We start from the raw sequence: 44186 nt of genomic DNA, 5'->3' as shown, positions 1-44186 counted from the left end.
GGGAAGTCTGGAGAGGGAAGGCGCGCAACACCGGCTCGCTGCTGGCGTAGGGCTCTAGCTCCGGCGCCGGATCCCGCTCCCTCTTGCCGGCGTCCTGGGCAGCACCGCCGTTGACCCGCTCCAGAGCAAGAGGTTCAGGGGCCGTATCGGGCTGCGCACCCGCTCCGGGGCGCTCATCCTCTAACTCCGTGGGAGCTGGCGAGGGGCGAGAGCCGGAGATCACCGGAGCCGCAGGGCGCTGCAGAAACCGCCCCAACCCCCAACTCACCAAAGCCAAACCCAGCAAACCGCCCGCCAAGAAGGGGATCAGGCGCAGGGGTCCCCTGTTTTCCGCCGCAGTGGCCCCTGTCACGGGCCTGAGACGCAGCGTGCCGGCTGTGGCTAAAGGAGCAGGATCCCGAAGCGAGGCGCCACGGATCCCTGGCGATGGAAAGGCAACAGGGGCGGAACTTTGGATCCCGGCTTGGATGCGCTCCAGCTCTGCCAACACATTGGCCACCGTGGGCGGACGGGCGGCTGGATCTTTGGCCAAACAACTGAGGATGAGGTCGGAGAGGCCAGCGGGCAGTCCCAGCTCTTCCAGAGGCAGGGGGCGCTGCTTGTGGTGGGCCTGGTACCAGCCCGGGAAAGATTCCGTGGTGGGCTGGAGGGGCATCTGGCCGGACGCCATCTGGTAGAGGATGATCCCGAAGCTGTAGATGTCGGAGCGGGCATCCAGCGGCAACCCTTCCAATTGCTCTGGGGAGGAGTAGGCCAGCGTCCCCAAGTAGGCGTGGGTGAGGCTCAGCGACTCACGGGTGTTGAGCAGCTTGGCAATGCCGAAATCCACCAGCTTCGCCAGCTCCCCCAAGCTCTCGTCGGCCACCACGATCACGTTGGCCGGCTTGAGGTCGCGGTGGATGACCTGGATCCGCTGCCCTTCCAAGAGGATCCCTTCGTGGGCTGCTTTGAGCCCCAGGCCAATTTGGCGGGCCAGCCGAAAAAAGCGCTCCAGAGGCAGAGGTCCCGCCGCCAGAATATCCTTGAGGGTTTGGCCGTTCAGGTATTCCATCACATAGAAGGGCACCTCATCGGCAGTGATGCCGTAGTCGCTCACCTTGACAATGTGCAGGCTCTTTTGGCCCAAAGCGGCGCAGGCTTTCGCTTCCCGCTCGAAGCGCAGGCGGGCCTGCTCGTCCATTGCCGGCTGGGAGAGCAGCTTAACGGCCACTTCCACCCCGCCAAAGAGCAGATCTTGGGCCAAATAGACCCGCCCCATGCCTCCTTGCCCCAGCAGATGGGTGAGGCGATAGCGCTGGGCCAAGAGGCGATCCAAAAAGGGATCCGAGGAAGTGAACATAGGAAATCGCGGCAATCCAGAGAAGAGAACAGAGCAAGACTTCCGCAGGGATCTGACAGGAGCGGGCTACCTCTACCATAAGCACTGAAGCTGTCATAGGCTATGCCCACCGCCGTCAATCCGGTTGCTTTGAATGTCTTTGCCCGTCGTTTACCACCCCGACTACAGCGCCCCCCTGCCGCCGGGCCATCGCTTTCCTATGCCCAAATTCCGCCTCCTGCACGAGCTGCTGCTGCGGGAAGGGGTGATCCGCTCTCAGCAAGTGCATCAGCCGGAGCTGCCTCCCCTGGCTTGGATCGAATCGGTGCACACGCCAGAGTACGTGCGGGCCTACTGTGAGGGATCCCTGGAAGCCAAGCTGCAGCGGCGCATCGGCCTGCCCTGGAGCCCTGAGCTGGTGCGGCGCACCTGTCGAGCCGTGGGCGGCACCGTCCTGACCGCCCAGTTGGCCCTGCGCCACGGCCTGGCTTGCAATACCGCCGGCGGCACCCACCACGCCTTTCCCACCTACGGCTCCGGCTTCTGTATTTTCAATGACCTGGCCATTGCCGCCCAAGTCCTGCTGCAGCAGGGGCTGGTGCACAAGGTTCTGATTGTAGACTTGGATGTGCACCAGGGCGACGGCACCGCCTGGATCTTCCGCTCCGAGCCGCGGGTGTTTACCTTCTCCATGCACTGCGCCGCCAACTTCCCGGCCACCAAACAACAGAGCGACCTGGATGTGCCTCTGCCGGTGGGCCTGGAAGACGAAGCCTATCTACAAATCTTGGCCGACCACTTGCCGGATCTCTTGGCCCAGGTGCGCCCCGATCTGGTGCTCTACGACGCGGGGGTGGATCCCCACGCAGAAGACCTCTTGGGCAAGCTGGCCCTCAGCGACGAGGGGCTGTTTCGCCGCGACATGCAGGTGCTGGATACTTGCGTGAGACGGGGCCATCCGGTCGCCTGCGTCATCGGCGGCGGCTATGGCCAAGACCTTGCCCGCCTTGTGTACCGCCACTCGCTGCTGCACCGCGCCGCCGGCGAAGTGTACCGGCAATACCGTCTCTAGCTGGCTGCCAACTAGGCATATTCGGCGATCACCACTGTGATGTTGTCTCGCCCGCCCCGCTCTTTGGCCGCCTCGATTAACTTGCGGGGGAGCTGCTCCAAGTCCTCTACCTGCAGGCAATACTCGGCGATAGCCTCGTCCTCCAGCTCTTCGGTGAGCCCGTCACTACACAACAGCAGGCGATCCCCCGGACAAACTGTAATCGGCTGCACGGCAGGCGGCCCCGCATCGGGCCGGCCCAGGCAGCGCTCGAGAATATGTCGCCAGGGGTGGACGCGGGCTTGCTCTTGAGTCAACTCCCCTTGGCGAACCGAGCGGGCCACCAGGGTGTGATCCTCCGTCATCTGCTGCATCTCGGATCCCCGCAAGCGATAGAGGCGAGAATCGCCAATGTGAGCGCTCCAGCAATTGTTGTTAGGATCCACCAAGGCCACCACCACGGTGGTGCCCATGTCGGCCCGCTCCGGGTTTTGCCGCTGGTCCTTGAGGATGGCCTCGTTGGCTGCTTCTACCGCTTCGCTGAGCAACTTGGGTGCCGGCACGTTTTTCCAGCCTCGATCCAGATAGGCCCGGATGGTCTCGACGGCCAACAAGCTAGCCGTTGCCCCGGCAGCGTGCCCTCCCATGCCATCGGCAACGATGAAGTAACGTCCTTCCGGATCGCAGTAGTAGGCATCCTGGTTGCTGCTGCGAACCTTGCCCGGATCCGTAGCGCAGGCGTATCGTCGCATCACATCAATCGCTCTGACCGATTCAACCTCAAGAGTACCCTGATTAAAGCAAGAGCAGCGAGGGCAGCCAAAACCAAAGTGATAACGGCTAAGGTAGCATGTCCGGCCAAAAGGAGCTGGGTTGCGCTCAGAAAGAAGGCTGCAAACAACACTGCATAAATAACCCCCAAGCCGGTGCTGTTCAGCTTGCGCAGCAGGCGCTCTGCCTCGCTCGATCGCACCCGCAGGCGCAGTTCTCCTTGTTCCAACTTGCTCAAGGTCAATTCGAGGCGGCGGGGCAAACTGAGGCTGCTGCTGGTAAACTCAGCCGCCTGGCGGCCAACCTGGGCCAAGAGAGTCTCGGTCTCGGTTCCGTTTAAACTCATCAGCTCCTCCGCGAAAGGCTTGGCCACTTCCATAAAGTCGAACTCCGGATCCAACCCCTTTCCCAACCCCTCCAACGTGGTTAGGGCCCGCATCACAAAGGTAAAGGTAGCCGGAAAGCGAAACGGCTGATCGTAGGCCAACTCGTAGAGGTCTTCGCTAATGGCCGCCACCGAGATTGCTCCTGAGTTGCTGGAAAAGGGTTTATCCATAAAGTGGTCCAGCATGTACTGGACGGAGCGACGCACCGGCGCCAGATCGGCGGTGGGCACCAGCACCCCCAGCTCTACCAGCGAGGCCACCACCCGATCGGCATTTTTGGAGACCACACCTGCCAGCGTGCCCATCAGCTTCTCTTTCACATCGGAGCGCAGGCGGCCCATCATGCCGAAGTCGTAAAAGATCAACGTGCCATCCGGCTTGACGGCAATGTTGCCCGGATGGGGATCGGCATGAAAAAAGCCGTCTTTGAGCAATTGCCGCAGATAGGCCTCTGCCCCCAAGCGGGCCAAGACCTTGCGGTTCAGCCCCGCCGCGCTCAGGGCTTCGTAATCGCTGATTTTGATCCCCGGCAGGTATTCCAATGTCAGCAGACGGGGGGAAGTGTAGCGCCAGTACACCTTGGGGACGGCAATTTGCGGCATGTCCCGAAAATTGCGACGAAAAGTATCGGCATTGCGGCCCTCGTTGAGGTAGTCCACCTCTTCCCAGAGGGTGCGCCGACACTCTTCGTAGATGCCGATCCAGTCCCGGCCCGGCCCGCCCCAAGGGGTGCGGTACTGAAAAAACTCGGCAATACCGCGGCAGATCTCCAGATCGATAGTGAACAGCCGGGTCAGCCCTGGGCGCTGTACCTTGACCACCACCTCTTCGCCGGTCTTGAGCTTGGCGCGATGCACCTGCCCCAAGCTGGCCGCCGCCAAGGGGGTGGGATCGAAATAGCTGTAGATCTGGGCTATTGGCCTGCCCAGCTCCTGCTGCACGATGGCCGCCACCTGTTCGTAGCCAAAAGCAGGCACTCGATCCTGCAGCTTGGAGAGCTCCTCGACATATTCAGAGGGGAAGAGATCGGCGCGGGTGGAGAAAAACTGCCCCACTTTGATAAAAGTAGGGCCGAGGTGGAGCAGCGTTTCACGGATCCAAATGGCTCTGGCGCGGCGACGTCTGGCCTTGCGCTCCGGTGTGGGTTGTCCCCCATAGCTCCAGGCTTGCTGATCCAGCCAGAGGTAGAACAGCCAGGTGAGCACAAATCGCCAAATATCCAGAAGGCGGCCCCAGCGGGTGTAGTTTTCCCGGGCCCAACGGTAGGCGGTATAGGGCTTGACCGATTGGGATCCCGGGGAAGTCGGGGATCCCTGTCTGCTGGCATTCAAGCGTTTCGACTCCGATATTTCTGCAACTCGGAGCGCAACTGCGCCACTTCTGCCCGCAGGTCGTCCAGAGTTGCCTGCAAATCTTCTGTCTTGAAAGGAGGGGGCACCATCTCCTGGGCAGCCACCGAGGCTTCTGCCTCAGCTCGGGTCATGACATCCTGGGCAAAGGTTTGCCAGCCCTCCTGTAGCTCAGCCCACACCTTGCCCACTTCTCCGGCAATGTCGGCAAGGGCGCTCTCCCAACGCTCCCGCAGAACATCTGCTACGGCTTTGCCAACAAAAAAAGCCCGCACAACCGGATTCTTCATGCAACCCAAGTGTTAAGAAGCATCACTCAGAATTATAACGAATCTTGCCCAAGCACAGCCGCGAGCCGACCTACCCGAACAGCATCGGATCGATCGGCCCGACGGATCCCGCGAGGGATCGTCCTGGAAAGTTTGTCCAGTGCTAGCGGCGGCTGGTGGTCATGTCGGGGATCTTCAGATCGAAGACGCTGATGTTTTGCCGCGCCGCCGGCTGGGGATTGAGCATGCGGGCCATGTTGAGGAAGTTTTCCGGATCCCCGGGTTTGGGCGGGCGGGTGAGACGGTAGGTGCGCACCACTTCCCGGGTCGAGCGCTTCACGCCGGAGACATCCCGCCAACGGGCTCCATAGCGGGGGGTCACCAAGTTAGCGGGTTTTTCGGAGAGGCGACGGCGCTGATAGGGCACCACATCGTCCCCGAAAGCGGCGTTGTACTCCTCGCTATCCACTACAGCGTCGATGAGGCCATCCAGCCCACGGGTAGCAACGATGATGGAGTACTTAATGCGCTCCTGTTGGCTGTAGGTGGGCCGGCCCAGGAAGCGCTGGAAAGTGACCTCGATGAAGCGGTAGTTGTCATTGGGAACCATGACCAGATCCCGGTACACCTCCGACTTGCCCAGGCCGCGCACAAACTCTTTGACCGAAATCGCTCCGTTGCGCAACTGCGACTCCAAAGCTTTTTGTCGATAGCTCTCCAGCATCAGATGCTCGCTGAAGATTTGGCGATAGGCAGCGCGAATGATGTTGTCCACGCCCGTCGGGTCATCAGGACGATAGACCGGCGGGGTTTCGTCGCTGGGCACAAAGTAACGAGGCACCCGCTCATTTTGGGTGGTGGGACGATCGGCAAGCAACGGAAGAGACATAGGTGGTGCTCCTTGAAGAAACAAGAGACGACAAAGGGGGACAGGGCTATGGATCGGCTGCCAGCTCCTGCTGACTTAACTGGGCGCGCAGGGGAATCAAGGGATCCGCATCCTGCAAGGCCATTTGCAGGGCTGCCTCGACGGCAGATCGCAAAGATGCCTCTCCCAGCCGAGCCAAATCCGTCAGGGATCCGACGGCGGCATAGCGGACGCCCCAATCGGCGTCGCCCAAGCACTGACGCAGCAGCTCCAGGGCCTGCTCTTGGTCGGAGAGGGGCCGCCGTGCAGCGACCCGCCCCAGCCCACGGGTCGCCGCCCGCCGCACGCTGGGGGCAAAGTCCGCTACAATCGCCTCCGCCAAAAAGGGATAGGCATCCCCGTGGCCGATGCGGGCCAACGCCCGCACCGAATAGGCGCGCGCCCCGTAGTCGAAGCCATCGATGTTAGCCAGCAAAGGCTGTACTGCCGCCTCCCCAAAGCGCAACACCTCTTCCAAGGCGGCTTCTCCCACGGCAGGGCGGTTGAAGCCAAAGGCGCGAATGAGCAGGGGGATCCCTTCCACCTGGCCTAGGGATCCCAGCGCTCTCACCACCCGCAGCAGGTCTTCTGCTGAGGTGGCCTGCTCCAGCTCGGCGGCCAGTTGAGCCACAGCAGCGGGGAGCACTTGTGCAGCCGAGAAAGAGGACATAGGCAGAGCTAGAAGTGAAGTCGAAAGCCGGAGCCGGGGAGAGCGACTAGAACAGCTTGTCCAGTTGCGGGAGGATCGCCGCTGCCGCCCGATCCGGCGACACCTGCCCCAACTGCAGCGCCACGTCGAACAGCCGCTTCAGAGCGTTGATGCGCAGGTTGAGGGCTACATCGGCGGTCGCCAACAGCGGCGCTCCTGCCACCCAGCCGGATTCTGCCAGGTCGAACAAAGCAGCCTGGCGCAGGCTGAAATTGGGGTGAGCCAGCAGCGCCACCAGAACCTGGGTCAGCTCCTCAGCTTGGGTAAAGCGATAGAGCACCCAGGCGGCTGCCGAACGCACCCGCTCCGAAGGGTGGCTCAAAAAAGGCCGGATCGCCGCCTCGGCCTCGGTGGCGCCGAGCTGGCCCAGCGCCTCGATAAGGGCTTCCCAGGGCTGCTCCTGCTCCCGCGACTGCAGCAAGGCCAGCAAGGGATCCACCGCTCGCCTGTCCCCCAACTGGGCCAAGGCATAGGCGGCCTCTTCCCGCACATGCAAGTCGGTACAGGTGAGCGCCTCGATCAAGCCGGGTACGGCTCGCACGTCGCCGATTTGCCCCAGCGCCTTGGCAGCATTGCGCCGCAGCGGATAGCCCCCCAAGACCGTGCGATCCCGTTCATCCTGCAACGCCAAAAGCAACGGCTCTACCCCGCGCGGATCCCGAATCGTGCCCAAGTACCAAGCGGCATAGTACCGCTCTTGCAGGTCATCCCCCTGCAGCCGGGCTATCGCCTGCTCCCAAGTGAGCTGTTGCGGCAGCACCGCCGTGTTGGATGCCATGCGAACCTTTGCAGAGCTGTTCATGACCCTTGGGCAACTCTGTCCGCAGCCCTTACTCAGCAGCACCGTTGCCTTGGGCAGAGGCGGCATCGGTTCCCGCCAGAGCGATGACCTGCACGATTTTGCCGCCCATTCGCAGAATGCGCTGCATCTCGGCAGACAGGCGGCTGTAGGGAACGGTGGTGCTCAGGGTGCTGCGACGCACCTTGGCAGAGGTGGCCAGGGCATCCGGCGGGTTGAGCAGGCCGGTGTACTCAACTCTGTAAACCCGGCTGCCAGCTTCCGTCAGGGTTTCAGGGCCGGTGGTGCTTTGACCAAACATCGCTTTCCCCAGATATCTATATTGGGTTTCGTCCAGAACACAGGCAGGAGCCGCCCTTCACCCGACAAGCCATATCGGCTGCTTCTGCGGGCTGCTCCGCCCTGCCATGGGGCAATGCCCAGAACGATTAAGACAAAGAGCAGGCGACCAACCCATTCGGCTGAAGAGGAGCCAAAATGCTGACTCAACCCGAAAACCGCGGGGCCAGACCCGCCTGCTCTGGAGAGACATACAACTGGAAGACGAAGAAAGAGATCGTCCACTCCCCACAAGTGGGGATCTCTAGCCCTGGGATCCCTTAGCTGAGGGCGTTGATGGCGTAGTCGAAGTAGATGGCCGCTTCGTTGGCCGCTTGGCCGCTCAGCATGCCCAGAGCGCGGTTCTTCATGTACTGCAGAGCCACAATGTACCAGCTCGGAGAGAGGTTGAAGGAGCGGTTCACCTCCCGCAGCCCGGCTACCAAGTATTCATCGAGGGGGCCGGTGCCGCCCGCAACCAGAGAATAGGTGATGAAGCGGAGGTAGTAGCCGATATCGCGGGCACACTTGGCCTGAAACACATCGCCGTGGCCCATTTCGCCCGGCTGGGTCAGGTAGGGGAAGCGCTTGAACACTTCCTGCACCGCTTCCCGCACCAGGGTTTGTTGGTTTTGGGTCAGGACACGGGCCGCCTCCAGGGAAGCAGCAGCACGCTGGTAACGGCCGTTGACCGCCTGCAGCTCGCTGGCATTGAGAAAACGCCCTTGATTGTCAGCGGAAGCAATCGCCTCAGTGATGACGGTTTTCACCTTGCAACTCCTAAATTCATCGATTTGGTTGTTAACGAACGTTCTGCAGGAATGGCGGATTACGTCCCAACTTGAGGATCTCCACCTACCCAATCAGAAAGATGGATTCAACAGGTCTGAAGAGGGACAACCCAGCCGTCCTCAGACGATGGCGGCAGCGGCTTTGTCGAAGTAGCTGGCCACCTCGCTTTGCAGCGCCGAGCAATCGCCAGGGGTGATGCCTTTCGGATCCATGATCTTGGCCAGGGCTTCTTTCTTCATGGCAGCGATACCATTGGCCACAGAAGTGGTGGGCACCCCCAGCGCAATGTAGGTTTCCCGCAGGCCGTTGAGGCAGCGATCTTCCAGCACCGAGCTATCCCCCGCCAGGGTGGCGTAGGTGATGTAGCGCAAGATGATCTCCATGTCCCGCAGGCAGGCGGCCATGCGACGGTTGGTGTAGGCATTGCCCCCAGGAGCGATCAGATCCGGCTCCTGGGCAAACAAAGACCGAGCTGCGTTGGTTACGATTTGGGCGGCGTTGCTGGTCATGCGGTTGACCGCATCCAGGCGCTTGTTGCCCTCTGCCACCAAAGCCGCCAGACGGTCGAAGTCTTGATCACTTAAAAAGGCGCCGCGTGCATCTGCCTGAGCGATCACCCGGGTAAAGGCGTCTTGCATGATGGATCTCCTTCTGGTCTTTCCAAAAAGCGATGAGCGACTGGCTGAACCTCTCAAAAGCCGAATCCCAAGCTCTCTTGTGGGATCCCGTTTCCCCAAAAACCGGGGATCCTGTGGAGCAGATTACCCCCACCGAAGCCCCAGATTTTGAGATAGGTCAAGAACTTCTGCGACCTTCAGACAGCCGAGCATCCAGGTCAATTTTATAGCGCGGGAGGGATGAGTGTTTTGTAAAGATTTACAAATAAACCAACGCCGAGCTGCCTGCTCAGCCGCCGATCTCCTGTCTCTGATGGGGCCGCGGGCGGGCAATGGGTCGGCGAGGATGCGGATAAAATGTAAACATTTGTTTCAGTCGTAAGGTAAACATTCGTTTCCCTTGTTTTGAGCTAGCGGCAAAGCCATCGGCTGTCAATGTTGTGGGGTGCTTATCCCCTGCAGGGCAGCCTTGAGATCCCGGCAGAAGTGGGCGATTTGCTGTAGCCCTTGGGCGGGGGTGGGGGCTTTGGCCAGCCGTTGCACGAAGGCACTGCCCACGATGGCGGCATCGGCTCCCCAACGGGCGATCTGGCTGGCCTGGTCGGGGGTGGAGATGCCGAAGCCCACCCCGATCGGCAGGGAGGTGTATTGGCGCAACTGCTGCAGCAAGGCCGGGATCCGCTGCTCCAGGGTGGCCCGTTCGCCGGTGACGCCGGTGGTGCTGACCAGGTAGATAAAGCCGCTGGACTGTTGGGCAATACGGCGCATCCGCTCCGCGGGGCTGGTGGGGGCCACCAGTAAAATGAGGTCGATCCCCTCTGCCTGCGTTGCTTCCCGCAGGGATCCGGCCTCTTCCAGGGGCAGGTCGGGGACGACTAAGCCAGCACAGCCGGCCCGGCGCAGTTGCTGTACAAAGGTGGGGAGGCCGAGCTGGTGGATAGGGTTGTAGTAGGTGAAGAGGATGAGGGGAGCCTGCAGGGAGAGGCACCTCAAGCCCTGCAATATGGCACCCAAGGTAACACCCCGCCTGAGGGCGCGGGCAGCTGCTGCTTGGATCACCGGCCCATCGGCCAGGGGATCCGAGTAGGGCACCCCCAACTCGATGAGATCGGCGCCGTGTTGATCCAAAACTTGCAGGGCTTCAAAGGTGGTTTCCAGGTCGGGATCCCCGGCGGTGAGGTAGGGGATGAGGGCGGCTTCGCCGCGGCTGCGCAGCGCCTGGAAACACGCGGTGATCCGGCTGGGCATGGGATCCGTCCGAGCTGAGGAGATGGAGAGAGTTGAGAGCATCCCCCACTGTAGCGCTTGCCGGGATCCCTAGGGGAGAGGCACAAAGTCGTAGCCCGTGCCGGAGCGGTTGCCCCGTTCAATGCGCACCAGCACGTTGGGGGCATCGCGGTCGCCGGAGGGCAAAAAGCGCACCTCCCCGGAAGCGCCGTCTGGCAAGCGGAAGTTGGAGTCGCCGAGGGCAGTGAGAATGCCGCTGCGGCTGGGGGATCCCTGCCGAATAGCCTGGAGAAAAACACGGGTGGCGTCGTAGGCCAGGGCGGTGCGCCAACTCACCTGCCCTCCCCACATCTGGGCTGCCTTCTGGGCAAAGCCGCGGCTGCGGGGAAGATCGGGATGCCAGGGCACCGCCACCACCATGCCCTCCACCGCTGCTCCCCCTTCCTTGAGGGTGGTGAGGCTGAAGAGCACATCCCCCCCCACCAGGGCAAGGGGTTGGCCGAGGAGGGCGTTCTGGCGGGCAACGGCCAGCGCTTGTTCGGCTACGGAAGCCGTGGGTGCCAAGAAAGCCGCCTGGGATCCCTGCTCCAGTGCACTCTGGAGGCTGGCCTGGGGGTTGAAATCGGCGGCTGTTAGGTCGAAGGTGGCCAGCACAATCCCCCCTTCGCTGGTCAGGGTGGAGGCAAAGGCGTCGCGCAGGCTGGTGCTGTAGGCGCTGTTGGGGTTGTAGAAGATGGCCACCCTCTGCAGGCGCAGCTTGTTAAGGACATAGCGGGCCAGTTGCGTGCCAGCAATCTGGTCGGAGGGGACGGTGCGAAAGATGGCGTTCCCCAGCAGGCTGATGCGGGTGCTGGTGGAGGTGGAGGAGATCATGGCCAGGCCGGCAGACTGATAGATCTCAGCCGCCGCCAGGGTAGCATCGCTGGCGTTGTGGCCGATCACCCCCAAAATCTCAGGCTGGCCCACCAGCGCTTTGGCCACTGCCGCCGCTCGCTCCGGGTTATCCCCGTCGTCGGCAATCACCACCCGCAGCAGCCGCCCCTCAAGGCCCCCCTGTTGGAAAAGCTCCTCTTGGGCCTGGGCCACGCCCCGCAGCGTCTCTTTGGCGCGGTTGGGGTTGCTGGAGATGGGCACCACCACGGCCAAGCTCAAGGGGTTGCCCTGTTGCCGGGCGCGGGCGTTGTTCAAAAAAATGCGCGCTTCCGGGTCGTTGCGGTTGTTCTGCAGCCCCATCTCCAAGAGCGGGATCGCCGCCCTGAAATTGCCCTGGCGGATGAGCTCTGCGGCAGCCACGGCGGCGGGGCTGCTATCGGCAAAGAGGGTGCGCTCGCCGCTGGTTAAGAGCAGATCCTGGGCCCTACTGCCCAACCCTGGCAGCGAGATCCCTGGCGGCCAGCGAAGGTAGCCCGCCCGCCAAGCGCGATGACCGCCCCAGAGGAGCAGGAGCCCCAGAGCAATGTAGACGATGGGTGGCGGAGACTTGGCAACCATGGGCCCCAAAGAAGAGAACAACAGCAGAATCCGGGCAGCAGGGGTATCGCTCACACCTTCAGGAAGCTCCTGGAACCCCCCTCTTCAAGGATCTTCAAGAGCTTTCTTGAAGCATACCTGAAGGATCGGGCCGGTAGGAAGGGCTGTTGCGGTATTGGCGCTCCAGGTGCTCCACAATGGAGACAGGAACAGAGGGGGTTGCCGAGGCTCTTCTGGGTGTACGCTGTGGCTCAGTCTCCCGGTTAGCCTGCAGAGATGGGGCCCAAACCCCTGCAGCGATCGCAAAAGGACGATAGCGGCGGCGTCAAGCAATGCGACATCGGGGCAAGACGCTGGCTTTCCCTTCCCATGATAGAGGTTGTCGAAAACCCTTTGCCTCAGGATCCGCTCGAGCAAGCCCTGTGGGACTGGCACCGGGGCCAGGCCAGGGGATCCCTGCGCTTGCACGCCTACAGCGCCGAGGGGATCCCACTAGCAGAGGAGCCCCAGGTGGTCTCGCCGGAGGTGTTCTTCACCCAGGAGCTGCCGGAAGTGGAGGCCCTGGCTTTGGATCTGTGTCGCGGTCGGGTGTTGGACATCGGCGCTGGCACAGGCCGCCACAGCCTGCTGCTGCAGGAGGAGGGGTTGGCCGTGGCCGCCCTGGATCGCTCCCCCGTGGCTCTGCAGATCATGGCCGAACGGGGGGTGCGCTGCCGCATTGCCGCCGACCTGTTCTCCTGGGAGGGGCCGGAGGAGCCCTTCGATACGCTGCTGCTGCTGATGAACGGCGTCGGCCTGGTGGGATCCCTGGCGGGATTGGAGCGTTTTTTAACCTTGGCCCGCCACTGGGTTCAGCCTACCGGGCAGTTGCTTGTGGATTCCACCGATCTAAGCGACCTCAGGGAAGATGGCGGCTCGGCGGATCTGCCGCAGGTAGAAAGTTCAGCCGATTCTGAAGCCGAGGATTGGGAGAAGGGGAAGGACTTGAAAGCGGCGGGCGAGGCAAAAGCCAAGGTGGTGAACTTTGTGGCCGAGTACAACGGGCAGCGCGGGGATCCCTTTCCCTGGCTGTTTGTGGATCCGGAGACTCTGCTGCGCTATGCCCACGCCCACGGCTGGCAGGGACAAATTCTCTACCAAGAGCCGGAGGGAGCCTTTCTGGCACGGCTTGCGCCTCTCTAAGCGTAGCCCCTTAGTGGGAAAGGATCTGCGACAAAAAAAGGCGGGAACGCTCTTCCTTGGGGTTGCTGAAAAACTCCTGGGGGGTGTTTTCTTCCACGATCTTGCCGCGGTCGAAGAAAATAATTCGATCCGCCACCTCGCGGGCAAAGCCCATTTCGTGGGTTACACACACCATGGTCATGCCCGAGCGGGCCAGCTCCCGCATCACGTCCAGCACCTCTTTGATCATCTCCGGATCCAACGCCGAGGTCGGCTCATCAAAAAGCATCACCGCCGGATTCATGGCCAAGGCGCGGGCAATGGCCACCCGCTGCTGCTGCCCCCCCGAAAGTTGACCAGGATACTTTTCCGCTTGCTCAGCGATTCCCACCCGCCTGAGCAGCTCCATGGCCCGTTCAACTGCCTCGGCCTTTTTCATTTTCTTCACATGAATCGGGCCGAGGGTTACATTCTGCAAGACCGTGAGATGGGGAAACAGGTTGAACTGCTGGAAAACCATGCCCACTTCGCGGCGAATGGCGTCGATGTTGCGCAGGTCACTGGTCAACTCAATGCCATCTACCACAATGCGTCCTCTCTGGTGTTCTTCTAAGCGGTTCAGGGTGCGAATAAACGTCGATTTGCCCGAACCTGAAGGCCCACAGACCACCACCACCTCGCCGCGGCGGATGCGGGTGGTAATGCCCTTGAGGACGTGGAACTCGCCGTACCATTTGTGAACATCTTCACATTGGATGATGTCGGTGCCGGCTGAGGTTGGCAGGGAGGGTGAAGACATCATGCGCGGGGATCCTTTCATGGGCGGATAAATCCCTTTTATTTCATCAAAGCAAGCATGGGTACCATGGCAGAACCGGCTGAGCTATAACCGTAGCCTACATAACATTTCTCTACGCCCTGACATGTAAGGCTTTGAGAAAATCATTGACGCCTCTGGCGAACCATTCTATGGGGTGTGGCAGGAGTGCGACGCCATTGGCCTGGCGAACAAGTAGATCCACCAGGTAGATCCACGTGGATACGGACTACTGAAGATTACGAAGGATTGACATTGAGGTCATTCTATGAGCTGGATGAAGCATTTGAACGGATTGGCCCCCTTGGCCGGGGCATTGGTTCTGTCGGTGGGCCTGCAGTCGCTCCCCGCTTGGGCACAACTGGGGCCGCTCACCAACCGCATCAAGGCGCGGGGCGAGCTAATCTGTGGCGTAAACAACCAACTGCCCGGATTTGGCAACCTGGATGACCAAGGCAAGTATGTCGGCTTCGACATCGACATCTGCCGCGCCGTAGCGGCTGCTCTGTTCGGGGATCCCGACAAGATCCAATTCGTTTACCTGACGGCGGCCAATCGCCAATCGGCCATTCAGGCAGGAGAAGTGGATATCATCAGCCGCAACACCACCTGGACGCTGACGCGGGATCGGGAGTGGGCGGTAACTTTTGGCCCCACCACCTACTACGACGGCCAAGGGTTTTTGGTGCGGAAAAGTCTGGGTGTACAGAAGCTGGAGGATCTGAACGGGGCCACCATCTGTGTGATTGCCGGCACCACCACCGAGCTGAACCTGGCGGATACGTTCCGGGCCCGCGGCATCGCCTTCACACCGGTGACCTTCGACGGCGATGATTCCTCTTTTAACGCTTACGAAGAAGGCCGCTGCGACGCCATCACCAGCGACCAAAGCGCTCTGATCTCCCGCCGCGCCAGTTTGGCTGCTCCCGACGACCATGTGATCTTGCCGGAGGTGATCTCCAAAGAGCCGTTGGGGCCTCTGGTTCCTCACGGCGACGAGAGCTTCTCTGATATTGTGAACTGGACGGTCTACGCCCTCTTCTACGCGGAAGAAAAAGGGATCACCAGCGCCAATGTGGAAGAGTTCCTCAAATCGGAGGATCCCGACATTCGCCGCTTCTTGGGCCAGGAGGGCAACCTGGGAGAGCTGCTGGGCCTGCAGCCGGATTGGGTGGTCAAGGTCATCAAGGCGGTGGGCAACTACGGCGAGATCTTTGACCGGCACTTGACGCCCTTAGGGGTGGCTCGGGGCTTGAACCGGCCCTACACTCAGGGTGGGATCCAGTACGCGCCACCTTTTCGCTAAGCGGTTGTCCAGAAATCCGGGAGCCGTCGCCCCAGGGATCCCGCTTGGTCAGGGATCCCTGGCCCTCTATCTTGGACTTTCGCTCGCGCCTCATGACCGCTCTATCTGACCAGCCCCACCTGCGCCCCCCTTGGTGGCGGGATGAGCGCATCCTGAAGATCCTGCTGCAGGCGGCCTTTGTCGTGGCTGTGTTGCTGGTGTTTGGGATCCTCACCCAGAATCTCCTCGCCAGCTTGCGCCGCCTGGGCATCAGCTTGGGGTTTCGCTTTTTGGGCAACTCCGCCAACTTCGGCATCACCGAGGGGCTGATCCCCTACGACCCTTCCGAGAGCTACCTGAAGGCCCTGCTGGTGGGAGCCCTGAACACCCTCTGGCTGTCCGCCGTCAGCATTGTCTTGGCGACGGCGATGGGCTTTGTTTTGGGGATGGCCCGCCTCTCCAGCAACTGGCTGGCCCGCCAGTTGGCCGCAGTGGTCACCGAGATCTTTCGCAACGTGCCGGTGCTGTTGATCGTGATCTTCTGGTACCAGGGGGTGATCCTCACCCTGCCAGGGGTGCGCAACAGCCTCTCTCTCGGCGGGCTGGTGTTCATCAACCAACGGGGAGTCAAGCTGCCCGGCTTGGATCCCAGTGGCTGGCTGGTTCCCACGCTGGCCATCTTGATCGGGGCCGGGTGGGGGATCCACAGGTTGCTGCTGGCTCGCCGGCCCGAGCTGGGATCCCGGCAGCGAAACCTGTGGGTGGCCGGGGGGGTGGCGCTGCTGGCGGTGGCCTGCTGGGTGCTCTTCCCCGAACCACCGCTGCGGCTGGATGTGCCGGTGCTGGAGCGCTTTAACTTCCGGGGTGGGATCCAGCTTTCGGCAGAGTTTACCGCCATGATGCTGGGCCTGGTCACCTACACCGGCTGCTACATCGCCGAAGTGGTGCGGGGATCCTTTTTGGCGGTGCCGCGGGGGCAGTGGGAGGCGGCCCGAGCCATCGGCCTGTCAGAGCTGGAAACCTTTCGCCTGGTGATCGTGCCGCAGGCGCTGCGGATCATGATCCCCTCTTTGAACACTCAGTATCTTACCCTGATTAAAAACTCCAGCTTGGCCATCGCCGTCGGTTTTTCTGACCTGTTCAACATCAGCAGCACCATCATCAACCAGTCGGGACGCTCGGTGGAGATGTTCGCCATCCTCATGGCTGCCTATTTGGGAATCAATCTGCTGGTTTCCTACGGCATGAACTGGCTCAATGCCCGCGTCAAGTTGGTGGAGCGCTAGCCCATGTCCAGCACTCTCTCGCCTGGCGAACCCCCCGCGGACAAACCCAGTCCTCTGGGGTGGATACGCCGCAACCTGTTCGACTCCTGGCTAAGCACCCTGCTCACCTTGGCCTCCGCCTGGGTGTTGGCTTGGGCCCTTTCCCTGTTCTGGAACTGGGCTTTTACCCAAGCCCGCTGGGAGGTGATCCCGGCCAACCTCAAGATCTTGACCACCGGCACCTACCCCAGCGACCAACTGTGGCGGGTGTGGGCTGTGTTGGGGGTTGTGCTGGCCACCTTAGGGGTAGCCGGAGGAGCTTGGGGCGGTGTGCTGCTGCACTACCTCATCCTCTTGGGAGCCGCCATGGGCTTGGCTGCTTTCCTGCCTTTGGGAACCCAATCGCAGGGGTGGCTGGCCGCTTGCTCTGGAGTGACCTTTGCCGCTGTTGCCCTCAGCCGCGGTCGAGAAGCCTGGCGGCTGCCCTCCATCTGGGTTTGGGCCTTGATCTTGCCCCTCTGCCTGGAGCTGCTGCTGGGCGAGCTGGGCCCCAACTGGCCGGCGGTGCGCTCTGAGCAACTGTCGGGACTGCTGCTGACCCTGATCTTGGCAGCAGCCGCCATGATCATTGGTTTCCCCATTGGAGTGCTGCTGGCGCTGGGTCGGGCCAATCGGGCGCTGCCGGTAATCCGAATCTTCTGCACACTGGTGATCGAGCTGGTGCGGGGGTTACCTCTGACCACCATTCTGTTTGCCGCCTGGCTGTTGGTGCCCTTCTTTTTGGGGGGCATCAGCGTCAACTTGATCATCCGGGCGGAGGTGGCCTTTATCTTGTTCACAGCCGTGTATGTGGCCGAGGATGTGCGGGGCGGCCTGCAGTCGATCCCCCTGGGACAGCTAGAAGCAGCACGGGCGCTGGGCTTGAACCCGTTTCAAGTGACGGCTTTGGTGATTTTGCCCCAGGCGTTGCGGGCAGCCGTTCCAGCTCTGGTGAACGAGTTCCTCACCCTTTTTAAAGACACTTCCCTGGTGTTCATCATCGGCCTGATCGACCTGCTGCAGGCAGGTCGGGTCGTGTTCACCAACCCCAATTGGCTGGGCACTCAGCGGGAGGTGCTGTTTGTGATCGGCGTGATCTACTTCATCTGCTGTTTTGCCATGGCCTACGCGGCCAAACAGGTGGAAAAGGCGCTGGGCTTGGGCAAGCGGTGAGCGTGGATGGCTTGGAGAATCTGTCAGCTAGAAGCCGCAGGAGCCCCGCACTGTACCCCCTCTTTCCCCCTGTATACGGGGGGGCCGGGGCTTGCTTGCTCTCTGTCCGCGACAGCGGGACGGAGTCCTTAAACCCCATCCGCCTACGCGGTGGGGTAGTTTATTCAGAACCTAGTGATCTGGATCCTCTTCCAGCAGCTTTTCGAGCGTTTCGATCCAATGCTCCAGTTCCTCCAGCGCCTGTAACACCCCCTCCGGATCGCTCAGATCCGCCTGTAGCCTTTGGGTGGTCTCTTCCAGAGTCAGGGATCCGGGCGGGCTGGCCAGCCAGTGGAGGTAGTGGGGCAGAAAGTTGCGCGGAGAACTACGATAGCGACGGTGGCAGGCCATGGCTACCAAGCTGGCAAGGCTGGCTTGATAGGCGCTGAAGGGGCGGAGAAACAGCTCCGGCATCCCCACCCAGCGGAACTGGTGTTCCGGCAACAATTCCACCGCATCTCCGCACAGCTCTTGACACAGTTTCAGCCACTCCTCGCTCACCCAGAGGGGAAAGGTTGCACCGTTTTCCGGGATCCCCGACCGATACAGGAGCAGCTCCAGCCGACCGATCAAGCTCTGGTAAAACACCGCCTGCAACTGCGCCTCCAGATGGCCTATCAACACGGCCTGGGCCAACTTCAGGCTGCCGGCACGCTGCCCCTCTGGATCGTAAGGAGCAGAGCGAGGGGATCCCATTGCCGAGGCGACCAGGTGATCCAGGAATATCTGCTGCAAAAGGGCGGTGTGAACCTGCACGCCCCACATTTGCGCCGACGGTGCGTAGCCCCTCCCCTGCATCTCCTCCAGATCCAGCCAAACTTGGGGATCCTCAGGCCGGAGCCGCCGGCTGATGGCCGCAAGGGTCTGCAACAGGAATCCCGTTTCTCCCGGTCTGGGCGAGGACTCGGGCTGGTCTGCTTCAGAGCCGACTTCGAGTAGCCAGGGTTTGGCCTGGGCCGCACACTCGGGGCAAAAGTCCTGCAAAGCAGCCCAGACCAGAGAGGTGGCCTCGGCAGCAGTCAAGAGGGGGACGGGATCCTCCCAGGGGGCATGCAAATCGCAGATGCGGATGGAACGCCCCATTGTTCGGCTTTTGAGCCGGTAGTAGCGCTGGAACAGGTCAAACCGATCGCGGATCCCTTCCAGTAGGTTCTCCAAAAAGGTTTGAGTCAGGCCGTGGCGAGCCAGGTACAGCTCGGCAACACAGTCATAGCCCCGCCATTGGGCCTCCCACAGGTGGTCGCGGATCAGGGTGCTGAGGATAAATCCCCCCAGCTCCGCATGGGCCTCTAGGTACTGACCCAGTCGCTGATAGGCATCCCAACGGATTTCGGCGCTGCTGTGGGTCTCTAAGCTCTGGAGCCGAACGAGGGTGTGATCTGGGAGCGCCGTAGGCGGGTTCAGGGTCACCTGCCACAACTGCCGCCAAGCCAACCGTCCTGTCAGGTACTGTTGGTGGAGCAGGCGCTCCAGAGGCTCGGGCTGTTGGTGGCCCTGCTGATGGCGGAGGCGACACAAGAATTGGCGAAAGGGCTGCAGCTCGGGCTCGCCTGGGCGTTGACCCTCTGGGTTGTGGGGAGCACCTTCCGCCGGGCCAGTGGCAGGAACGGCAGGTAGAGATTGCAGCTCCAGAGGGAAAAACAACAGCTGGTTTTGGAAAAAGATGACCTGCTCCAGCCTCTGCCAAGCTGCCTCTGCCGCGCCAGCCGTGGTTTTGGCCTCAGACAGGATCCCTTGCATCCTTTGCGTCAGCTTGGCCAACTCCTGAAGTGCCGCCGCCAGCTCTGGCGGGCTGAGTTGCGCCACCTGCCCCCGGTAGCGCCGGGCAAACCGCTGCACCTGTTCCCCAAGATCGTCAAGATTGTCGAACTCAGGGGAGCCCGAAGAAAGACCCAAGGAAGGTTCAGAAGCAGGAAAGACCACCGGGATCAGCCTCCTAGAGATAAGGGTTCTCCCTCAGTTGGCCCAGAAGGGCGCGCCTGCTTTTTGCTCCCACCAAGGCGCGAATGGTAAGGTAGTACCCGGCTGATCCGGTGTAGACACAAAGTCCATGCTGCCGCCAGATCGCTCCACAATCGCTTTGCTGATGCCCAGACCCAAGCCCGTCTCCCCCTTCTGCCGCGTATCGGAAGCATCAGCTTGGGCGAACTTTTGGAAAATGCAGGTCCGAAACGCCTCCGGGATCCCCGGCCCGCGATCCTGCACACAGGCCCGGATTCCTTCTGGAACCAGCTCGGCCCAGATGCGGACGGTTTCTCCCAACAGGGAAAATTTAGCGGCATTGGAGAGCAAATTGTTCATCACCTGCATCAGCTTACCCGACTCAAACACGTAAACGCGGCTGGCTCCACAGGCTGTATAGCTCTACCAATAGATCTGCTGGTAATAGATCTGCTGGCGGCTGGGGGTTTCCAGAGAAGGCGCTGTTGGTTCTCAACTGGGGTGACCAAATAGCGCTGCTGGGCAGAGAGGAGAGTTGAGGATCCAACCTTATCGCCGTCGCTGTTCGGCGAGGGGGGCTGTGGAGCACAGGGCGGGCGCTTCCGATCAACAGAGAGGACTCCGTCCCGCTGACGCGAACTGCTTGACCAGCCCAAGCGCCTTTCCACCAGAGGGGTCGGTAGCTTCCCTAACTCGGCAGGCGTGTAGCCCAGGCAGGCTTCCCAGTCACCCCCCAACGCCCCCAATCGCCCATCGGAGCTCAGCATATAAAACAGTTCTGGATCAGGAAGGGATCCCATTGCAGGAGAGGAATCCACACGCAATCTCACGCAGCCCGATGACGAGGACGAGATGGGGGAGCGGCTCGATGGGCGTTCTCAACGTTGATTGTGACGTTCTCCTTTCGGGAATGCAGCTGGGGGAAAGCGCTGGATTGGGCGGGCGGGGGGCGTGCCGCCAAAACTTCTGCCAGGATGAGTTGAGATGCTCGTGGAGGCGATCTTCTTGTTTGCCCAAGTGACCTCCGCTGCTCTGCTGGGACTCAAGGCCGTGCGGGTTACGGTGGAGGTGGACGTTGGCGGTGGGCTGCCCCAGATCACCCTGGTGGGGCTGCCCGACACGGCCGTTCAAGAGGCCAAAGAGCGGGTGCGGGCGGCCATCAAGAACTCCGGCTTTGCCCTGCCGCAGCGGCGGATCATTGTTAACTTGGCCCCCGCCGATCTGCGCAAAGAAGGCCCCAGCTTCGATCTGCCCATCGCCATCGGCATTCTGGCAGCCGCAGGAGTGGTTGAGGGAGAAGCGCTGGCCAACACCCTGATGCTGGGGGAATTGGCCCTGGATGGCACCCTGCGTCCCGTGGCAGGAGTTTTGCCCATTGCCGCCAGCGCCGCCGAGATGGGGATCCGCCGCCTGGTGGTGCCCCGGGAAAACGGCCCGGAAGGAGCGTTGGTGCAAGGGATCCAGGTGTATGGGCTGCCCTCTTTGGCGGCGGTGGTGAGCTGGCTGCAAAACCCGGAAGGGGTCCAGCCGGTGCGGATCCAGCCGGAGCAGATGCTGCCAACTGAGGCGGAACCCCTGCTGGATTTGGCCGACGTGAAGGGACAAGAACACGCCCGACGGGCCTTGGAGATCGCGGCGGCCGGCGGGCACAACCTGTTGCTGGTGGGCAGTCCGGGAGCGGGCAAAACCATGCTGGCGCGGCGTCTGCCCGGCATTTTACCCCGGCTGCAGTGGGAAGAAATGTTAGAAATTACCCGCATCTACTCGGCAGCCGGCCTGTTGCGGCAAAATCTCCACCTGGGCGGACAGACCGCCCTGATCGCCCAGCGGCCCTTTCGGGCTCCCCACCATTCGGCTTCTTCCGTGGCGCTGGTGGGTGGTGGCCCCTACCCCAAACCCGGTGAGATCTCGCTGGCCCACCGCGGCATTCTGTACTTGGACGAGCTGACCGAGTTTCGCCGCGAGGTGCTGGAGGTGCTGCGCCAGCCTTTGGAAGACGGCAAGGTTACCATCTCCCGCGCCCGCGTTTCTTTAGAGTTTCCCGCCCAAACCACCCTGGTGGCCTCCACCAACCCCTGCCCCTGCGGCTTCTACGGGGATCCCGTCCAGCCCTGCACCTGTACGCCGCAGCAGCGGGAGCGCTACTGGTCCAAGCTCTCCGGGCCGCTGTTGGATCGTATCGACCTGCAGGTGCGGGTCAACCGCCTCAAGCCGGAAGAAATTGTCCGCGCGCAGGGTGGCGAATCCTCCCAAGCGGTGCGGCAGCGGGTGGAACGGGCGCGGCAACGCCAACGGCAGCGCTTCCAGGACGAACCCGGGATCCACTGCAACGCCCAGATGCAATCTCGCCATCTGCGGCAGTGGTGTACCCTCTCGGATCCCTGTCGCAAACTCTTGGAGAGCGCCATCCAAAAGTTGGGCCTCTCTGCGCGGGGGAGCGACCGCATTCTCAAGGTGGCCCGCACCATCGCCGACCTGGAGGGCGCCGAGGCCATCGCCCCCACCCACCTCGCCGAGGCGATTCAGTATCGCAGCCTGGATCGCGGGCGGCTCTGAGCCCAAGCGCTCCGCGCCGCTCACACGACCACCCTCGGCCCCTCTCCCAGAGGCACCCTCACCCCCGGCCCCTCTCCCAGAGGGAGTCAGCCCTCACCCCCGGCCCCTCTCCCAGAGGGAGAGGGGAGTATGCTGGGGGATTGGCTTGCTTTAAGCCAAGGGGAGTGAGGCGGGGGAGGGAGAGATCTGCCCCTGGTGCACGTGAAGGATTTGCGCTCCCTTAAGCCAAGCGGTGTCAAAGGATCCTAGGTGGGTGGTGGTAACCAAAGTTTGCACCCGCTCTTGAATGGCCCCTAAGAGCTGGTTTTGGCGGTGCAGATCCAGCTCCGCCAGCACGTCGTCCAACAGCAGCAAGGGCGGATCCCCCTTCACCTGCTCAATCAGCTCCAGCTCCGCCAGTTTGAGGGCCAAGACCAAGGTGCGCTGCTGCCCCTGGGATCCGTAGGCACGAGCCAGCCGTCCGTCGAGGCTCAGCTCCACCTCGTCCCGGTGGGGGCCGACCAGGGAAGTGCCCAGGGCCTGTTCGGCAGCAGCCTTGGCGCGGATCTCTGCCAAGAATTGGGCCTGAACCGCCGCGGGATCGGCCTGGGGATCCGGCAGGGGCACCTGGGGGCGATAGGTGAGGCTGAGGGTCTCCCGTCCGCCGCTGATGGTTTGGTGCCAGCGGGCGGCCAGGGGTTCTAGCCGCTGCAACAGCCGGGCGCGACGGCGCACGATACGACTGCCGCTGGTGGCCAGTTGTGCGTCCCAGAAGGCCATCTGAGAAGCTTTGTTGCTGGCGGCTCCTTGCGTCGGCGGGATGGAATCCTTGGGATCCTGCTTCAAGAGGGCATTGCGCTGCTTGAGGATCTGGCGATACTGCTCCACCAAGTCGGCATAAACAGGCTCCAGTTGGATTAACACCCCGTCTAGCCAATGGCGCCGCGCCTCTGGCCCCCCTCGCACCAGCTCCAGATCCAGGCTGGAGAACACCACGGCACTCACCTGCCCCAAAAAGTCAGATTGTCGCCGTAGCACCTGGCCGTTAACCCTCAGGGATCGCCCCCCCTGGCTGCGCAGCTCCATTGCCAGCTCGTGGGCCACCCCCAGCCGTTCCACGGTGGCGGCAATCCGCGCCTTCTCTTCCCCCTGCTGCACCAGCTCCCGATCCCGGCTGGCCCGCCGCGAGCGCAAGGTGGCCAAGAGCTCCACTGCCTCCAAAAGGTTGGTCTTGCCCTGGGCGTTCTCCCCCACCAGGATGGTCTTGGGCGCCTCGAAGGGGATCCCCTGATCCCGGTAGTTGCGGAAGTGCCACAGGTGCAGAAAACGCAGGTACACTCGACGAGGGTGGGCTATTGACTCTGGATTTCTGGGAACAAGAACGGCCCCCGCGGCGGGGGCCTTTACTCTAACGCAACTGCTGCAGGGTTAGGAGAAGAGAGCGGGCTGCCTCAACCAGGGGGCGCTTAGAGGCTGCCCAGGGATCCCAAACCGCTCAGGCGCTCTGCCGCCAACAGATGCAACGCAGCGCGGGCCGAGTGGTGGGCAGCCTTGCTGCGGCTGTAGTCGGCGAAGGTGTAGCTGCCCGGATCGGTATTGACCCTGCTCAACAACTGCTGGGCTTGCTGCTGCAGCTCGGCCACAGGGCCGGCGGTGATGTTGGCGAAGGCCATCTCCGCCTGCAGCCGGCTGAGGGACTCTTGGGCGCGCAAGGGGGCCTCAAAGAAGGAACGGCCAGGACGGATCCCAAAGCCCAACTCCGCTTCGTAGAGCGCCTTGGCGGCTTTGGCCAAGTTTTCCGCCGCTTTGGCCTGCTCGCGGACGGCGAAGACATTCCCCCTTTGCAGAGCGTTCTGGGCCTCGGCCAAGCTCTGGCGGCTCAGCTCCAGGAGACGGGCGGCTTCCGGAGAGGATCCCCGCTGGGCGAAGAAGCTGGCTTCCGCCAGGTGCCGCTGGGCTTTGGCCAGGTCGTGGCTGGCCCGCTCCAGCTCCCGCGGGCTCTGCCAACTCGGCTGCATTGGCACGGGGGCTGCGGTTCCAAGAGCCGGGCGGCGGCCCCGCTGGGCTTGCGCCGGGGATCCCAGCACCAGGGGAGTGAGGAGCAGCAAAATCGGCAGGGAACAGCCGAGGGCACCGGTGAAGGAAGCACGAATCGTCATGGTTACAAACTCCAATCGACAGGACAAGCCGGTTTGGGGTTGGCTCAGTGGGCTTTCCCTTGCGGCCTATCCTGAGGATGGCGAAAGAAAATGACGTGAAGATGACAAGGGCAGCTCCACTGTAAACACCGACCCCTCTCCCACTTGGCTGGCCACCCGCAGGGATCCCCGATGGGCGGTGACGATCTGGTGGGCCAAGGCCAGGCCCAGCCCAAATCCCCCTGTATGGCGGGCGCGGGCCGTGTCCACCCGGTAAAACCGCTCGAACAGGTGGGGCAAGTGCTCAGGCGGGATGCCGAGGCCCGTGTCCCTCACGTGGATGCAAACGCAATGGCGCCGGCTTTCCAGGCTCAGTTGCACCGTGCCGCCGGCGGGGGTGTACTGCAGGGCATTGCGCAGCAGGTTTTCAACCGCCTGCCGCAGCAGAGCCGCTTCCCCGCGCACCCGCCATTTCCCAGCAGGCCCCGGCAGGTCGCATTGCCAGCGAAGCCCCAGGGACTCCGCTTGGGGCCGGTATTGTTCGCCCAGCTCCTGCACCAGCTCCCGCAAATCCACCAGGGGCAGATCCTCCCAAGGCAGGGATCCCTGCTGGCGGGCCAACTGCAGCAACGTATCGATTAACCCGCTGAGGCGGCGGGCGCTGCTCACCACTTTTTCCAAACGGGGTTGTGCTTCTTCCGGGGCAAGCAGAGCCATCTGGGCATTGCTCATCAGGGCGGCCAGGGGGGCGCGCAACTCGTGGGCAGCATCGGCGGTAAAGCGCTGCAACTGCTCGTAGGAGCGGCGAATCGGCTGCATGGCCAGCCCCCCCAAGATCCAGCCGGCCCCGCCGATCAACCCCAGCGTCAGCGGGATCCCGATCCCCAGCCCCCAGCGCAGCCGGCCCAAGCTCAGTTGCAGCGGCTCCAGGGGCACCGCCAGTTGCAAGTAGCCCAGGATCTGCTCCTCCTGTTGCACCGGCAGGGTGAGCTGGCGCAGCAGCCTGCCCCCTTCCTCCGCCACCGTCTCAAACCCCAAGGACAGGTGGTGGGGAGAGCCAGCCAACAGCTCCAGCGGAGGGGGGGATCCCGTGTATTGGCGCAGGGATCCCAGCGGCTCTGCCCCACCGGGCTCGGCGGCATCGAACCAGCGCACGTAGGCCAGGTGATGCTCGAGGGGCTGGGTTTTGCTCCCCAAGAAAGGCACTTCGTTCAAGACCAGCCGCCACTGCCCCTGGCGCAGCTCGTACTTGATGGCGGCTGCCATAATCCGGGCTTGACCCTGCAGCTCCTCGTCAAAAGCCTGCAACCGGTTCTCCACTTCCAAGCGGTAAAAGAGGGCGGCAAACACCACCAGGATCCCGCCCATCACCCCGGCAAAGCTGCGGGCCAAGCGACGGCGGCTGTGCTGAAACAGCCCTGCCTCTTCTGTCGCGGCCTTCCGGCTCAGGTGCTGCTGAAGAGTTGGCCTCAGAGAAGCCCAGTCCCAGCCCAGCCGCGGGAGAGAATGCTTTGGCCCGGCTCTTTTGGCCTCCATGCCACCCCTAAGGAACTGCTTCTATGGGTCTGCTGCCGGGGAGGGGATGCGCAGCCGGTACCCCTGGCCATACACCGACTCCAGCCAATCCTGGGCCTCCACCTCCTTTAACCGTAACCGCAACCGCCGCACCAGCGCCGCCACGGCATTGCTTTCCGGCTCACAGCCCCACTCCCACACCGCCTGTTCGATCTGGCCGCGACTGAGCACCTGGTTGGGATGGCGCATCAGGTATTCCATCAACTGAAACTCTTTGCCCGAAAGCTGCACTTGCCGCCCCTGCCGCTCCAGGATGAGGCTGGCCAGATGCAACTGCAAGGATCCGAGGCTGAGGCTGTCGCCTTGCCATTGGGGGGAACGGCGCCCCAACGCCCGCACCCGCGCCAGCAGCTCTAGGAGATCCACCGGCTTGACCAGGTAGTCGTCTGCCCCCGCATCCAACCCCTGCACGATGTCCGATGTGGCATCCTTGGCGGTTAACATCAGCACCGGTGCGCATCCCCCCAAGCGGCGGTACTGTCGACAGAGTTGGATCCCACTGGATCCTGGCAGCATCCAATCCAAGATGAGGAGATCGTAGGCTTTCTCCTCCATCAGCCAAGCGGCCGTCTCCCCTTCGCTGGCGCAGTCCACCACATGGCCGCACTTGGCCAAAGCAGCCTGCAAAGGCTCCAACTGCTCCGGGTCGTCTTCCACCAACAAAATGCGCATGTCCCGCTTGCTACCCACCGATCCCACTCTGCCAGGCTAGGATGGCGGAGAAAAGCTGTTTCCCGGATCCCTCAAGGCATGGCGAACCTCTTCAAGCTTCTTCAGTCGCGTAAGCGGCGCGGAGCGCTCTGGCCCAGCTTGGGGGCCGACTTCTGGCTGGTCTTGCCCCTGGCCGGGATCCTGTTTGGGGTGGGTGGAGAATGGGTGACCGGCCAAGTGCTGAGCCGTCCCCGCCCGCAGGCGCAGCCTTTGGCCATTCGCAGCCAGCAGCAAGCCATCCTAACCCTGGATATTCTCTCCATCCAAGCGGAGATCCGCCGCTCCCGTGGCTACACTAAGGTGGAGGTGACGACCACCAATCCCCATTTGCGCAAGCTGGAATTTGAATTTCCGGAGCTGGATCCGAATCGGGTGGCTGCCCAGATTGCCCAAGAGCTGGGCCTCAGCTCCGATCAGGTGCAGCGCCTCACCCGCTACAGCTTGGACTAGAAAGGTATTTCAACAATAATTTTTTAATTTTTCAAGCAAAAAGGCCATCTCCCGCGTTCCCTTGGGTCAGCCCTCCAAAAAAACGCGGGCCAACTGCTCGCAGGCCGCTCTAATTTTCTCTAGGTTGCCGGGGTTGACCAAGCCGTAGTAGTCAAATCCATAGACCCTCTGGGTTTGAACGGCTTTCAACTGGTTCCAAAAGGGGCGGGCCCGGAAAAACGCCAAGGGATCCGCCGCCTCCGGGTTGACCACCAACAAAACCTCGGGGTTGGCTTCCAGGATGCGCTCTGCCGCAAGGGTGACATAGCCGCGAAATTGCCCTTGGCTTTGCAGGGCAGCCGTTAGGTTGTCGGCGCCAAAGCGCTCCAGCAGATCCCCGGCCCAGCTTTGCCGGTTGGGAGCAAGAATCGGCTGGGTGCCGACCAAAAGCAGGGTTTTGGGGCGAACCGGGGGCAGCTCCTGGGGCAAAAGCGATCCGTACTCCCGCAGCAAGGGATCCGGATCCACTCCCACAGCCGCAGCCAGAGTGGCGATGGTTGCTTCCAGGGCAGCCCAACTGTCCACCTGCGTGAGATAGGTGGGGATCCCCAATGCCTGCAATCGTTCTGCCAGAGCCGTGTGCAAGCCACTGGCCCCCACCACCCAGTCCGGTTGCAGGGCCACGATTGGCTCCAGGTTAGGTTGGTTGCCCAGCCCCAGCCGAGTTATGCCCTGAAAGCGGGGATCCGCCTCCAGCAAACGTCCGGCCGGGATCCCCACCAGTTTGTCCGGGGCCAGGCGATAGAGAATATCGGCGGTCAAGGAGGTGAGGCTGGCCACTCGCCGAACCGGAGCTGGCGGGATCTGGCTTTGGGCCTGGCGACCCATCCCCCAGACCCCCAGGCTGGCCAGGCCAAGGACAAAAAGTTGACGGCGAGAAAGAGAAGACGGCATGGACAATCTCCAAAACAGTCAATTGAGGGTAAATTGAATCGGCACCGTCACCCACGACTCAATCGGGGTGTTGTTTCTCAAGGCGGGGCTAAATTGCCAGCGTTGCACCGCCTCTTGTGCGGCCCTGTCCAGGGCCGGGAAGCCGCTGGAAGAGAGGATCTCCACCTGCTGCACCTGCCCTTGGGCATCCACCCTGGCCCGCAACAGCACTTGGCCTTGCTGGCCGAGGCGGCGGGCTTGGGGAGGGTACTGTGGCGGCGGGTTGCGACCCGGAATGGGGCGGGCCAGGATGTCCGGATTGGCAGCCACTGCTGCAGGCGAGGAGGTAGGAGTGGAAGCCTCCCCAGCCCCTTCTCCTGCTGTCGGCGCAGACCCCTGCGCCTGGGATCCACCGAGGCCAGCAACGACACCCCTCCCAGGAGCGCTGGATTCGGATCCCTTGCTCCCGGCAGTGCCCCCGCCACCCGAACGGATCCCTTGGATGAGGGGGGTGAAGCGGGGAATGGGAGCGCTCGTAGCAGCCCCAGAGGGCGGCCTGTTGGCCACAGGTGCGGCCGTGGGGGTAGCCACCGGAGTTGGAGGGGGCTGCTGCGGTGAGGGGGTGACCGTCGGTGTTGGGGAGGGCGGCGGAGGGGTTGGGGCGGCCATCGGCGTGGGTGTAGGGGTCGGCCCCAGCTTCGCCGTGGGAACAGGCGTGGGGGGCGGCGTTGGCAAAGTTGTCAGTGAAGAAGCTTGAATCTGCTGGGGTGCAGGATCGGGCGGGAGTGGGGCAGCCGCAGGGGGGGATTCCGAGGCCGGCTGGGTCGGCTCCTCCGCTGGGTCAGGCAGAGCTGATTCTGCAGCCGCCTCAAGCTGGGCCGGCGGGGGATCCTCCAGCCACAGCGTGACCGGGATCCGCACTTCGGGTTCTCTCAGAGGTCGGGATCCCCACCCCAGCAGCCCCAACAGATGCAAAAGCAGCGAGAGCAAAGTCTCCCAGCGCAGCGGGCGGAGCTCCCGACTTTGCCCAGGCAATTCAGGGAGATCCTCCAGCGAGGTGCAGGCAACCGAGAGAGCAAGGGAGCAATAGCCCGCCAGCAGGGCCGCCCTGAGCAGCTTCTCGCCCCAGCCAATCCAGCGCAGCCCCTCAGAGCTCTGGCCCCGCGCCACCCCCCACAGGCCCAGCTCCAGCCAGGCCAGACCCACCCCGTAGGCCATGCCTGCCTGCTGCCAATACCCCATCTGCAGGCGCCACAAAAGCCGAGGGTGGGAGCCCCTCTGCAAAGAAGCGGATCCCCGGTCGGTGCGAGTGGGGGGTTTGGCGAGCATGGCTCGGGGCTATCTCGATGGGCACGTCTGGCGGGGAGTCCTAGAAGCGGCTGGAGAAGCTGAGGGCCACATGGCGCCCCGGCTGGGCCCGCCGCTCCACTTCAGGGCCAACAAAGAGGGTGCGGGTTTCGGAGTAGAGAAAATACCGCTCGTCGAAGAGGTTGAACACCCCGAAATTGAGCTGCCAGTTGTCGTCTAGGTTGTAGTAGCCCAGCAGATCCACCACCGTATAGCCGCTGGGCACAAAGGGAATCTGCGGGGGAGCGTTGGGGTTGGGTCGCACCACCTCCCGCTGCGGATCCCGCGGATCCGCCACCAGCGTGGCCACCAACCTCGCCCCCCACACCTGGCTGGGATCGTCGTAGTGCAGCCCCAGCACCGCCGTCAGCGGCTCGATTGAAAGCAGGGGCTTGTTTTCTGTAAGATTGTCCCCCACCGCCCAGGCAAAGCTGCCGTTTAGGCTCCAACCGGTTAGGTCGGGGCTAAAGAAATATTGTCCTGTCGCCTCTACGCCGTAGATACGGGCGCGGCTGATGTTTTGGCTCTGGAACAGGATGACCGGCGGGGGCGGCGGGCTGCCGGGGGGGCCGGGGGGTGAGGGCTCGGATCCCACCTCCCGGAATGCCTCGATAAAGTCGTTGTAGGTGTTGTAGTAGGCCGCCAAGCTGAAGCTGGCCTGCGGGTAGATCCCTCGCAAACCCACTTCAAAGCCCTGGCTGGTTTCCGGGCGCAAGTTGGGGTTGGAGAGGGTGCGATAGCGGAAAACCGGGCTGACCAGGTTGGTAAAGCCGCTGTTGATCTCGTTGTATTGGGGAGCGCGAAAGCCGGTGTTGTACTGGGCCGTAAAGGTGAGGTTGGGGTTAATCCTCCACACTAGGCCCAGCTTGGGGGAGACGGCATCGGCAAAGAGGCTGGCCGCTTCTGACCCGCTTTTCAAGAAAGCTTCATCGGGGCTGGGGGTGAGGTTGTAGGTGTCGTAGCGGATGCCGGGGATCAGAGTCAAGTTGCCGCCGCCAAAGTCGATCTCATCCTGCACATACAGCCCAAAGCGCACGGTGTCCGAGTCGGGAAAATCTTTGGTGGGAAAGGTATCTGGGGGAATGTTTTGGGTTACTGCTCCAGTTTGCAGATTGGTCTGAAAACGGTTGCGAGGTCGCTCGTTGCGGGTGGTGGAGATCTCCATCCCATACACCAGGCGGTGGGAGAGATCCCCGGTTTGGAAGCGGCTTTGGGCCTGCAGGCTGGCTCCCAAAATGTTGCTGACCAGCTCGTTGAAGGTATCCCGCCGCACCGGTACGGGTCGGCCTTGCACCGTGAGGGTGCGCTCCTCTACACTGGGCTCGCGGGTGCGGGCGGGCTGGTAGTAGATCTGGACAGTGGCCAGCTCAAAAGCGGGATTCTCTGGGTTGGCGTAGCGATACTCCAAACTGAGGCGGCTGCGCTCGGTGTCGATGGTTTCCCTAAATAAGCTGACGGCGGGATCCAGGTTGCGCCGCGAGAACGTGGTGGTGGTGCGGCTGTTGAAGTACTCGCCGGTCAAGGTGAGGCTTTCCAAGGGGCTGAAGCGGTAAACCAGCTTGGCCAAAACGTTGTCCCCCTCCACCGTTTGCCGATCTTTGAAACTGGGATCCGCCTTGATATCCGGCTCCCTGGCGTCGCGGCGGGTGTAGATGAGCAGGGCTTCCAGGTTCCCCTGGCGGCCCGCCAAGCTGAGGGTGTTGACAAAGCCTTGGTTTTTGCTGTCGTACTGGCTGGAGAGGCCCACATGGCTGTCCCGTTCCCCCAGCAGATCCACTGGATCTAGAGTAGTGTAGGTTACCACGCCCCCCAGGGCATCGCTGCCGTAGAGGGTGGAAGCAGGGCCGCGGATGATCTCCACCGTCTTCAGGGTCTCCAGCTCAAAGGTGTCCCGCCCGATGTTGAAGGGGCCAAAGGAAAACTGCTCCGGCTGCCGGATCCCGTCCACTTGGATCAGCACCCGGTTGGCGTCAAGGCCGCGGATGTTGAAGTCTTGCAGTCCATAGCGGACATTTCGCCGCACGCTCACCCCCGGCTCGTAGCGCACCAGATCCTGGATGTTCTGGATGAGCTCCCGCCGCAGGCGCTCCCGGTCGATGACGGTGATGCTGGCCGGCGAGTCGGCCAGGGTGCGCTCCGTGCGGGTGCCGGTGACTGTAACCTGCTGCAGGCTGAAGACAGGGGTGCCCTGCTGCAACACCTGCAGATCCGCTTGCAGCCGCTCCACTTCCGCCTGATCCCCCCGCCGACGGGCAGCTTCGATCTGGGCTTCTAGCTCGCGAATCTGCTCTTGGATGGTGGTGGCCCCCCGAGGGGTGGCCTGGGCCAGCAAAGGAGTCTCAGGAATCCGAGCCGCGGGTTGCGCCTGGGCCAGGGATCCCCAACTCAGCCCCAGACACAGCCCCAAACTCACTGCCTTCCAGCCACAGCCGGTTACTCGCATAACTTCTCACTCTCCCAAAAACCACCAGAAACAAGTCAAACCTTCGCCTCAACACCCTTTCCTCCCAGCCAGAGGGGCCTTGCCGGGTCTGCGCTGCGCAAGGGGCAAAGCTGGAGCCCCACCGGCGTTGGGATCCACTCCACCTCTAGGCCAAACACCTGCCGCACCCTCTCAGCAGTCAAGGCCGCCTGCGGGGATCCCAGGGCCTGCAACTGGCCGGATCCCAGCAGAGCCACCCGCCGGCTGTAGCGAATGGCCAGGTTTAGATCGTGCAGCACGCTAACCACCGTCAGCCCCTGCTCCTGCTGCAGCCGTCGCAACAGCTCCAGCAGCTCCAGTTGGTGGCGCAGATCCAAAAACGTGGTGGGCTCGTCCAACAGCAGCACCTGCGGCTCCTGCACCAGGGCTAGCGCCAGAAAGGCCCGTTGCCGCTCGCCGCCGGAGAGCGTTTCCACCCGCCGCAGGGCCAGGGATCCCAGTCCCGTCTGCTCCAGCGCCCATTCCACCCGCTGCCGATCTGCCCGCGGCAACTGCCACGCCCACCAGGGCTGGTGAGGAGAACGCCCCAAGCTCACCAATTGCCGCACCGTCAGCCCTGTCGGGATCCGCGGCTGCTGGGGCAAAAGGGCCAACTGCCGCGCCACCTGTTGCGGGCTGAGCTGGGTGTGCAGATCCCGACCGTCCAAAAGTACGCGCCCCGCCTGCGGAACCAACACTCGGCTGAGTAGCCGCAGCAGGGTCGATTTGCCTGAGCCATTGGGGCCGACAATGCTCAGCCAGTCCCCCGCCTGCAGGCTGAAGCTCACCTGCCGGATCACCTGATGCGAGCCATAGCCCCCGCTCAGCGCCTCGGCCTGCAAAATCGGCCGGCCCGCCCTCATTGCCCCGCCTCCTGCTGCCGCAGCAGCCAGCCGAAAAACGGCGCCCCCATCAACGCCGTGACGATCCCCACCGGCAGCTCTACAGCCCCCAGCCGGGCGAGGAGATCGGCGCCGCTTAACAGAGCCGCCCCCGCCAAGGCAGAAAGGGGCAACAGCCAGCGGTGATCCGATCCCACCCCCTGGCGCACCATGTGGGGCACCACCAACCCCACAAAGCCGATCAACCCCCCCACGCTGACGACTGCCGCCGCCAACAAAGCCGCCACCAAGCCGATGGTCACCCGCGTCCGCACCAACGGGATCCCCAAGCTCACCGCCATCTCTTCTCCTAGGCCCAGCAGGTTCAAAGCCCGCGCCTGCGCCCAGCCCAGCCCCAGCCCGACCAGGATATACACCCCGGCCACCCGCACCTCCGGCCAACCCCGCCCGCTCAGGCTGCCGATCAACCACGTCAGGGCCACCTGGACCCGCTCATCGGCCAGGAGCAACAAAGCAGAGCTGATCGCCCCAAAGAGGGCGCTGACAGCCACTCCCGCCAGGATCAGCCGTTCCACCGCCAGCCCGGAGCGGGTGCGCGCCAGCCCATACACCAACACCGTGGTCAGCACGCCGCCCACCCAAGCTGCCAAGGGCACCCAAGCCGTCCACTCCCCCCAGGTGAGCAGCGCTACGGCCGCCAGGCCCGCCCCCGCCGAGATGCCCAGCAGGTAGGGATCCGCCAGCCCATTGCCCAACATCCCCTGCAACAGGGCCCCCGCCATCCCCAAGGCTGCCCCTAGCAACTGGGCCAAAAGCGCCCGCGGCAGCCGCAACTGCCAGACAATGGTCTGCCGGATCGGATCCCCTTGCCCCCACAGGGCCTGCCACAGCTCCGAAAAAGTTATGGGAACGGATCCCAAGGCAATTGAGATCCAAAGCAGCAAGAGGATGACACCCAGTAGCAAAACCATCAAGCCGACCGGCGAGCGGATCCGCCTGGCCTGCCCCCAGCGGGTCTCCGGGTCAACTCCTGATGACAGACGCTCTTGCTTGGCCAACATCGCAAACCTCTGGACCTTTAAGAGGGGGAGATCCCCAAGACAAGACAGCCCCAGCCGGCTCGCCAGCGCACCCAGACCCACCCCGGCGCAGCCCTAACCTGCCGAGCTTCTTAGCTTGTTGAGACTTAGATTCAATAAAAACGTAGCTGTCAGAATAACAGGCTTTCTTGGCTATTGCAAGTTAGTTTTAATAAGTCTTCGACCCCCTTTGAGCCAAGGGGAGATGGATCGGCACTCCCAGCCGCCTAGGCCGGCTTGTTCCCCGAAACCAAAGTCTGCCTTCACTGAGCTGCCCAAGGAGAGGGGGGAAGATCCCCAATAAAATGGCCGAAGCCGGCTAGCTTGGGTTGGACAGAGCCGTCTTGAAGTATTGGCGCTATGACTTCTTCCGCTGCCCCTGAGCCCACCTGGGATGCCCTGCAGGTGGATCCCGCCCTGCTCACCCCCATGATGCAGCACTACGTAGAGCTGAAGCGGCAATACCCGCACGCCATCCTGCTCTACCGCCTGGGGGATTTCTACGAGATGTTTTTCCAGGACGCGCAACTGGTGTCGCGGGAGCTGGAGCTGGTGCTCACCGGGCGAGAGGCGGGGGCCATCGGGCGGGTGCCCATGTGCGGGATCCCTTACCACGCCTTTGACCGCTATGCCGCCCAGTTGGTGGCCAAAGGGTATGCCCTGGCCGTCTGCGACCAGATGGAGCCGGCGGATCAAGCCAAAGGCTTGGTGCGGCGGGAAGTGACGCGGGTGATCACCCCCGGCACGGTCATCGAGGAGGAGCTGCTGCAGGCGCGGCAAAACAACTACCTGGCGGCCATTGTCCGCCTGCGAGGCTCCAAGCAAACCGCCTGGGGCCTGGCCTATGCCGACATTTCCACCGGCGAGTTCTGGGTCTGCCAGAGTGAGGGGCAAGAGCAGCTAGAACAGGAGCTGGCCCGGCTGCAGCCGGCGGAGATCCTGCTGCCCACCGAAGAGGGGCTGGGCCTGGGCCTGATGCGGCCTGGGGATCCCCAAGCCCCCCTGGGCCTACCCGGCCAGTACGCCTATACCCTGCGCCCGGCGGAGCCCTTTGAGCTAGCGGTGGCGCGGGACAACCTACTGCAGACCTATGGCCTGCGCTCCCTGGAGGGCTTGGGCTGCGAGGGGCTGCCGCTGGCCATTCGGGCGGCAGGGGGATTGCTCCACTATCTGGAAGAGACGCAAAAGAATCTGGTGCAGCCCTCTCCCCAAGGGGGCCATCCGCTTCTGCGCCCGCCCCGCACCTACCAGCTCACCGACTACCTAATATTGGACGCCCAAACCCGCCGCAACCTGGAGCTGACCCAGACCATCCGCGAGGGGGCCTTTGTCGGATCCCTGCTCTGGGTCTTGGATCACAGCCGCACCGCCATGGGCGGGCGCACCCTGCGCCGCTGGCTGCTGCAGCCTTTGCGGGATCGAGAGCAAATCCGCCTTCGCCAGGACACCATCCAGGAGCTCTTGGAAAACCCCTCCCTGCGCACCCGCCTGGGATCCCTGCTGGACTCTCTCTACGACCTGGAGCGGCTGGCCAACCGCGTCGCCTCCGGCACTGCCAACCCGCGCGAGCTGGTGGCCCTGGGATCCTCCCTGGGCAAACTGCCCCAACTGGCCGAGCTGGTGGCCGAAGCCCAAACTCCCCTCCTGCAGAGCCTGCAGCAGGTGGATCCCGCTCTGGTTGACCTGGGCCGGCGCATCGAGCACACCCTCTTGCCCTCGCCCCCGCCCATTCTCACCGAAGGGGGGCTGATCCGGCCTGGGGTGGATGCTGAGCTGGACAGGCTGCGGCAGCAGGTGGAGCAAGACCGCCAATGGATTGCCCAGTTGGAGAAAACCGAGCGCGAGCGCACCGGCATCCCCACCCTCAAAGTGGGCTTCAACAAGGCCTTTGGCTACTACCTCAGCATCAGCCGCGCCAAGGCGCAGCAGGTGCCCAAGGAGTACATCCGCAAGCAGACGCTAACCAACGAAGAGCGCTTCATCACCCCCGAGCTCAAAGAAAAAGAAGCCCGCATCCTCACCGCCCAAACCGACATCAACCAGCGGGAGTACGAGCTGTTTGTGCAGTTGCGCCAAGAGGCGGGATCCCAAGCTGCCGCCATCCGCCAGGTGGCCCAGACCCTGGCCGCCGTCGATGCTCTGTTTGGCCTAGCCGAGGTGGCCGTGCAGCAGGGCTACACCCGCCCGGTGATCACTGCAGATCGCCGTTTAATCATCGAAGAGGGTCGCCACCCGGTGGTGGAGAAATCTTTGCCCCAGGGCCTGTTTGTCCCCAACTCGGTGCGCCTGGGATCCCCCCACGGCCCGGATCTCATCGTCCTCACCGGCCCCAACATGTCCGGCAAGTCCACCTACTTGCGCCAGATTGGGCTGATCCAGATCCTGGCCCAGATGGGCAGCTTTGTCCCGGCGCGGCGGGCGGAGCTGGGCCTGTGCGACCGCGTGTTTACCCGCATCGGCGCCGTGGATGACCTGGCCACGGGACAGTCCACCTTCATGGTGGAGATGAACGAGACGGCCAACATCCTCAACCACGCCGGCGAGCGCTCCCTGGTGCTCTTGGACGAGATTGGCCGCGGCACCGCCACCTTTGACGGCCTCTCTATTGCCTGGGCGGTAGCGGAGTACCTGGCCACCCAGGTGCGCGCCCGCACGATCTTTGCCACCCACTACCACGAGCTCAACCAACTGGAGACGCTGCTGCCCAACGTGGCCAACTTCCAGGTGGTGGTCAAAGAGCTCCGGGATCGCATCATCTTTTTGCACCAGGTGCAGCCGGGGGGAGCCGACCGCTCCTACGGCATCGAGGTGGGGCGCATGGCCGGCCTGCCCCAGCCGGTGATCGAGCGGGCCCAACAGGTGCTGGCCCTGGTGGAACAACACAGCCGCATCGGCCTGGGCCTGCGCAACCAAGGGAAAAGCCGCCTCTCCGCCAAGAAAAAACAGGCTGAACAAGACTCTGAGACCGATGGGATCGTCGCTCCCGCCCAAGGGGATCAACTGTCCTTGCTCCCGGCTCCCCCCTTTCCCAAGGAGCTCTAGGTCTATCCCCGCTCCAGATCCCGTTCTTGCAGCCCCAAGGTAATGGCCAGCACCTCCAGCTCATCCCGGTGCCCCTCCACCCACAGCAGGGATCCGGGGGGCGAGTCCGCCGCTTGCAACCTCAGGCGGATCTGCTCCGGGCGGTGGCTGCGCCGCCAGTAGTACCAGCCCGCCCAAGGAGAGACCAACAGCAGTGTCCAGGGCCAGGCTCCCCAGTCCGGCTCCAGCACCTGCAGCACCAAAGCCAGACAGGCCAGCCCCGCCCCCGCCAGCCCCGTCAAAAAAACGGCCAACCCGGTGCTGGCCCGCGCCTGCCCCGCAAAGGTGGCGATCCCCTCCGCATCGGCAGACTGCAAGCAATAGGCCCGCTCTTCCAGGTGCTTTCGGAGAAGGGATCCCATTTCCTCCAGGCTGCGACTGCTAAAATAGAGACGAGCTTCGACGCGGTCTTTGCCAGAGGCTCGCAGAAAAAAGAATAAGCCGATGGCCAGCAGCACCGTCAGCGCCAAGATTGAAACTCTTTCCCCGGTCAGCGTGGCGTCTGGCATCGCAAAGGCGATCCCAAGCATCTGAGCAGCGCCCATCCTGCCAGGAGTCAGTAGGTTCGGTAAATCTAACTTTTCGGGGAGCTTCTCCGCCAGCAAGCCGAATAGAATATGTGAACGGGAACGGCTCATCCGATCACTTAACAGATGACTTAAAACATTGCTTCTCAAGTTTAGACCCTCTAGACCTTGAGGATGGATGGGTTGCCGGCTTCGCCGGCAGAGACTGTCCCGAGGGCAGTGCGCTTTTCGGCAGTAGCGGTGGCAATTGAGCTGGGGGAGCTCTACGCTGGATCTCATGCGTTTAAGCCGAGAAATGCAACTATAATTAAGTTATGATAAGGGGCTCACGCTCCGCCCATTGGGTGACCCCTCCACCACTTCAGCTTTTCTCTGTGAAGTATGGGCATGAAGTCGGGCTGAGGGCAGTGTTTCATCCGTTTGGATGATGATAGCGCGAAGCCCTCGGTACTGGGGAATACTTAAGCCCAACCGGCTCTACAGCCATCACCACTGCTTGCTCAGCCCACTTGACGGCCTGCCTCTATCGCTGTTTCAGCAACACCCTACATGTCTAACTACGAACCTGAACTCAACGATGTTTTGTTGGATGGCGATCTCCTCGATCCTCCGGAGGAGGTAGAGGTCGATCTGGCCGAAAGCGAGTTTTTGGAAGAGGAGCCGACTCGTCGCTCCACCGACTTGGTACGCCTCTATCTGCAGGAGATCGGGCGTGTTCCCCTCTTGGGGCGCGATGAAGAGGTGGCCCTGGCCCAAAAAGTCCAAGACTACATGAAGCTCTTGGACATACGCCTGCGCCTGCAGAAGGAGCTGGGACGGGATCCCACTCCCGCCGAATGGGTGGCCAAAGCCAACCAATACCCCGAGTGGGCCAACCTCACCCCCGAAAAGCTGCAGCAGATCCAGCGGACTGGCAATCGTGCCAAAGAGCACATGATCAAGGCCAACCTGCGCCTGGTGGTGTCGGTGGCCAAGAAGTACCAAAATCGAGGCCTGGAACTGCTGGACTTGATCCAAGAGGGCACGCTGGGCCTGGAGCGGGCGGTGGAGAAGTTCGACCCCAAGAAGGGTTATCGCTTCAGCACCTACGCCTACTGGTGGATCCGGCAGGGCATCACCCGCGCCATCGCCACCCAGAGCCGCACCATCCGCCTGCCCGTCCACATCACCGAGAAACTGAACAAGATCAAGAAGGCGCAGCGCAAGCTCTCCCAAGAAAAAGGTCGCACTCCCACCATTGAAGATATCGCCTCCGAATTGGAGATGACCCCGCCTCAAGTACGAGAGCTGTTGGTACGGGTGCCGCGCTCGGTCTCTCTGGAAACTAAGGTGGGCAAAGACAAAGACACCGAACTGGGGGATCTGCTGGAAACCGACGACATCTCCCCCGAAGAGACGATGATGCGGGAGGCCCTGCATCGCGATCTGCAGCAGTTGCTGGCGGATCTCACCAGCCGCGAGCGGGATGTGATCCGCATGCGCTTTGGCTTGGGAGATGGGCGCACCTACTCGCTGGCGGAAATTGGTCGCGCCTTGGATCTGTCGCGGGAGCGGGTACGGCAAATCGAGGCCAAAGCCCTGCAAAAACTGCGGCAGCCGAAGCGGCGCAACCGGGTGCGAGACTACCTCGAAGCCATCAGCTAGTCGGGCCTGCCTAGGGTCTGGATGGAGATCGCCGGCTGGCAATCTTGCTCAAGCGCGTCTGGATCCGGGCTGCCAGCCAGTTCACTTCCGGGATCCGCAAATACAGGGCCCCCGCCGCAAACAAGCTGAGACCGATGCCGGCGGCCAGACCGGCCCAGAGGGCGGCGGTGATCAAAGGGGATCCCAGGATCTGCTGGGAGCGCAGTTGCGTCCACAGCCAATGGCTGAGGGCCCCGGCCAAGGTGGTGATCCCCAGCAAGGGCAGCAGGGCCTGCCCCATCTCCCGCCAAGGGATCCCCGGCAGACGCCGGTGGAGGCGGATCCCCAGGCCAATCAGAGCCATCAGGTTAACGCCTGCCGTAGCCAGGGCAATGCCCGGTGCTCCAAAGGTTGGCAAAAACAGGAAGTCCAGCAGGGCATTCAGGCCGATGGCCAGGCCGCTGATGTGCAGAGGTGTAGCCCCGTCCTCCAGGGCGTAGAAGATGCGCACCAACACATCCCGCAGCAGGTAACAGGTCATCCCCAGCCCATAAGCCATCAGCAGGGCCGCCACCTCCTGCGTCACCTCCGGCGCAAAGCGACCGCGCTGGTAGGCCACTTGAACGATAGGTTCGGCCAGGGCCACCAACACCATCGCAAGGGGCAGGGTGAGGATGGCCGTAACCATCAGCCCTTGGCGGATGCGCTGGCGCAGCTCCGGCCAACGGGATCCATCCCCCGCCAACTGGGCGTAGAGGGGCATCAGGGGCACCAGCACCATGTTGGAGAGAATCCCCAGGGGGGTTTGCACCAAAAGCTGGGCATAGCCCAAGTTGCCGATGGTGCGATCCCCGGGCACGAAAGAAGCAAAAAAGAGATCCACGTAGACATTGATGTGGATCATGCCGGAGGAGATCACCGCCGGCAGCATCAGCAGGCCCACCGCCCGCACCTGCGGGGATCCCCACTCAAAGCACAGCCGCAGCCGCCCCAGCCCCAGCCGCATCTGCAGAGGCACCTGCGCCAGCCACTGGGCAATGGCGCCGATGAGCACACCCCAGGCTAGCAACGTCGGGATCCCTGTCCACCCCAACGTGACCAGGATCCCGATCACCGCCAAGCTGGAGATCAGGGGGCTGAGGGCGGGCAAGAGGTAGTGCTCGGCCGCATTCAGCGCCCCAAAGCCGATCCCAATCCAGCCCGAGAGCAAGGCCAGGGGGGCCATGATCCGCAGTTGCGCAGCGGCCAAAGCGTGGACTTCGGGGCTGGCCCCTGGCGCATTCAGGCGCACCACCCAGTCGGCTCCCCACCAGAGGCCCAAGGTCACCGCCAAGAGCAAACAGCCCACTAGGGTGGAAATCGCTTCCAGCCAGACGGTCGGATCCTCTCTGCCAGGATCCCGCTGTTTTTTGAGAATGCTGACGATGGCGCTGTGGAAAGGGCCGTTGATCCCACCCAGCAAGATCAACAAAAAGCCGGGCAGGACGTAGGCTATGCTAAAGGCGCTGTACTCCGGCCCTGACCCGTAGACTGCCGCGATCAGAGCCTGCCGGACAAACCCCATGCCCTTGCTGAGCAGCGTGGCCCCTGCCACCAGCCCTGCCACCGAGAGCAAAGAACGGGACGGCAGGGCGGAAGACTCCTGCGTGGCGGACTCCTCTATCACGCTGCCCTAACCCCTGCCTCAACAACCAACGGCTGCCGGGATCCCTCACCACATCCCTGGGAACCGTCCCCCATTATGCGGCATTTGCAGGTTCCGTCAGGCTCCTTTTATAAGAGAGGGCAGCCCTCAAGCCAACAGTTGCCGTTCCTGCTCCAGTTGCTGCAACAAATGCTCATCCCCACGGGTTTGGGCAGAACGGATGCGCTCCTGCAGCCGGTGCAGCAGGTTCCGCCGATGGGTTTCCTCAACCAAGCTCATAAAGTGTTTCCGAGAAGAGGCTTGAGGGGAGACAACTGCTGCCGGGATCCCTTTCACCTCAGGGCTCGCCGCCGTCACCCTTGTTTCAGACTGGAGGGCCACACCTCGATACATGAAGGCAAAAGACTGAGGCAGCGCCACGGCTACGGATTGAGCTGGCCAGCTCCACTCCAAACCTCGATGCCGAGCCGGCACGCCCTGCCGATTCTGAATCGCCGCAGAGGGTGAAACAAACTCATGGGCAATACCCCGATAGGTCAGTTGCATAGGAAAACTCCCTTGGTTCAGTTGATCGATCTTTACTTTCTCTAGAGAGCTTAAAAAAGCCGCCACCTCAAGGCTGCCCAAAGGGGATCTCTCCTTCACGCAACCCAAGCGACCGAAAAGACAAAAACAAGCTGAAAGGGTAAGCCTTAACTTTATTCTGTATTCACTTTGACAAAATCATCCCTTTGGTGTCAACTTGCGGTTACTGAGCACATGGACTACCCCACCGCATGGGCGGGTGGGGTTTCCTGACCTACCGGCAGGTCTGCGAAGAATAGGCAGGCGGCACCAGCAGCAACCGAACGTCTGCTCTAGTTGCTTTGTGAGCACTCGCCATAGCAGCGAGGAGCGCTTGGGGAACACCTCTACAGAAAGCCTGCAAGAGCCTGCAGCTCAAAGCAGCTCGTCGATCAGCCGCAGCACCTGCTGCAGCTTGGCGCTGGGGGATTCTTGGTGTTTTAGGTTCATCTCCACCAACTGCTTGAGGGCGAGCAGCTTGATGTTGGACTCCACCGCCGCCGCTGCAATGGCCTGTGCCGCCGGCAAATAGCCGCTGGCCCCCAAATCCAGGAGAGCAGCCCGCCGCAGGTGGATGTTGGTGTGCTCCAATACCGAGAGCAGACGCTGGGCAAAAGCCGGATCCCCAGTCAGACGATAGCAGGCCCGCGCTGCCGCGCATTGCAAACGAATGGACGTGTGCTCTAGGTAAAGGCGGATTGGCTCCAGGGCAGCGGCCACTTGCAGGTGACCAAGAGCCTCGATAATCGCCTCTAGGGCGGCTTGCGCTTCCGTCTCCAGCCCTTGCTCCACAAAGCGCAGCCCTTCCAGCAAAGCGGATCCCAGCTTTTCCACTTCCTCAGGATCCCCATCGAGGTTGTTGGCCAGAGCGATCTCCACCAGCGCTTGGGCGGCGGCTGCCACCACTTGGCCATCGGAGCAAAACAAAGCCCCTTTTAGTGCTGGGATCCCGGCAAGGGATCCCAGTTTGCCCAGGGCGCGAGCAGCATTGCGCCGCAGCGGATATCCCCCTTGAGCTGTGCGATCCGTTTCATCCGCCAGAGCTTCGATCAGGGCCGGGATCCCTTCGGGGATGCGCATGCGCCCCAGCCACCAAGCAGCATAGTAGCGTTCCCCCGGATCCCCGTGGCGCAGCTTGGCGACCTGACCAGCCGGCGTGAGATCCACCGACGGATTGGGATCCGAAGGAACAGCAGTGGTCATGAAGTCAACAACGAAGAAAACACGCAGAAGGGATCAAGCGCTGCGGACGCTGACGATCTTGGCGCCCGATTTGAGCAGCCGCTGCATCGTCGCCGACAGTTGATCGGCGGAGACGAAGATCTGCTGGTTGGATTTGCGCACCCGGCTGGAGGTGGCCAGAGCTGAAGGCGGATTCAACAGTCGGGTCACTTCCACACAGAACATGCGATCCGACTGGCCCGTTGGCGGCCCCAGGTGCTTGGAAATGGGGCTGGGCGGCAGCAGGCCCCGCACCCCGATGCGGCGAATGGCCGGGGTAAAGCCGGTGGCCAGAGGCATCATCAAGCGGGGTCTGGGCCCCTGGGAGCGGTCGTTGTTGGCGTAGCCTCCGTAGAGGGCAAAAAGGTTGGTGAAGTCGCGGGTGGTATGGGCCTTGCGGTATTCAAACCCGCGCGGATAGGGGACGATGTTGTCGCCAAAAGCTTCCAGGTATTCCGGGCTGTCGATGTAGGAGTCGATCTCGGCGCTGTGGCCGCCCGATTGGTAGATGTCCAGGTGGCGGGCGATATCTTTAGGACTGGTGGGAGCGCGACCCAGCAGATGCTTGAAATTCAGTTCGATGGCACGGGTTTGCGAGTTGGGGTAGAAAAACCGCTTCTTATAGGCTTCGGACTTGGCGATCAGTCGCACAAACTCGCGCACCGTCAGGCTGCCCTGGCGCAGCAAGGATTCCGCACTGGCCAGCTCCTTCCTGTCCGCCCCAAACAAATGATCGTTGCCCAGCACCTGACGATAGATGGCGCGCAGCACCGCATTGAGCTGCTCCTGGCTGGCATTGGGACGCAACTCCAATGGGGTGGTCTCCGTAATACCCCGGATGCCCATCTGGCTTGCCGCTGTGATTGCACTCATGCTAGTTCCCCCGATTGAGCTGGATGAATACAGATTGCAAATTGACTTGACAAAAAGCTTGTGTTTGGAGATCAACAAAAGCCAAAGCCCTAAGCTGAATGAGAGCAACAGCGGTGCCCTCTCGTTCGCTGGAGAGACTGCCCCTTAAACCCACCCGGTTAAAAGGAACTCTCCACTCCGTAACAGGCTGACCACCGTTGCCCTCAACAACCTCGTCCCCCGGCGCCTGCACGACCGGCCAGCTATCTTCTGGCCAGCGTCAAGGGGGATCCCAAGCCAAGGGCCTAGCTGAGCGCGTTGATGGCGTAGTCGATGTAGGTGTTGGCTTCGGTGGCCGCTTGCCCGGTCAGGCCGTGGTTGGCTTTGATGTAGCGCAGGGCTTCGATAAACCAACTGGGGGAGAGTTCAAAAGCGGCGTTGATCTCGCGGATCCCGGCCAACTGATACTCGTCCAGAGGGCCGGTGCCACCGGCTACCAAGCAGTAGGTGATGTAGCGCAGGTAGTGGCGCACATCGCGGGCGCACTTGTCTTTGCCGGCCTGGGTGTGGCACTGCCCGCCCGGCTGGGTGGTGTAGGGGAACTTAGCGTAAACCGCTTCGGTGGCACCGCGCACCAGCTCGTCGGCACGGCTGCTCAGGACGCGGGCGGCTTCCATGCTGGCGGCAGCTCGCTGAAAACGGCCATTGATGGCTTGCAATTCGCTGTTGCTCAGGTAGCGCCCTTGGCTATCGGCAGTAGCAATGGCGTCAACAATTGGGGTTTGCATGATTCAAAACGCTCCTTTACTTAAGCTCAATGCAAAAACAAAGCAAAAGATTCAAAGTCGCAACTGCAAAAAAGCTGCTTTTCCAGGGATCCCCTGTCAACCTAAGCTGCTTTGGATTCCAGAGTGGTCTTC

General features: G+C 62.5%; 39 protein-coding genes. 9 read left to right on the top strand and 30 right to left on the bottom strand.

The genetic code is table 11. The features are described from left to right. On the bottom strand, window positions 1-1339 hold a 1339-nt coding region (locus NW844_RS00230), incomplete at its 3' end, for a protein kinase domain-containing protein (protein ID WP_414332395.1). A 133-nt stretch (window positions 1340-1472) separates the two neighbouring features. On the opposite strand from NW844_RS00230, the gene NW844_RS00225 reads away from it, so the two are divergent. After that, the gene (locus tag NW844_RS00225) at window positions 1473-2390 is read left to right on the top strand and encodes a histone deacetylase (protein ID WP_414332393.1); all 918 of its coding nucleotides are present in this window, start codon (window positions 1473-1475) and stop codon (window positions 2388-2390) included. 11 nt (window positions 2391-2401) lie between these two features. On the opposite strand, the gene NW844_RS00220 is transcribed toward NW844_RS00225, so the two are convergent. The 11 genes from NW844_RS00220 to NW844_RS00170 form a co-directional block, all read right to left on the bottom strand. Continuing rightward, window positions 2402-3121 carry a Stp1/IreP family PP2C-type Ser/Thr phosphatase gene (locus NW844_RS00220; protein ID WP_414332391.1) on the bottom strand — a complete coding sequence of 240 codons (720 nt, stop codon included), beginning with the start codon at window positions 3119-3121 and terminating at the stop codon, window positions 2402-2404. After that, on the bottom strand, window positions 3121-4857 hold the full coding sequence (locus tag NW844_RS00215; protein WP_414332389.1) for an ABC1 kinase family protein: 1737 nt from the start codon (window positions 4855-4857) through the stop codon (window positions 3121-3123). The genes NW844_RS00220 and NW844_RS00215 overlap by 1 nt, the downstream gene beginning before the upstream one ends. Beyond that, window positions 4854-5165 carry a DUF6825 family protein gene (locus NW844_RS00210; protein WP_414332387.1) on the bottom strand — a complete coding sequence of 104 codons (312 nt, stop codon included), beginning with the start codon at window positions 5163-5165 and terminating at the stop codon, window positions 4854-4856. Before NW844_RS00210 ends, NW844_RS00215 begins: the two co-directional genes overlap by 4 nt. A 142-nt stretch (window positions 5166-5307) precedes the next feature. Continuing rightward, on the bottom strand, window positions 5308-6033 hold the full coding sequence (locus NW844_RS00205) for a phycobilisome rod-core linker polypeptide (protein ID WP_414332386.1): 726 nt from the start codon (window positions 6031-6033) through the stop codon (window positions 5308-5310). 46 nt (window positions 6034-6079) lie between these two features. Further along, window positions 6080-6721 carry a HEAT repeat domain-containing protein gene (locus NW844_RS00200; RefSeq protein WP_414332384.1) on the bottom strand — a complete coding sequence of 214 codons (642 nt, stop codon included), beginning with the start codon at window positions 6719-6721 and terminating at the stop codon, window positions 6080-6082. 46 nt (window positions 6722-6767) lie between these two features. Beyond that, entirely contained in the window at window positions 6768-7538 is a 771-nt protein-coding gene (locus NW844_RS00195; RefSeq protein ID WP_414332382.1) for a HEAT repeat domain-containing protein, read from the bottom strand. A 52-nt stretch (window positions 7539-7590) separates the two neighbouring features. Then, a complete protein-coding gene (locus NW844_RS00190; RefSeq protein ID WP_414332380.1) occupies window positions 7591-7860 on the bottom strand; it encodes a phycobilisome linker polypeptide in 270 nt (89 codons plus the stop codon). 298 nt (window positions 7861-8158) lie between these two features. After that, window positions 8159-8647: a phycocyanin subunit alpha gene (locus tag NW844_RS00185; RefSeq protein WP_414332378.1), complete on the bottom strand. Its 489-nt coding sequence runs from the start codon at window positions 8645-8647 to the stop codon at window positions 8159-8161. Window positions 8648-8788: 141 nt separating this feature from the next. Then, window positions 8789-9310, bottom strand: a complete 522-nt coding sequence (locus NW844_RS00180; protein ID WP_304411987.1) for a phycocyanin subunit beta — start codon at window positions 9308-9310, stop codon at window positions 8789-8791. Between the two features lie 408 nt (window positions 9311-9718). Beyond that, a complete protein-coding gene (gene trpA / locus NW844_RS00175) occupies window positions 9719-10534 on the bottom strand; it encodes a tryptophan synthase subunit alpha (protein ID WP_414332452.1) in 816 nt (271 codons plus the stop codon). Window positions 10535-10603: 69 nt separating this feature from the next. Further along, window positions 10604-12058 carry an ABC transporter substrate-binding protein gene (locus NW844_RS00170; protein ID WP_414332376.1) on the bottom strand — a complete coding sequence of 485 codons (1455 nt, stop codon included), beginning with the start codon at window positions 12056-12058 and terminating at the stop codon, window positions 10604-10606. Between the two features lie 201 nt (window positions 12059-12259). Between NW844_RS00170 and NW844_RS00165 the strand changes: the two genes are divergently transcribed. Further along, the gene (locus NW844_RS00165) at window positions 12260-13165 is read left to right on the top strand and encodes a class I SAM-dependent methyltransferase (protein WP_414332374.1); all 906 of its coding nucleotides are present in this window, start codon (window positions 12260-12262) and stop codon (window positions 13163-13165) included. 10 nt (window positions 13166-13175) lie between these two features. Here the strand turns inward: NW844_RS00165 and NW844_RS00160 are convergent, their stop codons facing one another. After that, window positions 13176-13964 (bottom strand): amino acid ABC transporter ATP-binding protein, encoded by a 789-nt coding sequence (locus tag NW844_RS00160; RefSeq protein WP_414332372.1) that lies wholly within the window; start codon window positions 13962-13964, stop codon window positions 13176-13178. 274 nt (window positions 13965-14238) lie between these two features. Here NW844_RS00160 and NW844_RS00155 point away from each other — a divergent pair, with 274 nt between their 5' ends. The 3 genes from NW844_RS00155 (at window position 14239) to NW844_RS00145 (ending at window position 17723) form a co-directional block, all read left to right on the top strand. After that, a complete protein-coding gene (locus NW844_RS00155; RefSeq protein ID WP_414332370.1) occupies window positions 14239-15267 on the top strand; it encodes an amino acid ABC transporter substrate-binding protein in 1029 nt (342 codons plus the stop codon). A gap of 71 nt (window positions 15268-15338) precedes the next feature. Continuing rightward, complete coding sequence (locus tag NW844_RS00150) at window positions 15339-16532, top strand: amino acid ABC transporter permease (RefSeq protein WP_414332368.1); 1194 nt, start codon at window positions 15339-15341, stop codon at window positions 16530-16532. Window positions 16533-16535: 3 nt separating this feature from the next. Further along, window positions 16536-17723 carry an amino acid ABC transporter permease gene (locus NW844_RS00145; RefSeq protein WP_414332366.1) on the top strand — a complete coding sequence of 396 codons (1188 nt, stop codon included), beginning with the start codon at window positions 16536-16538 and terminating at the stop codon, window positions 17721-17723. Window positions 17724-17894: 171 nt separating this feature from the next. On the opposite strand, the gene NW844_RS00140 is transcribed toward NW844_RS00145, so the two are convergent. Together NW844_RS00140 and NW844_RS00135 are read right to left on the bottom strand one after the other, a co-directional pair. Then, complete coding sequence (locus tag NW844_RS00140) at window positions 17895-19685, bottom strand: peptidase M3 (protein ID WP_414332364.1); 1791 nt, start codon at window positions 19683-19685, stop codon at window positions 17895-17897. Between the two features lie 33 nt (window positions 19686-19718). After that, window positions 19719-20093: a sensor histidine kinase gene (locus tag NW844_RS00135; RefSeq protein WP_414332362.1), complete on the bottom strand. Its 375-nt coding sequence runs from the start codon at window positions 20091-20093 to the stop codon at window positions 19719-19721. A 615-nt stretch (window positions 20094-20708) separates the two neighbouring features. Here NW844_RS00135 and NW844_RS00130 point away from each other — a divergent pair. Further along, entirely contained in the window at window positions 20709-22259 is a 1551-nt protein-coding gene (locus tag NW844_RS00130) for a YifB family Mg chelatase-like AAA ATPase (protein ID WP_414332450.1), read from the top strand. A 150-nt stretch (window positions 22260-22409) separates the two neighbouring features. Here NW844_RS00130 and recF read toward each other — a convergent pair whose 3' ends face one another. From recF to rppA, 4 genes are all read right to left on the bottom strand, one after another. Beyond that, window positions 22410-23576 carry a DNA replication/repair protein RecF gene (recF, locus tag NW844_RS00125; RefSeq protein ID WP_414332360.1) on the bottom strand — a complete coding sequence of 389 codons (1167 nt, stop codon included), beginning with the start codon at window positions 23574-23576 and terminating at the stop codon, window positions 22410-22412. A 128-nt stretch (window positions 23577-23704) separates the two neighbouring features. After that, window positions 23705-24397, bottom strand: a complete 693-nt coding sequence (locus NW844_RS00120; protein ID WP_414332358.1) for a DNA-binding protein — start codon at window positions 24395-24397, stop codon at window positions 23705-23707. 66 nt (window positions 24398-24463) lie between these two features. Beyond that, window positions 24464-25912 carry a sensor histidine kinase gene (locus tag NW844_RS00115; protein ID WP_414332356.1) on the bottom strand — a complete coding sequence of 483 codons (1449 nt, stop codon included), beginning with the start codon at window positions 25910-25912 and terminating at the stop codon, window positions 24464-24466. 21 nt (window positions 25913-25933) lie between these two features. Next, window positions 25934-26623, bottom strand: coding sequence for a two-component system response regulator RppA (gene rppA, locus NW844_RS00110; RefSeq protein WP_414332354.1), 690 nt, complete (start codon window positions 26621-26623; stop codon window positions 25934-25936). A 78-nt stretch (window positions 26624-26701) separates the two neighbouring features. Between rppA and NW844_RS00105 the strand changes: the two genes are divergently transcribed. Continuing rightward, window positions 26702-27112 (top strand): hypothetical protein, encoded by a 411-nt coding sequence (locus NW844_RS00105; protein WP_414332352.1) that lies wholly within the window; start codon window positions 26702-26704, stop codon window positions 27110-27112. A gap of 66 nt (window positions 27113-27178) precedes the next feature. On the opposite strand, the gene NW844_RS00100 is transcribed toward NW844_RS00105, so the two are convergent. From NW844_RS00100 to NW844_RS00080, 5 genes are read right to left on the bottom strand one after another with little or no spacing between them, the layout of a single operon-like run. Further along, window positions 27179-28045 carry an ABC transporter substrate-binding protein gene (locus tag NW844_RS00100; RefSeq protein WP_414332350.1) on the bottom strand — a complete coding sequence of 289 codons (867 nt, stop codon included), beginning with the start codon at window positions 28043-28045 and terminating at the stop codon, window positions 27179-27181. A gap of 18 nt (window positions 28046-28063) precedes the next feature. Beyond that, window positions 28064-29353, bottom strand: a complete 1290-nt coding sequence (locus tag NW844_RS00095) for an energy transducer TonB (protein WP_414332348.1) — start codon at window positions 29351-29353, stop codon at window positions 28064-28066. 40 nt (window positions 29354-29393) lie between these two features. Continuing rightward, complete coding sequence (locus NW844_RS00090) at window positions 29394-31814, bottom strand: TonB-dependent hemoglobin/transferrin/lactoferrin family receptor (RefSeq protein WP_414332346.1); 2421 nt, start codon at window positions 31812-31814, stop codon at window positions 29394-29396. Between the two features lie 35 nt (window positions 31815-31849). Beyond that, the gene (locus NW844_RS00085; RefSeq protein ID WP_414332344.1) at window positions 31850-32695 is read right to left on the bottom strand and encodes an ABC transporter ATP-binding protein; all 846 of its coding nucleotides are present in this window, start codon (window positions 32693-32695) and stop codon (window positions 31850-31852) included. After that, window positions 32692-33735 (bottom strand): FecCD family ABC transporter permease, encoded by a 1044-nt coding sequence (locus NW844_RS00080; RefSeq protein ID WP_414332342.1) that lies wholly within the window; start codon window positions 33733-33735, stop codon window positions 32692-32694. Before NW844_RS00080 ends, NW844_RS00085 begins: the two co-directional genes overlap by 4 nt. 378 nt (window positions 33736-34113) lie before the next feature. Here NW844_RS00080 and mutS point away from each other — a divergent pair, with 378 nt between their 5' ends. Next, a complete protein-coding gene (gene mutS / locus NW844_RS00075) occupies window positions 34114-36795 on the top strand; it encodes a DNA mismatch repair protein MutS (protein WP_414332340.1) in 2682 nt (893 codons plus the stop codon). A 2-nt stretch (window positions 36796-36797) separates the two neighbouring features. Here the strand turns inward: mutS and NW844_RS00070 are convergent, their stop codons facing one another. Continuing rightward, window positions 36798-37343: a cofactor assembly of complex C subunit B gene (locus tag NW844_RS00070; RefSeq protein ID WP_414332338.1), complete on the bottom strand. Its 546-nt coding sequence runs from the start codon at window positions 37341-37343 to the stop codon at window positions 36798-36800. A 567-nt stretch (window positions 37344-37910) separates the two neighbouring features. On the opposite strand from NW844_RS00070, the gene sigC reads away from it, so the two are divergent. Then, on the top strand, window positions 37911-39005 hold the full coding sequence (gene sigC, locus NW844_RS00065) for an RNA polymerase sigma factor SigC (RefSeq protein WP_414332336.1): 1095 nt from the start codon (window positions 37911-37913) through the stop codon (window positions 39003-39005). A gap of 10 nt (window positions 39006-39015) precedes the next feature. On the opposite strand, the gene murJ is transcribed toward sigC, so the two are convergent. The 5 genes from murJ to NW844_RS00040 form a co-directional block, all read right to left on the bottom strand. Further along, window positions 39016-40650: a murein biosynthesis integral membrane protein MurJ gene (gene murJ, locus NW844_RS00060; protein ID WP_414332334.1), complete on the bottom strand. Its 1635-nt coding sequence runs from the start codon at window positions 40648-40650 to the stop codon at window positions 39016-39018. Between the two features lie 126 nt (window positions 40651-40776). Continuing rightward, on the bottom strand, window positions 40777-41175 hold the full coding sequence (locus NW844_RS00055) for a DUF4278 domain-containing protein (RefSeq protein ID WP_414332333.1): 399 nt from the start codon (window positions 41173-41175) through the stop codon (window positions 40777-40779). A gap of 393 nt (window positions 41176-41568) precedes the next feature. Next, window positions 41569-42396, bottom strand: a complete 828-nt coding sequence (locus tag NW844_RS00050; protein ID WP_414332331.1) for a HEAT repeat domain-containing protein — start codon at window positions 42394-42396, stop codon at window positions 41569-41571. Between the two features lie 33 nt (window positions 42397-42429). Further along, window positions 42430-43287, bottom strand: coding sequence for a phycobilisome rod-core linker polypeptide (locus NW844_RS00045; RefSeq protein WP_414332329.1), 858 nt, complete (start codon window positions 43285-43287; stop codon window positions 42430-42432). Window positions 43288-43571: 284 nt separating this feature from the next. Then, window positions 43572-44054, bottom strand: a complete 483-nt coding sequence (locus NW844_RS00040; protein ID WP_011434281.1) for a phycocyanin subunit alpha — start codon at window positions 44052-44054, stop codon at window positions 43572-43574. Window positions 44055-44186 lie beyond the last annotated feature (132 nt).

Source organism: Synechococcus sp. H55.2 (assembly GCF_047462495.1).
Taxonomy (GTDB): Bacteria; Cyanobacteriota; Cyanobacteriia; order Thermostichales; family Thermostichaceae; genus Thermostichus.
Note: the sequence above shows the minus strand (reverse complement) of the source record. Positions and strands in the feature narration are given on the sequence as shown.

Coding starts and splice junctions, on each gene's coding strand:
- NW844_RS00155 (WP_414332370.1), top strand. CDS start 14,239: ATGAAGCATTTGAACGGATTGGCCCCCTTGGCCGGGGCATTGGTTCTG.
- sigC (WP_414332336.1), top strand. CDS start 37,911: ATGTCTAACTACGAACCTGAACTCAACGATGTTTTGTTGGATGGCGAT.
- NW844_RS00055 (WP_414332333.1), bottom strand. CDS start 41,175: ATGCAACTGACCTATCGGGGTATTGCCCATGAGTTTGTTTCACCCTCT.
- NW844_RS00085 (WP_414332344.1), bottom strand. CDS start 32,695: ATGAGGGCGGGCCGGCCGATTTTGCAGGCCGAGGCGCTGAGCGGGGGC.
- NW844_RS00120 (WP_414332358.1), bottom strand. CDS start 24,397: ATGACGATTCGTGCTTCCTTCACCGGTGCCCTCGGCTGTTCCCTGCCG.
- NW844_RS00045 (WP_414332329.1), bottom strand. CDS start 43,287: ATGAGTGCAATCACAGCGGCAAGCCAGATGGGCATCCGGGGTATTACG.
- NW844_RS00080 (WP_414332342.1), bottom strand. CDS start 33,735: ATGTTGGCCAAGCAAGAGCGTCTGTCATCAGGAGTTGACCCGGAGACC.
- NW844_RS00100 (WP_414332350.1), bottom strand. CDS start 28,045: ATGCCGTCTTCTCTTTCTCGCCGTCAACTTTTTGTCCTTGGCCTGGCC.
- NW844_RS00205 (WP_414332386.1), bottom strand. CDS start 6,033: ATGTCTCTTCCGTTGCTTGCCGATCGTCCCACCACCCAAAATGAGCGG.
- trpA (WP_414332452.1), bottom strand. CDS start 10,534: ATGCCCAGCCGGATCACCGCGTGTTTCCAGGCGCTGCGCAGCCGCGGC.
- NW844_RS00195 (WP_414332382.1), bottom strand. CDS start 7,538: ATGGCATCCAACACGGCGGTGCTGCCGCAACAGCTCACTTGGGAGCAG.
- NW844_RS00040 (WP_011434281.1), bottom strand. CDS start 44,054: ATGCAAACCCCAATTGTTGACGCCATTGCTACTGCCGATAGCCAAGGG.
- NW844_RS00160 (WP_414332372.1), bottom strand. CDS start 13,964: ATGAAAGGATCCCCGCGCATGATGTCTTCACCCTCCCTGCCAACCTCA.
- NW844_RS00200 (WP_414332384.1), bottom strand. CDS start 6,721: ATGTCCTCTTTCTCGGCTGCACAAGTGCTCCCCGCTGCTGTGGCTCAA.
- NW844_RS00090 (WP_414332346.1), bottom strand. CDS start 31,814: ATGCGAGTAACCGGCTGTGGCTGGAAGGCAGTGAGTTTGGGGCTGTGT.
- NW844_RS00070 (WP_414332338.1), bottom strand. CDS start 37,343: ATGCCAGACGCCACGCTGACCGGGGAAAGAGTTTCAATCTTGGCGCTG.
- NW844_RS00220 (WP_414332391.1), bottom strand. CDS start 3,121: ATGCGACGATACGCCTGCGCTACGGATCCGGGCAAGGTTCGCAGCAGC.
- NW844_RS00190 (WP_414332380.1), bottom strand. CDS start 7,860: ATGTTTGGTCAAAGCACCACCGGCCCTGAAACCCTGACGGAAGCTGGC.
- NW844_RS00105 (WP_414332352.1), top strand. CDS start 26,702: ATGGCGAACCTCTTCAAGCTTCTTCAGTCGCGTAAGCGGCGCGGAGCG.
- NW844_RS00210 (WP_414332387.1), bottom strand. CDS start 5,165: ATGAAGAATCCGGTTGTGCGGGCTTTTTTTGTTGGCAAAGCCGTAGCA.
- NW844_RS00165 (WP_414332374.1), top strand. CDS start 12,260: ATGGGGCCCAAACCCCTGCAGCGATCGCAAAAGGACGATAGCGGCGGC.
- NW844_RS00115 (WP_414332356.1), bottom strand. CDS start 25,912: ATGGAGGCCAAAAGAGCCGGGCCAAAGCATTCTCTCCCGCGGCTGGGC.
- NW844_RS00095 (WP_414332348.1), bottom strand. CDS start 29,353: ATGCTCGCCAAACCCCCCACTCGCACCGACCGGGGATCCGCTTCTTTG.
- NW844_RS00050 (WP_414332331.1), bottom strand. CDS start 42,396: ATGACCACTGCTGTTCCTTCGGATCCCAATCCGTCGGTGGATCTCACG.
- rppA (WP_414332354.1), bottom strand. CDS start 26,623: ATGCGCATTTTGTTGGTGGAAGACGACCCGGAGCAGTTGGAGCCTTTG.
- NW844_RS00145 (WP_414332366.1), top strand. CDS start 16,536: ATGTCCAGCACTCTCTCGCCTGGCGAACCCCCCGCGGACAAACCCAGT.
- NW844_RS00225 (WP_414332393.1), top strand. CDS start 1,473: ATGTCTTTGCCCGTCGTTTACCACCCCGACTACAGCGCCCCCCTGCCG.
- mutS (WP_414332340.1), top strand. CDS start 34,114: ATGACTTCTTCCGCTGCCCCTGAGCCCACCTGGGATGCCCTGCAGGTG.